At 42.6% G+C, this 57,671-nt stretch carries 43 protein-coding genes (2 of these 43 only partly in view); 28 read left to right on the top strand and 15 right to left on the bottom strand.

The window, feature by feature from the left end; genetic code table 11:
* Nucleotides 1-320: the 5' end (the start) of a sensor histidine kinase gene (locus AC3IRT_RS14625; protein ID WP_489393950.1), read on the bottom strand. 724 nt of this gene lie to the left of the window's left edge; only the first 320 of its 1,044 coding nucleotides appear in the window; the start codon lies at nt 318-320; the stop codon falls past the left edge of the window.
* Between the two features lie 12 nt (nt 321-332).
* Entirely contained in the window at nt 333-1,202 is an 870-nt protein-coding gene (locus tag AC3IRT_RS14620; RefSeq protein WP_489393949.1) for a LiaF transmembrane domain-containing protein, read from the bottom strand.
* A gap of 273 nt (nt 1,203-1,475) precedes the next feature.
* Between AC3IRT_RS14620 and AC3IRT_RS14615 the strand changes: the two genes are divergently transcribed.
* From AC3IRT_RS14615 to rseP, 5 genes are all read left to right on the top strand, one after another.
* A complete protein-coding gene (locus AC3IRT_RS14615; RefSeq protein WP_489393948.1) occupies nt 1,476-1,817 on the top strand; it encodes a DUF3276 family protein in 342 nt (113 codons plus the stop codon).
* Between the two features lie 127 nt (nt 1,818-1,944).
* Nucleotides 1,945-4,062 (top strand): S9 family peptidase, encoded by a 2,118-nt coding sequence (locus tag AC3IRT_RS14610; protein WP_489393947.1) that lies wholly within the window; start codon nt 1,945-1,947, stop codon nt 4,060-4,062.
* 21 nt (nt 4,063-4,083) lie between these two features.
* Nucleotides 4,084-4,878, top strand: a complete 795-nt coding sequence (locus tag AC3IRT_RS14605) for a hypothetical protein (protein ID WP_489393946.1) — start codon at nt 4,084-4,086, stop codon at nt 4,876-4,878.
* 11 nt (nt 4,879-4,889) lie between these two features.
* Nucleotides 4,890-6,044, top strand: coding sequence for a 1-deoxy-D-xylulose-5-phosphate reductoisomerase (locus tag AC3IRT_RS14600; protein WP_489393945.1), 1,155 nt, complete (start codon nt 4,890-4,892; stop codon nt 6,042-6,044).
* Between the two features lie 61 nt (nt 6,045-6,105).
* The gene (rseP, locus tag AC3IRT_RS14595; RefSeq protein ID WP_489393944.1) at nt 6,106-7,437 is read left to right on the top strand and encodes an RIP metalloprotease RseP; all 1,332 of its coding nucleotides are present in this window, start codon (nt 6,106-6,108) and stop codon (nt 7,435-7,437) included.
* Nucleotides 7,438-7,562: 125 nt separating this feature from the next.
* On the opposite strand, the gene trmD is transcribed toward rseP, so the two are convergent.
* Nucleotides 7,563-8,240: a tRNA (guanosine(37)-N1)-methyltransferase TrmD gene (gene trmD, locus AC3IRT_RS14590; RefSeq protein ID WP_489393943.1), complete on the bottom strand. Its 678-nt coding sequence runs from the start codon at nt 8,238-8,240 to the stop codon at nt 7,563-7,565.
* A 308-nt stretch (nt 8,241-8,548) separates the two neighbouring features.
* On the opposite strand from trmD, the gene AC3IRT_RS14585 reads away from it, so the two are divergent.
* The 9 genes from AC3IRT_RS14585 to AC3IRT_RS14545 all read left to right on the top strand — a co-directional run bounded on the left by AC3IRT_RS14585 (nt 8,549) and on the right by AC3IRT_RS14545 (nt 25,123).
* Entirely contained in the window at nt 8,549-11,680 is a 3,132-nt protein-coding gene (locus AC3IRT_RS14585; protein WP_489393942.1) for a SusC/RagA family TonB-linked outer membrane protein, read from the top strand.
* Between the two features lie 11 nt (nt 11,681-11,691).
* The gene (locus AC3IRT_RS14580; protein ID WP_489393941.1) at nt 11,692-13,167 is read left to right on the top strand and encodes a SusD/RagB family nutrient-binding outer membrane lipoprotein; all 1,476 of its coding nucleotides are present in this window, start codon (nt 11,692-11,694) and stop codon (nt 13,165-13,167) included.
* Nucleotides 13,168-13,186: 19 nt separating this feature from the next.
* A complete protein-coding gene (locus AC3IRT_RS14575) occupies nt 13,187-13,690 on the top strand; it encodes a hypothetical protein (protein WP_489393940.1) in 504 nt (167 codons plus the stop codon).
* Between the two features lie 746 nt (nt 13,691-14,436).
* Nucleotides 14,437-17,412, top strand: coding sequence for a SusC/RagA family TonB-linked outer membrane protein (locus AC3IRT_RS14570; protein ID WP_489393939.1), 2,976 nt, complete (start codon nt 14,437-14,439; stop codon nt 17,410-17,412).
* Nucleotides 17,413-17,431: 19 nt separating this feature from the next.
* On the top strand, nt 17,432-18,910 hold the full coding sequence (locus tag AC3IRT_RS14565; protein WP_489393938.1) for a RagB/SusD family nutrient uptake outer membrane protein: 1,479 nt from the start codon (nt 17,432-17,434) through the stop codon (nt 18,908-18,910).
* 180 nt (nt 18,911-19,090) lie between these two features.
* On the top strand, nt 19,091-19,498 hold the full coding sequence (locus AC3IRT_RS14560; protein ID WP_489393937.1) for a RagB/SusD family nutrient uptake outer membrane protein: 408 nt from the start codon (nt 19,091-19,093) through the stop codon (nt 19,496-19,498).
* 604 nt (nt 19,499-20,102) lie between these two features.
* A complete protein-coding gene (locus tag AC3IRT_RS14555) occupies nt 20,103-23,174 on the top strand; it encodes a SusC/RagA family TonB-linked outer membrane protein (protein WP_489393936.1) in 3,072 nt (1,023 codons plus the stop codon).
* A 17-nt stretch (nt 23,175-23,191) separates the two neighbouring features.
* Complete coding sequence (locus AC3IRT_RS14550) at nt 23,192-24,619, top strand: RagB/SusD family nutrient uptake outer membrane protein (RefSeq protein WP_489393935.1); 1,428 nt, start codon at nt 23,192-23,194, stop codon at nt 24,617-24,619.
* 15 nt (nt 24,620-24,634) lie between these two features.
* Complete coding sequence (locus AC3IRT_RS14545) at nt 24,635-25,123, top strand: DUF4843 domain-containing protein (RefSeq protein ID WP_489393934.1); 489 nt, start codon at nt 24,635-24,637, stop codon at nt 25,121-25,123.
* A 298-nt stretch (nt 25,124-25,421) separates the two neighbouring features.
* Here the strand turns inward: AC3IRT_RS14545 and carA are convergent, their stop codons facing one another.
* The 3 genes from carA to AC3IRT_RS14530 all read right to left on the bottom strand — a co-directional run bounded on the left by carA (nt 25,422) and on the right by AC3IRT_RS14530 (nt 30,833).
* Nucleotides 25,422-26,522: a glutamine-hydrolyzing carbamoyl-phosphate synthase small subunit gene (gene carA / locus AC3IRT_RS14540; protein ID WP_489393933.1), complete on the bottom strand. Its 1,101-nt coding sequence runs from the start codon at nt 26,520-26,522 to the stop codon at nt 25,422-25,424.
* A gap of 269 nt (nt 26,523-26,791) precedes the next feature.
* Complete coding sequence (locus AC3IRT_RS14535) at nt 26,792-28,591, bottom strand: glycoside hydrolase family 15 protein (RefSeq protein WP_489393932.1); 1,800 nt, start codon at nt 28,589-28,591, stop codon at nt 26,792-26,794.
* 28 nt (nt 28,592-28,619) lie between these two features.
* On the bottom strand, nt 28,620-30,833 hold the full coding sequence (locus tag AC3IRT_RS14530) for a bifunctional alpha,alpha-trehalose-phosphate synthase (UDP-forming)/trehalose-phosphatase (RefSeq protein WP_489393931.1): 2,214 nt from the start codon (nt 30,831-30,833) through the stop codon (nt 28,620-28,622).
* Nucleotides 30,834-31,196: 363 nt separating this feature from the next.
* Between AC3IRT_RS14530 and AC3IRT_RS14525 the strand changes: the two genes are divergently transcribed.
* The 6 genes from AC3IRT_RS14525 to AC3IRT_RS14500 all read left to right on the top strand — a co-directional run bounded on the left by AC3IRT_RS14525 (nt 31,197) and on the right by AC3IRT_RS14500 (nt 36,090).
* A complete protein-coding gene (locus AC3IRT_RS14525) occupies nt 31,197-32,600 on the top strand; it encodes an anthranilate synthase component I family protein (protein ID WP_489393930.1) in 1,404 nt (467 codons plus the stop codon).
* Nucleotides 32,597-32,785, top strand: a complete 189-nt coding sequence (locus AC3IRT_RS14520; protein WP_489393929.1) for a hypothetical protein — start codon at nt 32,597-32,599, stop codon at nt 32,783-32,785. Before AC3IRT_RS14525 ends, AC3IRT_RS14520 begins: the two co-directional genes overlap by 4 nt.
* A complete protein-coding gene (locus AC3IRT_RS14515) occupies nt 32,775-33,347 on the top strand; it encodes an anthranilate synthase component II (RefSeq protein ID WP_489393928.1) in 573 nt (190 codons plus the stop codon). Before AC3IRT_RS14520 ends, AC3IRT_RS14515 begins: the two co-directional genes overlap by 11 nt.
* Nucleotides 33,348-33,376: 29 nt before the next feature.
* Nucleotides 33,377-34,165, top strand: a complete 789-nt coding sequence (gene trpC / locus AC3IRT_RS14510) for an indole-3-glycerol phosphate synthase TrpC (RefSeq protein WP_489393927.1) — start codon at nt 33,377-33,379, stop codon at nt 34,163-34,165.
* Nucleotides 34,166-34,321: 156 nt separating this feature from the next.
* Nucleotides 34,322-35,620: a phosphopyruvate hydratase gene (eno, locus tag AC3IRT_RS14505; RefSeq protein WP_489393926.1), complete on the top strand. Its 1,299-nt coding sequence runs from the start codon at nt 34,322-34,324 to the stop codon at nt 35,618-35,620.
* 173 nt (nt 35,621-35,793) lie between these two features.
* Complete coding sequence (locus AC3IRT_RS14500) at nt 35,794-36,090, top strand: FtsB family cell division protein (protein WP_489393925.1); 297 nt, start codon at nt 35,794-35,796, stop codon at nt 36,088-36,090.
* Nucleotides 36,091-36,194: 104 nt separating this feature from the next.
* Here AC3IRT_RS14500 and AC3IRT_RS14495 read toward each other — a convergent pair whose 3' ends face one another.
* From AC3IRT_RS14495 to AC3IRT_RS14480, 4 genes are all read right to left on the bottom strand, one after another.
* Complete coding sequence (locus tag AC3IRT_RS14495) at nt 36,195-36,479, bottom strand: SdpI family protein (RefSeq protein ID WP_489396140.1); 285 nt, start codon at nt 36,477-36,479, stop codon at nt 36,195-36,197.
* A 158-nt stretch (nt 36,480-36,637) separates the two neighbouring features.
* The gene (locus AC3IRT_RS14490) at nt 36,638-37,051 is read right to left on the bottom strand and encodes a hypothetical protein (RefSeq protein ID WP_489393924.1); all 414 of its coding nucleotides are present in this window, start codon (nt 37,049-37,051) and stop codon (nt 36,638-36,640) included.
* A 52-nt stretch (nt 37,052-37,103) separates the two neighbouring features.
* Nucleotides 37,104-38,759, bottom strand: a complete 1,656-nt coding sequence (locus AC3IRT_RS14485; protein WP_489393923.1) for a M28 family metallopeptidase — start codon at nt 38,757-38,759, stop codon at nt 37,104-37,106.
* 45 nt (nt 38,760-38,804) lie between these two features.
* Complete coding sequence (locus AC3IRT_RS14480; RefSeq protein ID WP_489393922.1) at nt 38,805-39,422, bottom strand: sprT domain-containing protein; 618 nt, start codon at nt 39,420-39,422, stop codon at nt 38,805-38,807.
* A 96-nt stretch (nt 39,423-39,518) separates the two neighbouring features.
* Here AC3IRT_RS14480 and recN point away from each other — a divergent pair, with 96 nt between their 5' ends.
* Both recN and AC3IRT_RS14470 read left to right on the top strand, forming a co-directional pair.
* Complete coding sequence (gene recN, locus AC3IRT_RS14475) at nt 39,519-41,174, top strand: DNA repair protein RecN (RefSeq protein ID WP_489393921.1); 1,656 nt, start codon at nt 39,519-39,521, stop codon at nt 41,172-41,174.
* Between the two features lie 28 nt (nt 41,175-41,202).
* Nucleotides 41,203-43,314, top strand: a complete 2,112-nt coding sequence (locus AC3IRT_RS14470) for a S9 family peptidase (protein ID WP_489393920.1) — start codon at nt 41,203-41,205, stop codon at nt 43,312-43,314.
* 81 nt (nt 43,315-43,395) lie between these two features.
* Here the strand turns inward: AC3IRT_RS14470 and AC3IRT_RS14465 are convergent, their stop codons facing one another.
* The 3 genes from AC3IRT_RS14465 to AC3IRT_RS14455 all read right to left on the bottom strand — a co-directional run bounded on the left by AC3IRT_RS14465 (nt 43,396) and on the right by AC3IRT_RS14455 (nt 46,189).
* A complete protein-coding gene (locus AC3IRT_RS14465) occupies nt 43,396-44,343 on the bottom strand; it encodes an MlaD family protein (protein WP_489393919.1) in 948 nt (315 codons plus the stop codon).
* Between the two features lie 72 nt (nt 44,344-44,415).
* On the bottom strand, nt 44,416-45,195 hold the full coding sequence (locus AC3IRT_RS14460; RefSeq protein ID WP_489393918.1) for an N-acetylmuramoyl-L-alanine amidase family protein: 780 nt from the start codon (nt 45,193-45,195) through the stop codon (nt 44,416-44,418).
* Nucleotides 45,196-45,307: 112 nt separating this feature from the next.
* Entirely contained in the window at nt 45,308-46,189 is an 882-nt protein-coding gene (locus AC3IRT_RS14455) for an N-acetylmuramoyl-L-alanine amidase family protein (RefSeq protein ID WP_489393917.1), read from the bottom strand.
* A gap of 201 nt (nt 46,190-46,390) precedes the next feature.
* Here AC3IRT_RS14455 and AC3IRT_RS14450 point away from each other — a divergent pair, with 201 nt between their 5' ends.
* From AC3IRT_RS14450 to AC3IRT_RS14440, 3 genes are all read left to right on the top strand, one after another.
* Nucleotides 46,391-49,009, top strand: coding sequence for a putative LPS assembly protein LptD (locus AC3IRT_RS14450; protein WP_489393916.1), 2,619 nt, complete (start codon nt 46,391-46,393; stop codon nt 49,007-49,009).
* Between the two features lie 18 nt (nt 49,010-49,027).
* Nucleotides 49,028-50,287 carry a competence/damage-inducible protein A gene (locus AC3IRT_RS14445; RefSeq protein ID WP_489393915.1) on the top strand — a complete coding sequence of 420 codons (1,260 nt, stop codon included), beginning with the start codon at nt 49,028-49,030 and terminating at the stop codon, nt 50,285-50,287.
* 99 nt (nt 50,288-50,386) lie between these two features.
* Entirely contained in the window at nt 50,387-51,790 is a 1,404-nt protein-coding gene (locus AC3IRT_RS14440) for a dihydrolipoamide acetyltransferase family protein (RefSeq protein ID WP_489393914.1), read from the top strand.
* Between the two features lie 23 nt (nt 51,791-51,813).
* Here AC3IRT_RS14440 and AC3IRT_RS14435 read toward each other — a convergent pair whose 3' ends face one another.
* Entirely contained in the window at nt 51,814-53,196 is a 1,383-nt protein-coding gene (locus AC3IRT_RS14435) for an MATE family efflux transporter (RefSeq protein ID WP_489393913.1), read from the bottom strand.
* 152 nt (nt 53,197-53,348) lie between these two features.
* On the opposite strand from AC3IRT_RS14435, the gene AC3IRT_RS14430 reads away from it, so the two are divergent.
* The 3 genes from AC3IRT_RS14430 to AC3IRT_RS14420 all read left to right on the top strand — a co-directional run bounded on the left by AC3IRT_RS14430 (nt 53,349) and on the right by AC3IRT_RS14420 (nt 56,459).
* Complete coding sequence (locus AC3IRT_RS14430; protein WP_489393912.1) at nt 53,349-53,780, top strand: Sec-independent protein translocase subunit TatA/TatB; 432 nt, start codon at nt 53,349-53,351, stop codon at nt 53,778-53,780.
* Between the two features lie 110 nt (nt 53,781-53,890).
* Nucleotides 53,891-56,152: a Tex family protein gene (locus AC3IRT_RS14425; RefSeq protein WP_489393911.1), complete on the top strand. Its 2,262-nt coding sequence runs from the start codon at nt 53,891-53,893 to the stop codon at nt 56,150-56,152.
* Nucleotides 56,153-56,171: 19 nt separating this feature from the next.
* Complete coding sequence (locus AC3IRT_RS14420; protein WP_489393910.1) at nt 56,172-56,459, top strand: hypothetical protein; 288 nt, start codon at nt 56,172-56,174, stop codon at nt 56,457-56,459.
* A gap of 7 nt (nt 56,460-56,466) precedes the next feature.
* Here AC3IRT_RS14420 and AC3IRT_RS14415 read toward each other — a convergent pair whose 3' ends face one another.
* Nucleotides 56,467-57,671 carry the final stretch of a translocation/assembly module TamB domain-containing protein gene (locus AC3IRT_RS14415; protein WP_489393909.1) on the bottom strand. It continues 3,241 nt past the right edge of the window, so only the last 1,205 of its 4,446 coding nucleotides appear in the window; its start codon lies off the right edge, out of view — the gene reads right to left on this strand; it ends in the stop codon at nt 56,467-56,469.

The following is a 57,671-nucleotide window of genomic DNA, read 5'->3' as shown; positions in this document are numbered from 1 at the left end:
ATCACTTGCTCGGGCGAGAATACTTGTAAAAGGCAAAAACGTGTACAAAATACGCTGAGCGCGCTGAATATAATAGCAAAGCTAAATAGCTTCCAAAATTGCTTATTCTTTGGAAGGTAGTATTGTAATGAAGTGTAAATCAGATACGAGGTGCCGGTAATAACCAATGCGCTGATTGCTCCATCATACAAAATGGTTTCATAAGGAACTTTTACCCACCACAACAACCCATAAACGACCAAGAAATACAAAACACAAATAATCCACGATGAAGTGTGGATCAGCCATTTTTTTGATTTGGGATACTGCGTCTGCGTCATAAAAAATACTTATCAGTTGTTTTTAATCGTCAATCCGCCAAAAATGGATGTTCCGGTGATATAAATCTTTTTGTTTTTATCGGTCGTGATGTCCAATATCGGTCGCCGATCATCCAGTTCCCCAAAGATGGAAGCGACATTGCTGGATACTTGCCAGTGCGGTGGGATAATGATTTTGGTGCTTCCAAAAAGTTGAAACGTATCCAATACTACCGCTTGTTTGATATCAGCCTGTAAGAAGTTGATCTTTGTACTGCCAAATACGCTGGTGATCGTGCCGCCAAGGAAATTGGTGGTCAGTAAGGACTTCTTTGTGTCGCTGAAAAAGGTGTCTACTTTTAGATAGCTATCATGCTGCGCGCTATAGTTTGCATAAGAGGCAGAGCCTGTAGACGAATTTTGGTCTACAGGCTGCTTAGATGATGTATAGTTGCCTGTTGGTGGATAGATCTCACCGTTGGCATAATCTGGATCAACGCGTTTGTCCCAATCGTACTCATCATCCGGACGTGTAGGATGCTCTGGAGGTAGTGGCGGCAACACGCGGTTACGTTTGATGAGATAAATACCCATTGCGATTACCATGGCCGGGATAAAAAACTTTCCGAAAGACATGCCGATCAAGTCTTTTAGTAAAAAGATCGAACCAATCGCAATCAGTATGATGGACGATTTCTTTTGAAATTTGGAGTTCACGCCGATCACCAAACCTATGACAATCAGGATCATCTCCCATCCGAAGATCCAACGTGGGAAGATATCCAACCGCATATTCTTCATGAGAAGTGCGAGTCCGAATAGTATGATGAACGCGCCGGCGAAATTTGTCGTATTATTCGACTTTGGCAGCCGGTTGTCGTTATTTGTGTTTTGTGTACTCATGACGTTGTGTTTATGTTCCTTTGATGATTCGAAAGTAGATCGAAAAAATCAGCTTAGCGAGCTGAAATAGGCATCCTAGGTATTTTTTTCGGTGAACATCCGCTATTACTCGGTGAAATATTTTCACCGCAATGCTCACCAAAGTCATTTCAATTACGCGAATATGTAAAAATTAATTTACTTTTTTTCTGACGAAATTTGGCCTGATGATTTTATTTATTATATATTTATACAAGAAAATAAAGCATAAACTTAATTTATCTGACTAATCTAATGGGAGATTTTGAAAACAAAGAACGCGAAGAGGTATTTTCAAAAAAGGTGAGAGCGGGGAAACGTACTTATTTTTTTGATGTCAAAGCAACTCGGTCAAACGACTATTATGTGACCATCACAGAGAGTAAAAAACGTTTCGAGGACGGACAATTTATCAAACACAAAATCTTCCTTTATAAAGAGGATTTTGAAAAATTCGCGGAAGGTTTACAAGATGTCGTCAGTTATATCAAAAATAACCAAGATGTAGTCGAGAAAAGATATGAAGGTAGCCCAGAAGATGGTGTGTTCGAAAGAACAGGTACCTATGGCGATGCCAAAGAAAACTTTTCCTTTTAAAATATGATTATCAAAGATAGATAGGCCACACCGTTTACGTGTGGCTTTTTTTATGTACTATCTTTAGGCAATGCCTGTTGCAGTGCCATATTTTTTATATTTTCGTAGCAAAACATTAAATCTTACTATGTATAAGTTGTCTATAGCAGCAATCATGCTGTGCTTTCTTGCTGTTGGTAAATCAGAAGCGCAAACGAAAAGATTGAATTTTGCAGAATCTTGGGGTCAGGAAGCTTCTCTAACCAAACCGATGAAGCAATACAGAGGTTGGGCAGATGACAATCATTACATTTTAGGTGAGAATAATGCATTGCACAAAGTGCATGTTAAGACAGGCGCAGCGACACCATACAACTATCCTGCAGATGAATCTACCAAGGTTTCTGTGGAGAACAAAGATGTCGTCATTACATTTGCCGACGGACAGTCGCTTCAACTGACAAAATCGCCCGAGATAGAGGAAAAAAATCCGACTTTATCGCCCGATGGAAAGTATGTAGCGTTCACCAGAGAGAATGATCTGTATGCTGTCGAAGTGGCAACGGGCAAGGAAATACGCTATACCACGGATGGTTCGGATGTGGTGTACAATGGTTGGTCATCGTGGGTGTATTACGAAGAGATTTTAGGTCGATCTACCCGATACAAAGCATTTTGGTGGTCGCCCGATAGCAAACGTTTGGCGTTTATGCGATTTGATGATTCAGAAGTGCCGATGTTTCCAATCTATGCATCGCCGGGCCAACATGGTTCTGTAGAAAAAACGCGTTACCCAAAAGCAGGTGATAAAAATCCCGGTGTGCGTGTCGGTTTTGTAGAAGTGGCAGGATCACCTGTAGTGTGGGCAGCTTTCAATGAAGAGGACGATCAGTATTTTGGACAGCCCTATTGGAGCTTCAACAGCCAATCGATCATGGTGCAGTGGATGAATCGCGATCAAACCAATTTAAAATTCTATCAGGTAAATCCCGTAGATGGTACTAAAGTCGCTACTTATGATGAGACGCAACCGACTTGGATCAATCTAGATCACGATGAGCGCATTACGTATCTGGCAGACAATAAGCATTATATTCTAAAATCGGATAAGACTGGCTGGGCACATTACTATCTCTACAATCTGGATGGTAAATTGGTTAATGCCCTTACCGCCGGTGATTGGCAGGTGAGCAGCATCGCGCACATAGACGAGAAAAATAAAACCTTCTATTTCACAGGTCGTAAAGAAAATTCGGCAACATCCGATCTTTATCGCGTCGATTTTAGCGGTAAGAATTTCAAGCGCTTGACTTTTGGCGATTATACGCACAAAGTAAAGGTGTCGCCAAATGGCAAATATTTCATCACAGAATACTCTAACGTAGAGACACCGACTAAAGTAGCTTTGGTAGATCTAAATGGCAAAATAGTGCGTGAGCTGGAAGATAGCAAATCGGCAGATTTTGACCAATACAACGTAGGAAAAACGGTTTATTTTACTATTCCATCATCAGATGGACAGTATGATTTGCCAGTTATCGTGACGTATCCAACAGATTTTGACGAAACGAAGGAATATCCCGTCATCATGAGTATCTATGGTGGGCCAGATGCTGGTAGCGTGCGCAATACGTGGAAAGGTACAGCCAAACAATATTGGGCAAACGAAGGGATTATTCAAATCGAATGTGATCATCGCGCTTCAGGTCATTTTGGCAAGCAAGGCGTGGCCTTGATGCACCGTAAACTAGGACATTGGGAATTGATCGATTATGGAACGGTGGCGCAGTGGTTGAAAGCAAAACCCTGGGTTGCGAAAGACAAACTCTTGATTACAGGACATAGCTATGGTGGTTATATGGTATGTTTGGCGTTAACTAAAGGATCAAATGATTTTGATTATGGTATCGCCGGCGCTCCGGTCACGAGCTGGGAATTGTATGATTCTCATTATACCGAACGTTGGATGGATACGCCTCAAGACAATCCAGAAGGATATAAAGAAGGGTCAGTGCTAACGCATGTGAATGGGTACAAAGGAGGTCTGCGTCTGATGCATGGTGATCTGGATGATAACGTACATTTGCAAAACTCTATCCAATTAGTAGATGCTTTGACCGATAGCGATGTGCCTTTTGAGTTTATGATCTATCCGGGCAGCAGACATGGTTTTGAGCGCCGGAAATCTGCATATGACTTCAAAGAGCGCGTTCGTTTTTATTATGAATATTTGTTAGAAAAACCAGTTCCAAAAGAGCTGAAATAAGACACCCATTAGACGCTTATTATGTCTATGTTACAATTTTTAAAAGAAAGCACCTTTCGTGCTAACGATGTGTTTACACGTAGTATAGGTATATTAAGTCGACACTATATCTCGATTGCGGGTTTGTGTCTGCTCTTGTTTTTGGTTTCCAATCTGTCTACGCTCTTATCCATCTACTTCGATGGATATGCCAATTTGGTGAAAGTGGGTATGCTACTATTATTTGTGTTTTTGTACTTTAGTCTGCAGCTCATTTTATTAAAGCGTGCCGTGCATCTGGTGAAAGAAGAACCATCCATTAGCGTATGGCAATATGTACCTTCATTTTGGCAGTTTTCACAGTATATCGGAGGTTTGATTGTATACTCGCTGTTAGCAGGATTTGTGTATCTGCTCATGTATGTGTTGTGTTTCCCATTGCTTTATTTGGGTATTGATATGGATACGGTCAGGAATGAAATCCATCCCTTTCTGACGGGTATTGTGATGCTAATCGTGGTGTTGCGTACCATATTCTATCCGTTTTTTATCATTGAACAGCAAGCAGGAACTTTTAAAGCCTATAAATTTAGCGTGGCATTGACCAGAGGGAATGTTTTTCGCTTAGCGATGATCGTGTTCACTGTCGCATTTACACATTTATTGATGGTGAGTGCAGAGTATTTCGATTACTTTCTGGTGGCCAAGATCTTCAGTGTAATCAACTCGTTCGTCATGATTCCGATGGTTAGTATCGTCATGTCGGTCGTTTATGTAGATATGATGAAGAATTATGCGGGAAGTGACGATCCTTCGTTGATGGATAATATAATTTAGTGTTGGTGGGTTTGAAGAAGAAAAATATTGCCATTTTGGGCGCTACCGGAAGTATTGGTACACAGGCATTGGAAGTCGTAGATGCTTTTCCGGATCGATTTACAGTAAGTGTGCTTACTGGCGGTCGCAACATCGATTTGCTGGTGGCTCAGGCCATCAGGTACAAACCTAAGTATGTGGTAGTGGCTCATTCCGATGCGTTGGATCAAATGAAAAACCGCCTAATGGGTCTTGATATCACTGTGCTCTCTGGGCAAGAAGGATTGATCGAGGTCGTGCAAGATCCTGATATTGATTTGGTGTTGAATGCCATCGTGGGGTCGGCTGGATTGGAGCCAACTTGTAAAGCGATATGTAGCGGTAAGGATATTGCGCTAGCAAATAAAGAGACGCTAGTGGTGGCGGGAGAATTAGTGATGAGCTTGGTAAAAGAACATGGAGTACGCATGTTGCCGGTAGATTCTGAGCACTCGGCCATCTTCCAATGTTTGGTGGGGGAGGACTCCAATCCGATAGAAAAGATTTATCTCACCGCTTCAGGCGGTCCATTTAGAGGCAGAGACCGTGCCTTCTTAGAGCAAGTAACGAAAGAGCAAGCGCTAAAACACCCGAATTGGAGTATGGGCGCAAAAATCACCATTGATTCTGCTTCGCTAATGAATAAGGGGCTCGAAGTAATCGAAGCCAAATGGCTGTTTGACCTGAGTGCCGATCAAATTGATGTGATCGTACACCCACAATCCATCATTCATTCTATGGTGCAATTCCAAGACGGTTCTATAAAAGCGCAGCTAGGACTGCCTGATATGAAGCTGCCTATACAATATGCAATGACCTATCCCGATCGGGCAGGTAACAATTTCGAGCGATTTAACTTTGCTAAGTATGGATGCTTGGATTTTCATAAGCCGGATATGGAAACGTTTCGTAACTTGCAACTGGCTTATACCGCTATGGAAAATGGCGGTAACCAGCCCTGCGTATTAAATGCGGCAAATGAGGTGGTGGTCGAAGCATTCCTGCAAGATCGGATCTCTTTTTTGGGTATGAGTGAGGTGATCGAAAAGACCTTATCTAAAATGGGTAGTCAATCTACCACGTCTTTGGAGGACTATCTTGCATGTGATCGGGAAGCCAGACGTGTAGCACATACATTTTTAGATTAAAATACGTTATTAATGTTGATTTGGTCTGCAAGACCAGTTACAATATGATTTTAGATTTTCAATGGGAGTATTAGTGATGATTGGACAGGTCCTGCTAGGGCTGTCTTTGTTAATTGTGTTGCATGAGTTGGGGCATTTCCTTGCAGCAAGAGCTTTTGGTATTAAAGTAGAAAAATTCTATTTGTTTTTCGATGCTTGGGGAGTCAAGTTGTTTAAATTCAATTATAAAGGTTGTGAGTACGGTATCGGATGGCTTCCACTAGGGGGTTACGTAAAAATCGCCGGTATGGTGGACGAGTCCATGGATACAGAGCAATTAAAACAAGATCCTCAGCCTTGGGAATTTCGTTCTAAACCGGCATGGCAACGCTTGATTGTGATGCTGGGCGGTATCATTGTGAATGTCGTCGTCGGTGTTTTCGTATTTTGGATGCTCACCTTTCATTATGGCGTAACGGATATAGACAATACAAAACTGGTAGATGGTGTCGTACCAGGAATCGTGGGTAAAGCAGTTGGTATTCAGCCTGGCGATCGTATCATTAAGGTGAACGGGCAGGTGCCTCAACATTTTGCGCAAGATCTTCTGAATACCGATGTGCTATTTGGTGGAGCGACACTTACTGTAGAGCGTGCAGGTAAAACCATGGATTTGATGATGCCAGCCGATATGGGTAATATGGTAGCAGAGCATAAGGCAAATGAATTCATTCAACCACGAAGAAGAATTGCTCCTATAGATCAGGTTGTTGCAGATTATCCTGCCGAGAAAATGGGGATACTAGCTGGTGACAGCATTGTAAGTCTGAACAATAGACCAGTTCTTTTTCAAGACGAGGTACTTAGTACGCTTAAAAGTCAAGCCAACAATGCGGTGCAAGTGGGCGTCGTTCGTGATGGTCAACAAGTAGATTTATCAGGCACGGTATCGGCAGAAGGAACGATTGGAGTATTGTATAGTATGGCCGGTAGTTCATTGCCTATTGTACGGTATAATTACGGATTTTGGGAGGCTTTACCTTTAGGTTCGCAAAAGGCGTTTGGTGTAATTACCGATAATATTAAAGGTTTTGGAAAAATCTTCCGTGGCGATTTGAAAGCCGATAAAGCATTATCTGGTCCGGTTGGTATTGCCACTATGTTTGGTACCGAAGTAGATTGGGCTCGTTTTTGGAGTTTGGTGGGACTAATCTCTATGGCTTTAGCTTTTATGAATTTGCTGCCAATTCCGGCTTTAGATGGAGGTCATGTCGTATTCTTATTGGTAGAGATGATTCAGGGAAAACCATTAAGCGATGCTTTTCTGGAGCGAGCACAAATGGTGGGTTTCTTTATCCTCGTCGCGTTGATGATCTTTGTCTTTGGAAACGATATCTTTAAACTTACGCAGTAAATTTAGACCTTAAGCCCTAGCGTAAGCAGCTGGTACTGTAATTATAAAAGTAAAAGTCAAGCTCTTGTTTCAAGAATGCAAGTGCCCCCAGAAAGTTAGACACTTTCTGGGGGCACGTTTGTTTTCTAATCATCCAATAAATCTGGGCGGCGTTCGGTAGTACGTTGAAGCTGCTGTTCATGGCGCCAAGCGGTAATTTTGGCCTCATTACCACTCAATAGAATATCAGGTACGCGATTTCCCCGCCATTCGGCCGGGCGAGTATAGATCGGAGCGTCCAGTAATCCATCTTGAAAAGAGTCTGACAGAGCAGAAGTTTCATCGGATAGCACGCCCGGGAGCAATCGTACTACTGCATCGACTACAATAGCAGCCGGAAGCTCCCCGCCAGATAATACATAGTCGCCAATAGAGATTTCCTGCGTTACAAAAAGATCCCGAATACGTTGATCAATTCCTTTGTAATGACCGCATAGGATCATCAAGTTCTTTTTGGAAGAAAATGAATTGGCGATATCCTGATTCAGGGTCTTGCCATCTGGAGTCATATAGATGATTTCGTCGTATGTGCGTTCTTCCTGCAATTTTTCAATACAGTTCGCAAAAGGCTCAATTTGCATCACCATACCCGATCCACCGCCGTAAGGATAGTCATCCACGGACTTTTGCTTATTACTGGAATACTCTCGTAGGTTATGTACGTGAATTTCAGCTAAACCTTTCTTCTGTGCACGCTGCAAAATAGAATGTGCAAACGGACTTTCTAATAGACTAGGTAAGACAGTAATAATATCAAATCTCATATAATGCAAAGGTAGGTCAAAATATGAGTAAACAGAGGGATGAAATTTAGTTTTGTTACAGGGTTTTAAATTGCAAATTTCGTAAAAATTAGCGATTGAATATTTTAATATAATATTCCAACGCCCGTTAATAGCTAAAATATTTCTTTGATAGAAATAAATAATCCTTAAAGTATAATTTAGGTTTATTGATATTAAAACAACAATTTATATGAACACAAAATCGCTTTTTAACATTTTTTTACAACTTTAATTTTTCCTATACTTGCATCATTCTAACTATTAATAATACACACACTAATCACACGATGAAGCAAAAATTACTAAGCTTTCTTGTGCTGTGTACGATCTTTATCGGGTCGGCAATAGCACAGAACAGAACATTGTCTGGTAAAGTGACTTCTGTATCAGGCGGAGATCCGCTTGGAGCAGTAACGGTCACGGTTGTAGGATCCACTACTTCCACACAGACAGATGGCAATGGAAATTATTCCGTTCAAGCAACAACAGGTGCCATGTTGCGCTTTTCACTTATTGGCCACACAACACAGACCGTCTCTATTGGAGATCGTAGCGTAATCAACATTCAGCTTGCAGGCGAAGACGAATCCATTGAAGAGGTGGTCGTTACCGCGCAAGGTATTCAGCGTACGGCCAAATCCATTGGTTATGCCACGCAGCGCGTAGGTGGAGATGATTTGGTTCAAAAATCAGAAACCAACGTCCTGAATTCGATGCAAGGTAAAGTAGCCGGCGTTAATATCTCCAGCTCATCTGGCCAGCCTGGATCCTCTACCAATATCAACATTCGTGGTATCACGTCTTTTGGTGGAAACAACCAGCCGTTGATCGTTGTTGATGGTATTATCTTCAGTAATGATACGGATAATAGCCAGAATACGTTATTTGGTTCGCAGCCCTCCAACCGTCTGAATGATATTCCGCCTGATAATATTGAATCGATTCAGGTATTGAAAGGTCCTGCAGCATCCGCATTATACGGTTCACGTGCTTCGGCAGGTGTTTTGATGATTACCACTAAAACGGGTAAAGGCCAACAAGGTAAGACAGAAGTAACCTTAAATTCTTCTGCTAACTTTCAAAATGTAGCTTACTTGCCCAAATTTCAGTCTCTATATGGACAGGGAAGTCAGAATCTTTATAACAATCAAAGTACCAACTCTTGGGGACCGGGCTTTGGTAGCATGGACCAAGTGGTACAAGGAGGCACAGGAGCACTAGTTCCTTATCAGCCATATCCTAATAATATTACGGACTTCTATAACACGGGTGCTTTCTATCAAAACTCGGTGAATTTAGCAGGCGGTGATGAGAAGAGCAACTTTACGGCAGGTGTATCAAGTACGATTCAAAATGGTGTAGTACCAACAAGTAAATACAACAGACACACCGCTAACGTCGGTGGAAATCGTACCTTAAATAATGGTATTTCTATTGGAGGAACACTTACTTACGCTAAATCCAGTCAACGTGGTGCAACGATGGGTAATGGTGGTAGTGCCTTTGGACAAATCACTCGTATCCCGGTTTCTTATGACTTGAATGGAACTCCATTGTACAATGAGGCGGGTGAGCGTCAATATTTCTTACCAGGACAAAATAGTCCGCTTTGGAGTGTCGAGAATGAATTCTTTGAGTCGGATGTAGATCGCGTATTTGGTAACTTAAATATTGGTTACGATTTCACCGATTGGTTAAATGTAAGCTACCGGGTAACGGGCGATACTTATTTTGATCAACGAAATCAAATCTTAAGAAATGGTTCGGCACGCGCACCGCTAGGAGCTATAGATGCGGACAATCGTTTTCGTTCGGAGCTCAATGGCGACTTAATGATTACTGCTAAACAAGAAGATATTTTTGTGGATGGATTGAATGCTACCTTACTTTTGGGGCAGAATCTTAATAGCAGAGATTTCCGTGAATCAGGTATTGTATCCAGTGGTCTATCCATGTTTGGGTTTGACAACGTAGCTAACGCTTCCGTATTTACTGGATCGTACTCTAATAGATTCAGACGAAGATTGATTGGCCATTATGCGCAGTTAAGCTTGGGTTATAATGATTATTTGTTTTTAGAGTTGACCGGTCGTGCCGATAAATCGTCTACACTACCGACTTCCAACAACACCTACTTTTACCCGTCTGCTTCTTTGAGTTTCGTACCCACGACCGCTTGGGAAGGATTGCGCTCGGATGTATTGTCTTATTGGAAAGTACGGGCAAATGCTGCTCGCGTAGGTCGCGATGCGGATCCTTACTTGCTGAACACACTATATAGTATAGGTTCTTTCGGAAACAATACGGCTAGTATTCAATTTCCATTAAACGTAGGAGGATCTAGCATTCCAGGTTTTGCTATTGGTAGTCGTATCGGTAATCCGAACTTAAAACCAGAGTTTATCACATCATTTGAGATCGGTACGCAGCTCGGTTTGTTTAATAACCGGATTGATTTAGATTTCACGTATTTCAGCACCCGCAGTTCTAGTCAAATCTTTGATGTAGCAGTATCTAACTCCTCTGGTTTTGATACCCGCACCTCTAATATTGGTGAGATGACCAATCGGGGTATTGAAGTCTTATTAAGCGGCTATCCTATTCGCAACTCGAATTTTAGCTGGAATGTGAATCTAAACTTTACCCGCATTCGTAATAATGTGGTTGCCATCTTCGGCGATCAGCCCGTGGGTGGTGATGAGTTGACCAGTAGTGTTATTCCTGGTATTAACTCTTTCATCGGTATTGCGCCATCAATTGCCGAAGGATTCCCTTATGGTGTCATTGTAGGTGCTCAAAATCCTAGAAATGAAAATGGCGATTTGCTGATCAACCCGTTGACAGGTATGTTCCAACCAGGTATCGGTAATCGCGTCATTTCGAACCCGCAGAAAGATTACACTTTAGGTATTTCCAATACATTTACTTACAAAGGAGTCAGCTTGATGGCGTTGGTGGATATACAAAAAGGCGGTCAGATCTTCTCGTTCTCACAAGTAGATATGCGTTCGGGTGGTATGGTCGAGCCGACAGGCGTGGATCGTGATCAGCCTAGAATATTGCCGGGCGTAATTGCTAATGGTGATGGTACTTACAGACCTAATGATATTCAGATCTCTGCACAGTCTTACTGGCAAGGTTTGGGCGGTATCGCTTCAGAAGCGGCCGTGTTTGATGCCACCTCTTACCGCTTAAGAGAATTGACTCTAAGCTACACTCTTCCTCAAAGTGTTTTGCAAAACTCGCCTTTTGGACAGATTTCCGTAGGATTCAGTGGTCGTAACCTATTTATGTTTGCTCCAGGTTTCCCAGGAGATCCAGAGGTGAATACACAAGGTGCGGGTAATGTGCAAGGTATGGACTTGAATGGTGTGCCTACCACTAGAAATTATGGTTTCAATCTACGGGCATCATTTTAATTTGAATAAACATGAAAATGATAAAACATAAAATAGTTAAGCTGTCGATCCTTGCTTTGGCTTTGTCGACTGCGTCTTGTAATAAATTTTTGGATGTAAACGATACACCAAATAATCCATTGGAAGTGCCAGCGGCGACCTTACTTCCAGTTGGTTTGTCGGGTACTGCTTTTGCCAACTCCAATGAGCTTAATCGCTTTGCTTCCACCATTATGAGTGTGACAGCAGGCGCGGCTGGTAGCCCTGCCGGCTACGATATCTATGAGGTTTTTGGAGATGATTTTGGTAATCAATGGAACTTTGAGATTTACGGTGGAGCGTTAATCAACTATAAAAAAATGCTCGAAGAGGCTGAAAAGTCCAATAGCCCCGTATATGCCGGTGTGGGTAAAATCATGATGGCTTTTACCTTTGCGATGGCTACCGATGCTTGGGGCGATGTGCCGTACTCGGAAGCATTATTAGGTGATATGGAGCTTACTAGTCCACGTTTGGATAGTCAGCGAGATATATATTTAGGAAATGAAGCTGAAGGCATTCAAAGTTTGTTTGATCTCGTCAGAGAAGGTTTAGCCGATCTAGATAGCGAGAGCATCTTAACCATTGGTAGTGATGATATCGTTTATGGCGGTGATCTAGCCAAGTGGAAACGCGCAGGTAACTCGTTGATGTTGCGATTAGCTCTTCAGATTAGTAGTGTAGAACCTCAGGTGGCTACGCAGGTAATCGAAGAAGTTTTGCAACGTAATATGTACATCACTGCCAACGATCAGAATCTGGCGGTACGCTTTGGCGGGCAAGTGGGTAGTCAAGCACCTTTGTGGACGCTAACGCGTAATTCATCCTTTCAGAATGAATTGCTCATCAGCACGCGTTTTGTCAACAGGTTGAGCGGATTAAATGATCCACGTTTACCACTTTATGTAACAAGCCCGACGGGTAGTTATGTTACCATTGATAATGGCTTTAGAGGTGTTCCGCCAGATGCGGCAGATCGTTCCGTGTATAACAATTATGCGATCGGAATTGGTGGCGAAGGTCCGGTAAGATTACTAACCAATGCACAAACTGCCTTTATCTTGGCAGAGGCTGTCGTTCGTTTGGGTGTAGCTGGAGATGCTGCTGCACTGTATCAACGTGGTATTAGGGCTTCGATGCAGGATGCTGGCGTAGCTGCTGCCGATATCGACGCTTACTTTGCTGCGAACTCAGCAGTAGTTTCTTTAACAGGTAGTCCAGAGGAGCAAATTGAACAAATAATCAATCAAAAATATATCGCTTTGTTCTCCAACGGATTAGAGCAGTGGAATGATTGGCGACGTACGGGATACCCCGTTTTGGCAGATCATCAAAATGCACAAGGTATCGATGGTACTCGGCCGGTACGATTGATTTATTTATTCACGGAGCAACAACGTAACCCTAATTTCCCGCAAGGAAACGCCGCACCTCAATCTAATGTGGGTGTATGGTGGGATGCAAACTAATACTTTAAGAGAAGATAAGATGAGAAATATAATCATAACACTTACAGCTCTTTTGCTCGTTCTGATGAGTTCGTGCGAAAAGAACTACACGGAATTTTATTCGGATAATAGACCAGATATTCCGGTGACCTTTGAGGGGGCTACGACTCACGGATTTAACCCGTACATTATAGTGCCGTTAAATAATGGCAATATCAGTTTCACGCCGACCATACCAGCAACTTCCGGTAGAACGATTGCTTCTATTTCACGCGTACAAGCTGGTGGTACCAATATCAATGCAGGCGGAGTTCGCGCAGCGACTTATATTAATGCGCCTATCGCTGGTAACGGAACCAAAGCCACTTTTACGACTACTATTGATGAGTTTCGATCAAAAAGTGCTGCCAACAATAAGCTTATTCAAGACTTTATAGATGACGAGGATCTTTCTCAACTAGAGATTGCCTTTATGTTTTTAGTGACGCTAGATGATGGTCAAGAGATTATTCCAGTACAAACACGTGTGTGGATTCGTAAATAGTTGTCTCAAAAAATGTTTTAACCTTTCATAAGGGGTTGGTTTGAGCTACAGTTTTAAATAAAGCTGCTTCTATAGAAGCAGCTTTATTTGTTTAATCGATATGTTCAATACCTCTATTGTAGAGTTCTTTTGTTAGGGGCGCATTATGAAGAAAAATGTCTTGTTTTTTACTGAGCAGATTAGTATTACGGAAGGGGAGGATTGTTCAAATGCGAATCTAGGCCTTTTGTTTATAGCAGTAAATTGGTTGAATTCAAAAAACTGATTGACTTAGTTTATCGTTTTACCGTTATAAAACCAACTTGCGACATTGCGTGCAAGTTCTTATTTTTTGGTGTCAGTTACAATCTGCCAAACTCACATCTCGTCTTAGTGTGTCTTTAATGGGGATGCAAATTATATAGTATTTCTGACCTTTCCATACAAAAACTTGAATTATCGAGTGAATACAATATGTTATTTGAAACATAAGGTTGTTGTAACACGAGTTAGTGTGACAAATTGAAACCAGCCTATTAAAAATAAAAAAAAATCGACCTTAACACAATAAGCTAAGGGTATTGATTTATTATTTCGTAAATAATAAAATATTTTTTTATGAAAAAAAGTGTTTATATTAAAAAAAATCTGAAACTTTGGCAATAAGTGTTCCAAAGTTTAATTAAGCGGCTTATTTAACACTTTTTTGCATTATTAATTTAAATGTCTACTATTGGCCATTATTAACTAAACACACACTCAAACTTATGAAAAAACAATTACTCAGTTTTTTTGTGCTATTCACACTTCTATTAGGTGGTGTATATGCGCAAAACCGAAACATCACGGGTAGGGTTACTTCCGCAACAAACGGAGAACCACTCTCAGGTGTTACGGTACTCGTTGCGGGTACGGGAATAGCAACACAAACAGACGGATCGGGAAATTACGCTATTAGCGTATCAGGTTCTGGCAGTTTGCATTTTACATCTGTTGGCTATACAGATAAAACAGTTCAGGTGGGCACGCAGACTACCATAAACGTACAGCTTAACAATGACAATGAAGATATTGATGAAGTAGTCGTTGTAGGTTATGGATCTGGTGTGGCTTCAAAAAATGCAGTGGGTTCTATTGCACGTGTTGGTGGCAAGGATATCCAAGGACGTCCTTCAGCTAATGCATTAGAAGCATTGACAGGACGGGTAGCAGGTTTGCAAGTGTATACCAATAGTGGTGAGCCATCAGCAACTCCGAGTATTAGATTAAATGGAGCAGGTTCTATTAGTGGGGGTAACACACCTCTAATTGTCATTGATGGTATTCCGGTCGGGGATGGCGCCATGGCTTCTTTAAATCCTGACGATTTTGAGAGTGTAACCGTATTGCGTGATGCTTCTGCTACTTCTATTTATGGAGCGCGTGCATCTAATGGTGTTATTTACTACACAACCAAAAAAGGCCGCGTAGGAGAAAGAGCTACTATTACTGCACGTGCCCAACATATTTGGTCAAGCTTAGCGCGTTCTGAAGCTCAAAGAAATATGATGAACTCCGAAGAGTTATTGAATTACTGGGTCAATTCGGGCTATAGGACACAGCAGCAAACGGATGAAATCCGCGAGCAATGGCCAAATGACACTTACTGGACTGATTATTATTTCAAACAGAATGTACCAATGAAAGAGTACAATCTAAATGTAAGTGGTGGTGGTGGTAAAACACAATACTATTTTTCTACTTCTTACTTTGACTCGGAAGGTGTCATGCACCGCTCATCATTCGATCGTATTACTTTAAGAAGTAATTTGCAAACTCAATTGAATAAATGGACTAAAGTCGGTCTGAATTTGGCAGGGGGCTATGATCGTAGAGAGCTTAATGGGTACACCACTAATAGTTTGAATGGCGGTTTGTCAATTTTGGGTTTACCTTGGTATACTCCATTTGATGAAAATGGCAATGAGTACTATGATCAGCAAATTCCTGGTTTGGCACGTTGGTCTCCACAATACTTAGCGGATAAATTCCCGTCCATGGATAGACGTCAAACTTTCACACCAACGGCTTTTATCGAGGTTGCACCTGTACAAGGATTAATCTTGAGATCGCAAGCAGGTATGGATTACTATAATGGCCGTACTTCATTACGTCGTATGCCATCTTACTTGCCAAATATCAATAATGGTACGGCTACAGAAGCTTGGAGACAATCTCTTGGTCGTACAATTACAACTACGGCAGAATACAAATTTGAACTGAATCCTGATCATCGTTTTACAGCGCTTGCTGGTCATGAATACCAAGATTTTCGTGACGAAAATTTCCAAGGGTTTGGTACGGGTTTGGCGGATGACCGTCTAATTCAATTACAACACACGACAACCGGTTTCACCGTTGGCCAACAGAGTACAGAGTATGTGTTCAATTCGTATTTCGGGCGTTTAGGATATGATTTGCTAGATAAGTATTTTTTCAGCGCTACCCTTCGTAATGATGCATCATCTCGCTTCGGTCGTGACTTAGAAAGTGCCACGTTTTGGTCTTTCGGTGCCAACTGGAATATGAAACGTGAACAATTTCTACAGGATCAAGACTGGTTGACTGACCTACGTTTTAAAGGATCGATTGGTACATCAGGTAATGCGGGTCGTTCTATCATCGGTTCAACATTATCCAACTTTGAGTCTTTAGCCACAATAGGTACAAGTGCTTACAATGGCCAACCAGGTTACGGTATTAGTACTCCGGGAAACCCAATGTTATCCTGGGAGAAACAACGTATGATCAATATCGGTTTTGATGCGCGTTTATTCGACCGTGTTAATTTCGAAGCGCAAGTGTATGATCGTAATACTTCGGCTTTATTGATGAGTGTACCTACACCATATACAACTGGTTTTGACGAGATCTTATCCAATGTAGGTAAGTTGAATAATAGAGGTTTTAATTTTAATATCAGTGTAGATGTATTAAGATCAGCAGATTACTATTTTACACCTTTCGTGAACTTTGAATATGTTCAAAACAAAATGACTGAACTGTTCCAAGGTCGTGATTACTGGGTAGTACCTAACACAGGGATTAGTTATGTTGTTGGACAGCCTATTTCATATTTCTACCCAATGTTGAAAGGTGTGAATCCAGATAACGGTAACTTAGAGTGGTACTTGCCATCAAGCGACGTAACACAGACTATCACTGACCCTAATTCAGTAACCTCTACGTTTAGTACAGCAACTTTGCAGCAAAATACAGGTATAAACCGCTACGCACCCGTTAATGGAGGCTTTGGTTTTGATGCGGGGTATAAGGGCTTCTTTATGAACGCCAGCTTTAACTTCTCTGTTGGGAAATACTTGATCAATAACGATGCATACTTCTTCTCAAATCCAGCACAGTTTCCAGGTTTTAATCAAACTAAAGCGGTTAACGACTTCTGGAAAGCACCTGGAGATCAAACAGAATTTCCGAGAATTGGTGTAGCAAGACAGTTTGATGATTCATTGATTGAAAATGCATCTTTCTTACGCTTGAAAAATTTGAGCTTCGGATATCAAATACCTAGAGCCTTATTAAGTAGGACAGGGTTTTTCCAGTCTGCCCGTTTCTATTACATCGGTCGTAACGTGTTGACTTTTACTAAATTTAGCGGTGCTGATCCAGAGCTAGACTCGAACTTGGCGCTTGGTATAAATCCCAATACAAAACAACATGGTTTTGGTATTGAATTGATGTTTTAATATTTAAAGGAAATTGAAAATGAAAAAGATAAAATATTTGTTCTCGGGACTTCTCGCTCTGGCAATGCTTAACTCATGTGATGTTGAGCGTTTCCCAGAAGGGAATATCGAAACCAGCTTATCGTTAGTTTCTGTTGCCGATGCAAAAAAATGGGATGCGAACTTCTATTCTGATCTTCGTGGACGAGTGTATGGTGTGTTTACTATGGCAGCTGATATTCAGGCGGATGAACTAAACGCGACCGCTGAATATGGAAATAACTATGGTGGTGTGCATCGTTGGAGCCAAGATTTCAATGCGGATAGCTATGAAATTCGCGATCTATATCGTGAGTATTATCGTGCACTAAAAAACGTGAATTATTCAATTGAGAAGTTTCCCACATTACCAGTAGCTACACCTGCAGAGCAGACGGAACTGAATAATTATTTAGGTGATGCTTATTTAATGCGGGCTTATTATTTTCTTAATCTGACGTTGCGGTATGCTAAATCATATAACCCAGCTACTGCTGCTTCTGATCTAGGTATTCCCTTGGTGTTAAGTTATACTCTGACAGAACAACCGGCTCGTGCTACTGTAGAGGCGTCTTACCAGCAAATATTGTCCGACTTAGCTCAGGCAAAAACGTTACTAGCTGGTGTACAAGGTACGCCTGGTGCTACTCGTTTTTCAGCGGAGGCTGCTTCAGCATTAGAAGCACGTACCAAATTATATATGGGTGATTTGGCAGGTGCACGTACTGCAGCTGAAGCTGTAATTTCCGGAGGGAAGTATACCTTATATAATACTGCAGAAGGATTGACATCGCTTTGGAGGAATGACGCTGGACAAGAGACCATTTTTCAATTGTTCGCTAATCGTGCTGCTGAAAGACCAGTTCAAAATTCAGCCTATTTTGGATATGAACCTGCTACAAATACCTATCGCTCTTTTTATATCCCGTCACAATGGGTAATCGATGCTTATGAAGCTAATGATTTGAGAAAAGCAGTATATTTTAAACAAGGATCGTTATTGCAGTTGGGTAATACCTACCAAGTAAACGTAGTCAACAAATACCCTGGTAATCCAGATTTGATTCAATCAGGTACGGAAAACCACAATGCGCCAAAGATCTTTCGGGTTGCAGAACTTTATCTGATATCAGCAGAAGCGTCGGTTGTTTCTAATCCAGGTTCTTCTTTGGCTCGTCTAAATGAATTACGTGTTGCTAGAGGTTTAGCGCCACTTGTGGGATTAACTGGCTCAAATCTTCTCAATGAAATTAAAGCGGAGCGCCGCAGAGAGCTATTCCTTGAAGGTTTCCGTTTAGATGATTTGAAAAGATGGAGTGAAGGGTTTACTCGTAGAGCGCCACAAGGGCAAGCATTTTTAAGTCAAGGTGCAGAATTTACAACAAAAACTGTTTCTGCAACTAACGAGAAATTTGTTTGGGGTATTCCTGCACGTGACATTCTCTTAAATCCAAACTTGGTGCAAAATCCAGGATGGTAATAGGAACATGCTCTTATTAATCATTAATGATTAATAAGAGCATGTTTTAATATATTCCCTGTCAGTAATTCTGGCAGGGATTTTTTTGTTGATCAGGGTTGATTCCTAAACGATATTCGTAAAGGTCAGTTTTTTAACAGTGGTACTGCTCCAGACCTGACGCCACGCAATAAATTCTTTGTGCCGTTAAGAGTCTTAGGTGGAACACGTTTCCCAAATACTGCGAATCTGTATATGCGAGTAGATGAAATGGTTTTGTTAAACGCAGAAGCAAGTGCGCGCTTAGATCGTGATCAGGATGCTATAACAAGTTTGACCAGATTATTAAACCTACGTTTAGATAATACAGCTTACTTGACAACACTTTCGGGAACAGCTTTAAAAAATGAAATTTACAAGCAAACTCGTATTGAATTATGGGGTGAGGGCAAAGCATGTCTTGCTATGAAACGTAATAAATTCAGTGTTGTTCGCGGTTCTAATCACTTATTTAATGTTGGAACTCAATACCAGTTCAACAATCCTGCGATAAGCTTAACAATTCCAGAACAAGAAGTTTTAAATAATACTGTATTGTATAATTTCTAATATCTTACTCATTTTCAGTATTAAACGAGCGAGTCGCTGTTAAAGCGCCTCGTTTTTTATGTTATTTTTTACTGAATACACAGACGTTATTATCTAATGTTTCTAACCCAATTATACCATAGATGAAGATGCGTAAGTGTCTGTTCATGGGGTTCTTCACACAATCAAGTGTTCTTTCCATCTAAGAGTTAAATATGCAAGCAAATGCTTGCATATGATTTTGCAAATAGCGAAGAAACTGCTATTTATCGTTGCAGCTCGGCAAATAGTTTTGTTCTGATCTCGACCAATTTTGTTTAAAAATATCATTGAATATTCGTGGGTATTTTATTGTTTGGGTGACTTATTTGTGGGATAACTTTCTTCATTTTGTTGTAATTCGAGTGTAATTGATAGTAAAATCGTGTGCTTAATTTGTTTTTGGTTGTTTTCAGTTTAGAAATTGTGGTGATCTTATAGATAATGTGTAACTAGTATCATTTTTTATAATTTATATCTCGTTTATTATGGATTTAACAAAATTTTACTATGTTTGCAGCGCTTAGTTGCAGCGCCCGTTGCATCTCGGTAACTAACAACTACTATATATTATTAATACACATCTATGCAAAAACAACTACTTAGCATTATTGTGCTTTTCTGCCTATCCATCGGTATGGCGCTAGCACAAAACCGTACGTTGTCCGGTCGGATAACAGATCAAGAGGATGGCTCTCCTGTAATTGGTGCATCCGTTCTAATTGAAGGTACATCTATCGGTACACAGACAGATCGCGATGGTCGTTACACGATTAAATTTGCACAAGCCGCAAAACGGCTAACCATCTCTCATGTAGGGTATCTCTCTCAAACTATTTCTTTAACCAGTCAACCAGTTTTAGATGTTAAATTAACTTCTGAAGCTTCCTATCTAGATGAGGTAGTGGTCACGGGTTATGGTACACAACGGCGTGGTGATATTGCGGGGGCCATCTCACGGGTCAATCCAAAAAACATCGAAAACATGCCCGTTCAATCGATTGACCGAGCTTTACAAGGACAAGCTTCAGGTGTGCAAGTCAATGCTTCCAGTGGTGTGCCAGGTGCAGCTGTACAAATGCGTATTCGTGGTACAGGATCGATCTCTGCCGGTAATGAACCGTTGTACATCGTAGATGGTGTACAGATGAACACAGGTACTTCTACTTCTTTCGTTAACTCCAATCCATTGGCATTTTTGAATACCAATGACATTGAATCTATCTCCGTATTGAAAGATGGCGCAGCAGCAGCCATTTATGGTGCTCAAGCAGCAAATGGCGTGGTGTTGATTACCACTAAAAAAGGTAAAGCTGGGCAGAGTCAGATCAACTTTAATACCTTTTTCGGGTGGACCGAGCCGATGCCTTCTGTGAAGATGATGAATTCGCAGCAATTTGCGCAAGCGCGTGGTGAAGCTATTTGGAACAGAAACCCAACTAGAACAGATCAGCTTAACCGCGATGCGTGGTTAGATGCATTAGGTTTGCCACGTACCACCACGGATGGCGAAATCGCCGCATTACCAACCTATGATTGGCAAGATGCCGCATTCCGTAATGGTAAGAATCAAAACTACGAATTGTCGTTCTCTGGTGGTAGCGAACGTACTACCGTGTTTATGTCTGGGTCATATAACAAGCAAGAAGGAGCCGTGATTGGAATTGATTTTAGCCGTGGTACTGCATTGGCTAATATTAGTCACAAAGCTTTGGATTGGTTGACCGTTGATTTCAACGCTAAGTTATCATCTGTAACACAGAATGGTATCACTGGGAGTAACTCTTCGTCTGGAGCTTTTGCGGCACCGCAGTACTCAGCACCGATGATGTTACCGTACGTGCCAATCTATAATGAAGATGGTAGTTTTAATGCTCCTACGACAAATCTTCCAGGAGATATGGGGCATAATGCTATTTTTACAACATCTGTTAATACCATTAGAAGTAATACTAAAGCAGTAGTTGGTAACACGGCATTTACAGCGAAAATCATGGATGGTTTGACGTTTCGTTCATTCTACGGTATTGATTATCGTATGATAGCTTCGCAGAATTATCGTGACCCTCGTACCATTGATGGTTTTGCTAGAAATGGATTACTAGAGCTTGATAACTATGAGAATATTAACTTCTTAACGAACCAGACATTAAACTACAACAAAACCTTTAATACCGATCACACCATTTCGGCAATTTTGGGAGCGGAGTACAGACAAGATAATCGCGATTATCGCTTTATGTCGGGCGAAGGTTTCCCAACTTTTCAATTTCGTACGATGCAGTCTGCTGCCAATCCAGTCAATGTCTCTGGAAATTACACGGGCTTTAAAACAGCTGGTATCTTCGGAAAGGTAAATTACGATTACAAAAAGAAATACTTCATTGGCGGTGTTTTACGCTATGATGGTTCTTCTCGTTTCGGTGCGGATAACCGTTATGGATTGTTTCCAGGCGTATCTGCTGCCTGGGATATCAATCAAGAAGACTTCTTGAATGATGTAAACTGGTTGTCGCAGTTGAAATTAAGAGCCAGTTATGGTCATACAGGTAACTCTAACATTGATAATTTTGGATGGAGAGGATTATACCAAGGTTTGGGAGCCTACAATGGCCAACCGGGTATTCGTCCTTCCGGTATTTCTAATCCAGAATTAAGATGGGAGCGAAATATCACGACCAATTTAGGCTTAGATCTAGGATTTTTCGATGGTCGTATTACAGCAGAAGTGGATGTTTTCCGTCGTCTGAGTACGGACTTGTTACTTGATCGCCCGTTGCCTTATACATCAGGTTATGCAGATGTAAGTTCGAATATTGCCGAAGTAGAAAACCGTGGTCTAGAACTTACTTTGAACACGATCAATGTACAGGCAAGAGATTTCCGTTGGACCACTAGCTTCAATGTTACTTTTATGGATAACAAGTTATTGTCATTGTACGATGACCTAGAGGTGTTGCCAGGCGACCAGTCAATCCGTGTAGGTTACTCTTTAGGTTCTCAGTTTTACGGGAGATATGCCGGTGTAAATGCAGCAACTGGAAAAGCAATGTGGTATGATAATGCCGGAAATATCACGTACTCACTAAGAAATCCATTGGACTATACTGTACTAGGAAACAGCTTAAGCGATAGTTATGGTGGTTTTACGAATTCATTTAACTATAAAGGAGTAGAATTATCTGCTTTTTTCCAGTATGATTTTGGGCGTATGTTGTACAATAGTCAAAATGCGTTTTGGTATCGCAACGGGGCAACTTCTAGAAATGGTTTAGTGGATGTATTTGAAAGACGTTGGCAGGAGCCAGGTGATATTACTTCTGTACCAAGACCCATTGATGGTGGTGCAGAAGTGGGTATGGCTAGTGGATATGGTACCAGCAGTCGTTTCCTAGAAGATGCATCTTATATCCGGTTAAAAAATATTAGCCTTTCGTATACATTGCCTACGGAAATAGCGTCTCGTCTTCGTGCTAGACAATTGCGCGTGTATGCACAAGGTACAAACCTTTTGACTTGGACAAAATGGACGGGATACGATCCTGAGTTTGGGTCTACAGGAAGTAATTCTGAGCGCGGTACTACCGTACAAGGATCTACACAAGGTGCTATCCCGCCGTTGAAGAGTTTTATAATTGGTCTACAATTGGGCTTTTAATTAAAAACGAAATTACAATGAAGAAAAATTTTATATATATATTATTAGCTGGAGCTTTATTTTTAAATAGCTCATGTGACAGCTTACTAGATGTCGATCCGCAGCAGTCGATCGACTCCGAAACAGCATTAACCAGTGAAAATGCGGTCAATGCAGCAGTGAATGCCGTCTACTCTCGATTTAGAGAATTGGGGCTATACGGTCGCGATTTATTGGCCATTCCAGAGTTGTTAGCAGATGATGCAATCAATACCGGCGCAGGCAATCGTTTGGTGCCACAGGCAAATAATCAACCGGCATCACATATGCTAACAGCCACGTGGCAGATGAGCTATTATGCGATTAATCAAGTCAATTTAGTCTTCGAAGCACTGGAAACACTTCCTGCTACTGATGAATACAAGGCAAATGTATCTGGTCAGCTTCATTTTCTTCGGGCACTTAGCTACCATACATTGGCCAAATGCTATGCCTATGATCCAACGGCTATTATCGAAGCGTCTAATAAGGGCAGTGTGCCAATCATTACAAAAGGCGTACTAACATTGGATCACATTGTATACAATACACGTCCTACTATCAGCGAAGTTTATGATTTTATATACGCTGATTTGGAAAATGCAATCACCAAATTACCGAATAATACATCGGTTTATGGTGCTTCAAAATCTGCAGCACATGCCCTTTTTAGCCGTGTAGCATTATATCGTGGTGATATGACCAAAGTAATATCGGAAGGTAACGCGGCAATAACTACTGGAAGTAAAACCTTAGCACCTACAGACGCTTTTGTGCAAACATGGCGTACGGTAAACAATCCAGAGTCTTTCTTCGAAGTAGCATTTACCAACACAGCCGACAATATCGGTGTAAATGAATCCTTACGTGCAACCTATACTACGCGGCTAACACCAACTGCGACGTCTGGATCAAACCACGGCAATGTGGTTTTGAATGATGCTTTCTACGCTTTGTATGGTGCAAATGATGTTCGTCGCGAAATCATTTTACGCGGCTTGACTACTGCTAATAGAACCCGTTGGGAGATTACGAAATTCATCAGTAGAAGTGGTGTGAATAACATGGATAATGTGCCTGTTATTAGGCTTCCAGAAGTGATTTTAAATATGGCGGAAGCCTATGCTACTCCAGGAACTCCAGCATTTAATGAAGAATTTGCACGAACCCAACTCAACTTAATCCGGGTTCGAGCTGGCATCGGGGAGACTTCTGTTTCTGGATCTGCCTTGTTTGAAGATATAATTATGCAACGTCGATTGGAATTGGCTTTCGAAGGACATCGTTTCTTTGATCTGAAACGCCTAGGACGTGATATCATCAAGCCGACAGGTAACGTTGCTTTTACGGATTTCCGAATTTTGGCTAATATCCCTGTTCGCGAAGCGGCTCCAAATACACAAGTTGTACAGAATCCTGGTTATTAATTGAAACACTCCATCATGAGATTTATAAAATTTATTATTTTAGCATTAGGTATTCCAATGCTTTTTGGTTCCTGCATGAAGGAAACAGACGAAGATTTCTATTTCACTAATGCCTTAGTAGAATTTGACCTAGCCACCAGCACAGCCAATGCGCCGGGTCGTAATTATCCATTGTTAGCTGCTAGACTTAGAGGGTCGGGATTAGTTTCTTATCGTATCAACTTACTTGGGGCGCAGCTTAGTGCGAATCAAACGATAGCAATTCGTATCGATGCCGAAAACTCGACGGCAGTAGAAGGGGTTCATTACCGTTTGCCAAATGGCTTAAACGCGACTTTACCGGCTAATTCGAGCACGGCAGATTTTGCAGTGGAGATCTTGAACTATCCAGCTCAACCTACTGGGCCTGCAACGGCAGCAGTGGTCTTCGAAATTGAAGGAAATGATCTAGTCAAACCGAGTGAAAACCATAAGAGCATCGGGGTGCAAGTAAACTTACGCTAAGCACATCTTTTTAAAATTACGAATGGCTGTCATCAGAGATGACAGCCATTTTTTTGTTCTTCCGCTTATTGGTCTGTTTCCTTTATATATCCCTATATATGTTTTCATGAAAAGCAGGCTCACATTCCTTTTCCCGCACTCAACTAATACACAAAGATCTTACAATAAATAGTTTATGTATGTAAAGCGGTGTTGCAATCCGATTCCAACAACAGAATCGTTGACGAACAATGAAATCTAACTACAAAAAAGGCCGTTGATCAACAACGGCCTTTTTTTATCATACTAACTGCTAGAACTAACCTTTCACCATCGCGATAAAGTCATCAAAAAGATAACGAGAATCGTGTGGGCCAGGTGAAGACTCTGGGTGGTACTGTACCGAGAATGCTCTTTTGCCTTTCACGCGGATTCCTTCGATGGAATTATCATTTAGGTTGATGTGCGTTACCTCCACCGCATCCGAGTTTTCAATATCTTCGCGGATTACACCAAAACCATGGTTTTGAGAGGTTATCTCACACTTATCAGCGATGATGTTCTTTACTGGGTGATTGATTCCACGGTGTCCGTTGTGCATTTTCTCTGTACGGATATCATTGGCTAATGCCAAAATTTGATGACCTAAGCAAATTCCAAACATCGGCTTATCCGCTGCTAAAATTTCTTTTACCGTATCGATAGCGTAATCCATCGCTGATGGATCACCAGGGCCGTTTGAGATGAAGTAACCATCTGCACCCCACGCTTCCATTTCTTGGAAAGAAGTTTTTGCAGGAAATACTTTAGCATATACTTGGCGCGCATCGAAGTTGCGCAATATATTTTTCTTAATGCCTAAATCTAACACCGCAATGCGAGTAGACGCATCTTCGTCACCGTAGTAATACGGCTCTTTTGTTGTTACATGAGAAGATAACTCTAGACCTGCCATCGACGGCACATCCTTAAGTTGTTTTACAAGAGCGTCTACATCCAGATTCTCCGAAGAGATGATCGCATTCATCGCGCCTTTGTCCCGGATGTAGCGTACCAGCGAACGCGTGTCGATATCCGAAATACCTACAAGATTTTCTTCTTCAAAGTAGTTTTGGATCGAGCCGTCCGCCATTTTTCGGCTGTAGTTTACATTATAGTTTTTACACACCAAGCCAGCAATCTGGATTTTCTTAGATTCGGTATCATCCTCATCTACCCCATAATTACCAATATGTGCATTCGTCGTTACCATGATTTGCGCATAGTAAGAAGGGTCTGTAAAAATCTCCTGGTATCCAGTGGTACCCGTGTTAAAACAGATTTCGCCAGTTGTAGTTCCGATTTTTCCTGCTGCCTTTCCATGAAAAGCCGTGCCATCTTCGAGTACTAATACCGCGGGTAATTTGCTGTAGTTGGTCATTGTTGTATAAAATAACGATTGTTAAACACTTTGTAGATCATTTTTACCTAATCCTGGGCCTATATACATAAAAAAAGCCCAAACGGGCTGCAAATTAATTTCGTACATAACCGATGAAAATCATCGGTAAAAAAGCGTCAGATAGATAAAGATTTTCTTTCATTTTCTGGGATACAAAAGTAGAAATAAAAAAATGAATTCTGAAATATCACCTTCATTTTTTTAATGTATCGTCCTCCTTATTAGAAGGACGATACATCGCATTTATATTATTCCTTTTCGAAGAAAGTCGGCTGATCCAATTTTACAGCAATTCGATAGGCGGCATTCACCAAGCCAACATGACTGTAAGCTTGTGGGAAATTGCCCCATTGGCTACCATCATGCTCACTTACATCTTCACTGAATAACATCAGATGGTTGCTATACTGCATCAGTTTTTCAAAAATATCCTTTGCTTCATCAATGCGGCCTACACAAGCCAGTGCTTCCACATACCAAAAGGCACAGACTAGGAAGGTAGATTTGGGTTTGCCAAAATCATCTTTGTGCAAGTAACGGTAGAATAAACCATTCTCCGCTTTCAACTCTTTTTCCAGAATTTCTAAGTGTTTAGCAGCTTTCTCGCTAGCCGGATCCAAGTAATTCATCATGATGAGCTGCAAGGTGCTAGCATCCAGATTTTTGCTATCAATTGCGTTGGTGTATACACCTTCTTCAGGGTCGAAACATCCCTCAATATGCTCAGCAGCACGCTTTTTGAGGCGTTGCGCTTCCTCAGCAATATCATCCAATCCATACATTCTAGCAATCTTCAGTGCGGCAGTACTACCTGCCCACTGGAATAGATTAGAATAGCAATGGCGCTGTTCAAAATTTCGAAATTCCCAGATGCCCGCATCCAGTTCGTCAATCGTAGCACCGATCTTCTTCAGGATAAAAGAAGTCCATTCGCGTACGTTGATCTTCAATTCGTGATTGTAGCGGCTATCGGTGAGTAATGGGAGTAAGGCGATCAATGCTTGTCCGTACACATCATTTTGAATGTGCTCATGCGCTTGATTACCGATGCGTACCGGCTGCTCACCCAGATAACCATTCAGATAATCTAATGTGCTTTCCGTCAATTTATGTTGCCCGAAAATACCATACAGTGGTTGCAGACGATCCAGATCAATATGCGTGATATTCGCAATGTACGAGGCATATTTTTCCATTTCTTCAAATTGGCCGATGTGGCTGAGCGCTGTCAACACATAGTAGCTATCACGCAACCAGCAATACCGATAATCCCAATTGCGCCCGGAGCCCGGATGCTCTGGCAAACTGGTCGTACTCGCCGCGATAATCGCGCCCGTATCCTCGTATTGGTGCAATTTTAGAACTAGCGCAGAGCGAATGACTTCCTTTTGGTAAAAAGTAGGGATCGATGCTTTCTTAATCCATTTCTGCCAATACTGCTGCGTGCGCGTTTGAAACTCTTCGGCAGTACGCTCAATCGGCGCTTCGAACGCGCTTCCGTACGTCAGAATCAAATACACCGTTTGGTTCAACAGAAATGGCACTTCATTTTCGAAGAAATGACTGATCGGCATATTAGTGGCCAATCGCATGTGTGTATCGGCAGAGTGGAATTGTACATGATTACTGCCACGATCCTTCTTGAAGGTCTGCTTTCCATAATCGTACGTTGGCTCGCAGGTTACACGAATTTTAGGATGGCCAGATAGCGGTTCTATCTTACGGATCAGCATGAGCGGTTTGTAATACCGTTCGTACTGCTCGAAGCGTGGCGCAAAATCTGTAATCCGGTAAGATCCATCTTCACTTGTGATCTCTGTGCATAGCACATTGGTGTTATCTACATAGTACTGCTTGCTTTCCAGAATGTCACCCGTTGGGCGGACGGAAAATTCTCCACCTTTTTCCTTGTCCAGCAGCGAACCAAATACAAAAGAATCCTCAAAAGATGGCCAACATAGCCAATTGACATTGGTGTCTGTGCCCACATGGGCAATATAGGAGCAGTTACCGATGATACCGCTGCCGTAACGATGTTTTTGCGACATATAAAGCTTAATCTATCTATAAATAAAGTTATTCGGGTTGATTTTTCTGTACTAGTCCGGCTATAGAGTGCAATAGCTGGATGGCATCTTGTTGACTATCTACATAATATTTGGCGGCCGATTTTTTACTGCCTACTTTGACTGATACGGTTTCGCCGGGCAATTCGTGAAACATATCTTCATCGGTAGCATCATCGCCCATCGCGAAGATAAAATCAGGTTGCAGTTTTTCGACAAGGCCGCTAGCCGCTTTCCCCTTATTCACCTCCGAATTTTTGACTTCGATGACCTTATCGCCATACAATAGTTGCAATCCATGATGTGGAATCAGATAGCGCAAGCTATCCATAAGCTCCTGCGCACGCAATCTGCCCAATCCTGATTGCACTTTGCGGTAATGCCACGCCATGGAGTAGTCCTTCTCTTCGACGGAAGATCCGGCCGTGCGGTTAGCGATTTTATTCATGATACGCTTCACCGATGGCTTCCAGCGATCCGATATGTTGGATTTGCTTCGCCAGGCTTCATCGGGCAATTTTTTCCAAACACCATGCTCGCCCACCAAGGTATAACCACGGTTGCCGAACCATTTATCCAGTGTTTGATGCGGTCGTCCACTGATAATGACCACGGTATTATTTGGGTCGGATTGCAAGGTGTCTAGTAATTCATATACCTCTTCTGTCGGCGTAGCTTTGTCTGCTTCATTGTGGAAACCGATTAACGTACCATCATAATCTAGAAAGAAGATTCTTTTCTGTGCACTTTGATATCCCGCAGAGATGGCTTCGTTATTTTCTGGTTGGATTTTGCGGGCAAATTCCTTGCGCTGCTGAATCTTGATTTCCTTCATCCGTGCAAAGAAAATCTCCACCCAATGGTGAATGTTGAATTTCTTGACCAAAGCAAAGTTCGCATCCATGCGATTCAGCTTTTCTTCTTCCGACATATGCAGCGCGAAATGCAGGGCATGACTAATCTGATCGACCGAATTGGGGTTGACATGTACGGCGTCAATCAGTTCTTTTGACGCGCCAGCCAATTCACTCAATACCAGTACGCCCGACGTTTCTTCTTTGCTCGCAATATATTCCTTACTTACTAAGTTCATGCCGTCGCGGATGGAGGTAATCAAACATACATCGGCCGCTACGTACAAGGATGATAATTCTTCGACAGGGTAGGAGTTGTAGAAATAAGCGATCGGCGTCCAATCGGTCGAGCCATACACCGAATTGATGTTGCCCACGCGGCGGTCGATCTCATCACGCAGTCGCTTGTATTGCTTCACTTGATCACGCGAAGGTACCACAAGCATATACAATACGACTTGATCGCGCAGTTCTGGGTAATTCTTAAGCAGCTCTTCAAAAGCGACGATGCGCTGTATAATTCCTTTGCTATAATCCAACCGATCGATAGAAAGGATGATTTTGCGTTGTTTGAAATAAGATTTGATCTCTAGCGCTCTTGCCTTCACACCAGTATCTTTGGACAAGGTGTTAAATTTGTCGAAATCAATTCCCATCGGATATACCTCCACATACGCACTGCGTCCGCGAATCTGCAAGTAATTGTTGCGAATCGGAATGTTCAGGATGTGCGTACAAGCATCCAGGAAATGCTGTGTGTCGTTGAAGGTGTGAAAAGCGATTAAATCTGCGCCGAGTATACCTAGTAGCAATTCATTCCGCCAGGGAATACTTCTAAATACTTCATCTGGTGGAAATGGGATATGCTGAAAATATCCGATAGATAATTTTTCGTAGTGTTTTCGAAGTACATTCGGCAGCAGCATGAGTTGATAATCGTGGATCCATACGGTATCTTCGCTATCAATATATTCGCGGACGATCTGTCCAAACTTTTCGTTGACCTGTACGTACGTATTCCAATTATCGGTATCGTATACCGCATAGCTTGGGCTATAATGACAGATTGGCCAAAGCACTTCGTTGGAAAAACCTTCGTAATAGCCTAGTATTTCTTCTTCGGTGAGGAATACGGGCACGAGATTGAGCAAACGTAATTCTTCCGTGATGAAAACACGTTCTGCTTCATCTTGCGGAATGATACCTGGCCAGCCGATCCATATATTATTTCCTGCATTATAAATGGATCCCAGGCCGGTTGCTAATCCACCTTCACTTGGGCTGATGACCAATCCATCTTCTTTTCTTTCAATCTTTACAGGTAGTCGATTCGAGACAATGATTACTTTGTTATTGTTTTTCGGATTCATTCTTATCGTTTCGGTATTGACGCCGACTCTGTGGGTTTTTAAACGCATTTATCCGCGCCGAGTCTACATTTTATTCACTGTTCTTACAACGTAGTATTGCTCAAAATGTTTGCTTAAAACCTTTTTTAAATTTATTCTGCCAGCCGAATAGTATTATCCATAAATAATATTATATTTGTTTCTCTATGTCGAATAATACAACATATCAATTGTGGTGGTGGCCGGGTGCAAACAGCGTCGGCAGGCATAACTATTGGTGTGTATAATATAAAAAATACAACCTATTTACATGAGGCCCGACGCAAACGTCGGGCCTCATTTTGTTTATAAGAAATAGATCACAACATCAGAAAACGCGTATTCATGTCCTATACATTTACAACGAACTATAAGAAAATCTTGGCCGATACTACCACGCCGGTAAGTATCTATCTGCGCCTGCGCGACGTGTTTCCTAATAGTCTGCTATTGGAAAGTTCGGAATATCAGAGCCGCGATAACAATATCAGCTATATCTGTTGTCAGCCCATCGCGGGCATTGTGTTGAACCAAGAAGGTCTGCATATTTCGTATCCGAATAAGCCAAAAGAAAGCAAACCGGTAGATGGTATTAACTTGAAGCAAGAAGTCTCGGCTTTTCGGGATTCTTTTCATTCGGAAGCCGTGCCCGAGGTCAACCTGATTTCTAATGGGTTGTTTGGATATTTCTCTTTTGATGCGGTCGAGCATTATGAAGATATCCAGCTCACCACGCCGAAAGATCCGAAGCGCGACATACCGCCGATGCAATATCATGTGTATAAGTATGTGATTGCGATCGATCATTTCCGGAATCAATTGTACTTGTTTGAGAACCTGTTGGAGCATGAAGCCTCTGATCTGGATCGGTTAGAATACATTATCCAAAATCGAAACTTCCCAGAATATGCGTTCAAAAAACAAGAAAACGAAGGTTCGAATATGACCGACGAAGAGTTTCGCGAATTGGTGCGTAAGATGAAAACACATATTCAACGCGGCGACGTATTCCAAATTGTGCCATCGCGTGCATTTTCGGTTGGCTTCACTGGTGACGAATTTAATGTGTACCGCGCGTTGCGCTCGGTGAACCCATCTCCATATCTGTTCTATTTCGATTACGGCGATTTTCGGATTTTTGGGTCTTCGCCAGAGGCGCAATTGACCATCCGTAAAGATGAAGCCACTATCTATCCGATCGCAGGTACTTTTAAGCGTACCGGTGATATGGAGCAAGATGAGCAGATCGCCGAGCAACTCAAGCAAGATCCTAAAGAATCTGCCGAGCACGTGATGTTGGTGGATTTGGCGCGTAATGATTTGAGCAGACATTGTACCAATGTACATGTGAAGTCTTATAAAGAAGCACAATATTATTCGCACATTATCCACTTGGTTTCTAAAGTGACGGGCAAGTTGCATGCAGGCTCCAACCCATTTGATGTGGTGGGCGATACCTTTCCGGCGGGCACATTGTCTGGTGCGCCAAAGCATATGGCCTTGACATTGATCGATCGTTACGAAGGTTTGCAGCGTTCGTTTTATGCTGGCGCAATAGGTTACATGGGTTTCAATGGAGATTTTAACCACGCGATTATGATCCGCTCGTTTCTAAGTAAAGGTAATTTGTTGCATTATCAAGCTGGTGCCGGTATTGTATTGGATTCGGATCCAGAAAGTGAATTACAAGAAGTAAATAATAAAATTGCGGCACTGCGTCGCGCATTAGATTTAGCACAAACGCTATGATGATTAGACCACTAGAATACTGCGAACATCAAGAACATGTGGCAGATTCACTGCAAACGATCGAGCATAGAATAGCCGAATTAGTCGAGTTACGAAATGCTTATATCACCAAAGCAGCTGCTTTGGGAGAAGAGATACCAACAAAAGTACATACATTAGAAACCAAGTTGCCGCATGCACAATAACAAAATACTAGTTATCGATAATTACGATTCGTTTACCTACAACTTGGTGCATTTGCTGCAAGAGCTTGGTCGGGATTACGATGTGGTGCGCAATGACAAATTTGCGTTGGAGGATGTGGATGCGTATCACAGTTTATTATTATCTCCTGGGCCGGGCATTCCGAGTGAAGCCGGCTTACTGATGGATGTAATTCGCCGTTATGGCGCGAACAAACAAATTCTAGGCATTTGCTTAGGGCAACAAGCGATTGCTGAAGTATATGGCGGTTCTTTATTCAATATGAAAAAACCCTTGCATGGCGTGGCTACGGGTATTCAAGTGTTGGATCCGGAAGAACGTTTGTTTCGGGATTTTCCAGAAGATTCTCAGATCGGTCGATACCATTCTTGGGCGGTAGACCGCGAAAGTTTGCCCGATTGCTTGAAAGTCACCGCGGTGGACAAAGATGGAATCATTATGGCATTGTCTCATAAAGAGTACGATGTCCGTGGCATGCAATTCCATCCCGAATCGATACTCACAGACAACGGACGTATGTTAATTGCCAACTGGCTTTCTTAGCCCAGATTGATCATTCAGAATAGTAGACCATGACGATATTAGACAAGATTATAGATCGTAAAAAGGAAGAAGTTGCGGCAGCAAAATCAAAAGTAACAGCCGCGGAACTGGAAACGTATCCACTATTTGGCAGAACCTGTTATCGCTTGCGCGATTTTATCTTAGACGGCCAGCATACTGGCATCATTGCTGAATACAAACGTGCGTCACCTTCCAAAGGCGTCATTAATGGAAATGTCACCGTGAAAGAAGTGGTGCAGGGATATCAGGCCGCTGGCGCTTCGGCCGTTTCTGTCCTTACCGATGCGGATTTCTTCCAAGGCAGTTTGGCCGATTTGACGGCTGCGCGCGAAGTGCTGCAAATTCCGCTATTGCGAAAAGAGTTTATCATTGATCGGTATCAGATCACCGAGGCGAAAGCGTATGGCGCAGATATTATTTTGTTGATTGCCGCTTGCTTGGATGCCGAAGCCATTGAATCTCTTTCTGCCTATGCGCAATCGCTCGGATTGAGCGTGCTGCTAGAAGTGCACAATGCCGAAGAATTGAGCCGTAGTTTGTTTGATACGATTGATGCGATTGGCGTGAACAATAGAAATCTGAAAGATTTCTCCGTGTCGCTGGATCATTCTTATACGTTAGCAGATCAAATTCCGAATCACTACATCAAAGTATCCGAAAGTGGTATATCGGATCCGGCAACGATCCGCGAACTCCAGAAAGTCGGCTACGCCGGATTTCTGATCGGCGAAAACTTCATGCGTACGAATGATCCTGCAAATGCGATCCAGCAATTTGTAGCGGAGCTACAGGGATAAAGATAGGCGCTTCATTTTTACGTTGTTATCTTTTTGTTAATGCTTGCAGCAGTATGGATAATTCCTATCTTTGAAAACTAAGGTAAAGTTTTGTATCTTAGTGTTTTTGATACACTATGTGTGTAAGATATTTTTAGATAACCATATACAGTAAAAATGAGTTTAATAATCGATGTACATGCGCGCCAAATACTAGATTCGCGCGGAAATCCAACCATTGAAGTTGATGTAACCACACAAAATGGTTTTGTTGGTCGTGCAGCCGTTCCTTCTGGAGCATCTACAGGAGCCCACGAAGCGGTTGAATTGCGTGATGGCGATAAAGCAAAATATTTAGGAAAAGGCGTCTTGAAAGCGGTAGAGAACGTAAATACGAAAATCTCTGAAGCTTTGCAAGGTGTGGATGTATTCGAGCAAAATGCCATTGACAAAATCATGATTGATTTGGATGGTAGCGAAAACAAAGGCAACTTGGGTGCTAATGCTATCTTGGGGGTATCTCTTGCTGTTGCAAAAGCTGCTGCACAAGAAAGCCGTCAACCATTGTATCGTTACATCGGTGGTGTCAACGCAAATACACTTCCTATTCCGATGATGAACATCATCAACGGTGGTTCTCACTCTGATGCGCCTATCGCGTTCCAAGAGTTTATGATCATGCCAGTAGGAGCGACTTCTTTCTCAGAAGCACTTCGTTGGGGAGCTGAAATCTTCCATACCTTGAAAAAAATCTTGCACGACCGTAACTTATCTACTGCAGTAGGTGATGAGGGTGGTTTCGCACCAACATTTGACGGTACAGAAGATGCGATCGAAACGGTATTGAAAGCTATTGAGCAAGCTGGTTACAAAGCAGGTCAAGACGTATTCTTAGCGTTGGATTGTGCTTCTACAGAATTCTTCGAAAACGGTAAATACGATTACTCGAAATTCGAAGGTGCTAATGGAGCGGTTCGTTCTACAGAAGAGCAAGTAAACTACTTAGCAGAATTGACGGAGAAATACCCGATCATCTCTATCGAAGATGGTATGGGCGAAGATGACTGGGCTGGCTGGAAACTATTGACCGAGAAAATCGGCGATCGCGTGCAGTTAGTAGGTGATGATTTATTCGTAACGAACACAAAACGCCTTCAAGAAGGTATTGATACCGATACAGCGAATTCTATCTTGGTAAAAGTAAACCAAATCGGTTCGTTGACGGAGACAATCAATGCAGTTTCTTTAGCGCAGCACAATGGGTATACTTCGGTCATGTCGCACCGTTCTGGTGAGACAGAAGATAACACGATTGCTGACTTAGCAGTAGCGTTGAACTGTGGACAGATCAAAACAGGTTCTATCTCTAGATCTGACAGGATTGCAAAATACAACCAATTGCTTCGTATTGAAGAAGAATTGGGTAGCAATGCAAAATATATCGGTAGCGCATTCAAATACGCTAATAAAAAATAATCCAATTTTGGATTGTCTTAGTGAAAGGCTATCAAGGTGCGCAGGTACTTTGATAGCCTTTTTTAGTACATAGATCCCTTTTCTAAAGGATTTATTGATCTTAATCCATACGCATTATTTATTTTTTTTGTTTAATCCATTCATTTTGGTGCGATAATAATATCTTTGTGTTTATGGAGCGCTTCGTCAACGTAGTTCGAAACAAGTATTTGATTGCTGTTGCGGTGTTTATCGCTTGGATGGCATTCTTTGATCGTTATGATCTGACTACACAGTACAACTATCAGCAGGAAAGAAAGAAGCTAGAAGCTGAGAAGGAATACTACACAAGCGAAATCTCTACCATATCCACAGCGATCAAAGATGTCAAATCCAACCCCGACATTATCCAGAAGATTGCCCGTGAAAAGTTCAAAATGAAAAGAACCAATGAAGATGTGTATATTGTCGAGGAATCGACAGTAGACTAATCCTGCGCATCTATTGGCATTTTTATAAAACGATCTTATTTATCAATATATTCCTCAGCGCAGTACTTTTTCCGACCCTAGCTGATATATTACTTCATCCCTATTTACATCATTCTTTTTAGCTTTTGCTCCGTGCGGCGTATACAAATAAAGCTCCCTCCAAAATACAAAGCCATAGAAATGGGAATTATCATAGACGACTTTGACCTCAAGTCATGATCAGTAAAGTATATCAACAAAACTTGAACTACGATGATTACGGGGGTTAAAAGCATCCATTGTTTTGAAAAATACCTTTGCGCAAAGCGCCAATTATCTATATTCTTCATAGATCGGGTCGTCCTATACCCGTAAATAGCATTGATGTTTTTGGGTGGAAAAAAATACATCACCAAAGGGACTGCTAATATAAAAAGGTCGATAAGAATAATGTCTATAAGTTCTTTAGGCATGTTCAGTAAGTTCTGATTTTAGATCCTATAATATAACAAAAAAAGCGCCCAAACAATGTTTGAGCGCTCCATAAACTTTCTATAGACTTGTTGTCTTATGCAAACAACGACCAAGTTTTCCAAGGAATGCGTGATAAAAAAAGAATCAAACCGACGGTGTAGAAAATGAAAACCGTTTGGTTTGCTTTCCAATCTTCAGTCATTCGCTTCGCTTTCGAATATCCAATGGTAATCGCGACCACACCTAATATCATGACAAGTGGGTGCTCAATGACTTTGAAGCGCATCAAGCTATCTTTCATAACTGCTCCTGAGAACATGCTGTAGTATTGAAGCGTGATGAAATAGATGATTCCTATAAGCATCTGCATGTGTCCGCTGATCAAACCTATCAATGCAATTTTCCTATTGTATGGTCGATATTTTAAGTAATTAACCAGTGTAATCACAATAGATACTACCAACGCGATCAGCAATACTACAGCAAGTGTAGAGTGTAAATGTTTCATTCCAGTTATCGTAAAAATTAGTACTTCAATACATTATCTCGGCACAAATATACTACTTTGATAGTCGTTTGTCTCCTAATTCTTTGAATTCTGACTTCGCCTTGAAATTCGGAAATACGGTCTCCATACTCAGCGAATAGCCAATATCAAAGAATAGACGAATATCGGCTAAGATGCCAGAGAAATCCCAGTTTTCATTATACTCATCTGCGACCGTATGATACGTTCCGGCCAACGCTTCTTTGCGTTTGTTCAATGCCACGCTGTCGGTTTCCAGATAATCACCGCCGCTTCCCATAAACAATCCCGGTACGCCCATCTTCACAAAATTAAAATGATCTGAACGGTAGAATCCGCCAGAAGATGGACTTCCAGCATCTACGATAACGCGGTCGAATTTTGCAGCCGAACGCTCCACGTAATCTTCCAACTCAGTCTGGCCTCGGCCGACGATAGAAACACCTTTCGTAGCACCGACCGCATTAAACGCATCCATATTTAAGTTTCCGACCGTTTTATTCAATGGGAAAATTGGATGCTCTGTATAATATTGTGATCCTAATAAACCTTCTTCCTCTGCCGTCACTGCCATGAACACGATGGTACGTTCTGGCTTCACTTTCGCAGCTTGGAAGGCTTTCGCAATTTCAAATAGGGCAGATACGCCAGCGGCATTATCAATCGCACCGTTGAAAATCGAATCACCATCTAATGCGTCGCCAACGCCCAAGTGATCCCAATGTGCCGTGTAAATCACCACCTCATCAGGTCTTTTTGTACCTTTCAGTTTTGCGACAACATTATTAGAAGCAGATTTTCGAATTTTACTTTGCAAATCTACTCCTGTTTTGATGCCCATCGCGCGTGCTTTGAAACCAGGTTTCTTTGCCTCTTCCATGATGCTCGCATTGACAGCACTGATAGCAAATAATTGATTGGCTACCGGAGTGGTAATCCAACTTTGAAACTGTACATTTTGCGCATCAGCCGCTGGAACCAAACTCAGTTGTGGTCCTGACCAACCAGATCTTACCACGTTCCAGCCGTAGCTGGCGGCCGCAGTTTCGTGGATTAATATCACACCGGCTGCACCTTGTCGTGCCGCTTCCTCATATTTATAATTCCAACGACCATAATAAGTCATGGTATCTGCTTTGAACAGGTTTTTATCGTACCGACCGGGGTCGGAAACCATCGCTACCACTATTTTTCCCTTTACATCGATGCCAGCATAATCGTTCCAATCGAATTCTGGTGCCACAATACCAAAGCCCACAAAAACTAACTCCGAATTAGCCACCTGAATATGATTATCCATTTGTGGAGTCGAGATTACAAAATCCTCTAGGTAACGAGCATTGACTTGTCCCTTCGAGCCGCTAAATGTCCAAGTTGTATTGGTCGGCTTGGCATCAATCTGCACCATGGGCACTTCCTGAAAATAGGAGTCGCCATTTCCAGGTTCTAATCCCAATATTTTAAATTGTTCTTCAATATACTGTACCGCTAAAGTATCTCCCTGTGTAAACGGTTTTCTGCCTAAAAAATCATCAGAAGACAGCACGGCGACATGGGCACGATAGCTTTCTTCGGAGATGGCAGACAGCGCGGCAGAATCCAAGCTGGATGCATCGTATTGTTCGGTTTTCTGATTGCAAGATGCTAATGCAAGCAGTGAAGCTGCGAGAATAGGTAGCGTTTTATACATAATTCAAATATAAGGGTTCTTCTCAAATTACGCTATTATAGCGATTTACGGAGTTGGCACTGGAATTACTTCCGCAATGGGATGAATGAGGTAGTATTTTCCTGTAGAAAGTTCCATGCATTTGAATCGCTTTCTTAGTTTTTCCTTTTTCTGAAAAACGCGACCATTTTTCAGCGAGAATACACTTTCTGCAGGGATGGATTCTACGGTAATAAATTCACTGGCAACGGCATCATGCTTTTTCAAGGTGCGGTACAAGTTGAGATCCGTGCAGCTGGAAGCGGCCGGATTATCCATGTATTGCAACAAGGCCATAGTGACATCATGTGGCAAAACCTGCATCTTGAAAAACGGGCTCATCAGCTCTTTGAAGTTATTTTTCCATTCGAGGCCGTGCGGTTTTACCCGATCTTTGTGCTGCTTCCATGTTTTTAGATGCGCAAACTCATGCACGGTCGTAATCAAAAAAGCATAAGGATTCAAATCGTGGTTTACCGAGATTTGATGCGTTTTCCCTTGGAATGGTGCACGGTAATCTCCTAGCTTGCTGCTACGCGATTTGGCCACTCGAAAACGACATTTGGTATCGACAATCCATTGCGAAACAATAGGCGCTGCCGCTTCGGGCATGTACTTAGAAAGTGATTGGCTGAAATCAGGCATTACACAAAAATACGGATTTCCGACATAATCCGTATTGCTGCGTCAGCGTATGTAATAAATCCTTTTTATCTTTGGTTATATCATAACGCACAACGCATGCTACGAAAGCTCCTGATTAGAAATTACGCCTTGATAGATTCTTTAGATATCGAGTTTGATGACAAGCTAAACATCATCACTGGTGAAACGGGTGCGGGTAAGTCCATCATCATGGGTGCGCTTGGACTGATTCTGGGCAATCGGGTAGAAGGGAAGTATGTATTCAACGAAGGTAGTAAATGCATCATTGAAGGCTACTTCGATATTCGCCATTATGCGCTAAAAGATCTATTCGATGAGCAGGATTTAGATTACGAAGCAGAAACGATTATCCGGCGCGAAATTAGTGCCGAAGGCAAATCACGTGCTTTCGTCAACGATTCGCCCGTCACCTTGCAGGTGTTGAAATCGCTCAGTGAGCGTCTGATTGATATCCATTCGCAGCAAGCGACCACGCAGATCAATACCGAAGATTTCCAGTTTCTCGTACTAGATAGTGTTGCCAATAATGCGTCCGCATTAAGCCAGTATAAAACACAGTTGAAAAGCTATAAGACCGCAGTCGCGGCACTGCGGAAGTTGGAAGAGCAAATCGCGCAATCCATTGCCGAGCTGGATTATAACCAATTTGTGGTGAATGAGCTGGATACGGCCCAGTTGACCGAAGGTGAGGTAGAAGAATTGGAAGCAGAGCAACTCCAATTGGAGCATGCCGAAGATATCAAAAGAGGATTATTGGCCTCGATTCATTTACTCGAAGAGTCCGAGCAAAGTATTTTGCAAAACCTGCGCGATACACAGCAGGAATTGCAGCGGATCACCACTTTCTTGCCAGCGGGCGATGATTTGCTGGCTCGCTTGAATAGCAATATCATTGAAATGAAAGATATCGCCGCCGAATTGGTGCTGCAAGAGCAAACCGTTAATGTGGATGAAGAGCGATTGCAATTCGTTACCGAACGCTTATCCACGTTATACGGCTTGGTACAAAAATACCGTGTTGCCGATGTTGCCGAGCTTATCTTATTAGGAAAGACTTTACGCGAAAAGATTAAATCGCTCAACGATCAAGAGGAAGAAGTCGCATGCTTGACTGATGAGGTCGCACAGTATGAAAAGACGACTCGGGAAGCTGCTCAAATAGTGTCGGATAAACGCAAATCCGTGCTATCTCAGATCAAAAAGGAAATAGAACAAACCTTGCAAAAGGTTGGCATGCCCAATGCGATACTACAAATTGATTTGTCGCAAAGCGAACCCTTTCAAGCGCAAGGAATCGACAAAGTCAGTTTCTTATTCTCGGCCAACAAAGGGCAAGCGCCGCAACCTATTCATAAAGTGGCTTCGGGTGGTGAGCTTTCTAGAGTGATGCTCGCCGTGAAGTCTTTGGTCGCGAGATCATCTGCTTTGCCAACCATTATATTCGATGAGATTGATACGGGTATATCGGGCGAGGTCGCGTTGCAAGTCGGCGACGTGATGGATACGTTAGCCGCGCATATGCAAGTTATTGCTATCACACACTTGCCGCAAATTGCCTCCAAAGGCAAACGACATTTTAAAGTGTACAAGGAAGATCAAGCGGAGCGCACGCTTTCGCGCATCGAAGCGCTGCCGGCTGATGAACGCATCGTAGAAATTGCCAAAATGCTGAGCGGCGCGAATCCTGGAGATGCAGCGCTGCAACATGCCAAGGAATTGATCGCTGGATAACAAATGCTAACGCAACAAACAACAACGAATGATATATACAAAAAACATGTTGGGTGCCCTGTTGGTGATGAGTATCACCGTTGGGCATGCACAAAATTTAAAAGACGGGCCGTTGAAAATTAAACGAACCAAAGATACCGAAGTGGTTAATATCTCTACCGATCGCCAAGCGTTGACGGCTGAAAACTTGTGGAAACTAGCACGGGTCTCTGGCGAACGATTGACGGCAGACGGCAAGCAGCTGATCTATGGCGTGGCTCAGTACAACTTCGAAACGAATTCCGCGGAGCGCAATCTTTTTAGCATTCCGGTAAAAGGTGGGAGTCCAACGCAAATTACTACAGAGCAAGGTTCGGAAACGGTTTTGGATATCACGGCACAAGGCGAAATTATCTACCTCTACAAAGGTGATATATGGAAGATGCATAGCGATGGTAGCCAAAAGGCGAAACTTACCGAAACCGAAGGAAAACTGGCTGACGTAAAATTATCTCCTGATAAAAAATACATACTATACAGCAAATCGGTGTTGGTAAATGCCTTTCACAGTCCAGACAAATACAAAGATTTGCCCAAAAGTGACGTGTATGTATACGATGATCTAGATTATCGGCATTGGGATTCGTTTAATGATGGGCGATATACACATCCGTTTGTAGCCAGCTATGCCGATGGCAAAATCGGAGAACCGGTGGATTTGTTGAAAGGAAAGCCTTATTACAGTCCGCAAGCACCATTCGGCGGAGCCGAAGATTTTGCTTGGTCGCCCGATAGCAAAGCGGTTTTATATGTTGCCAAGAAAAAGGCAGGTAAAGAATATGCATTAAGCACCAATACCGATATCTATCGTTACGATTTGTCGAGTGGCCAAGTTAGCAACCTGACGGAAGGCATGAATGGTTATGATACGCATCCTGATTTTAGTCCGGTCGGAAATCGCTTAGCTTGGTTAAGTATGAAAACCGATGGCTTTGAAGCGGATAAAAACGACATTATCCTGCAAGATCAAGATGGTAAAGTCCGATTGAATCTTACCGCACATTGGGATGAAACGGTCAATGCTTTTACTTGGAGCAAGGATGGAAAAAAAATCTATTTCACCGCACCTGTAAAAGGAACCGTACAACTTTTTGAAGTCCAAGTTCCAGCTAATCTAGCGACCAAAGCGCTTCCAAAAATTAAGCAGCTGAGTGAAGGCGAATTTGACGTAACCGGAATTGTTGGTGAGTATGATGGCGGTTTGGTGATTACCTCTACGCGTCTTACTCGCGCTACCGAAATCTATCGTTATGATTTTAAAACGCGTCAACTGAGTCCAATCACCACGGAGAATGACGAAGCTTATGCGCACATTGCCGAGACACCGGTGAAAGGTCGTTTTACAAAAGCCACCGACGGACAAGATCTATTTTCGTGGGTGGTATATCCGCCAGATTTTGATCCTGCGAAGAAATATCCGACTTTGTTGTATTGTCAGGGTGGGCCTCAATCTGCTGTGACGCAATTCTATTCACTACGTTGGAATCTACAACTCATCGCTTCGCAAGGTTATATTGTGATTGCGCCGAACCGTCGTGGTATGCCAGGCTGGGGCGTGAAGTGGAATGAAGATATTTCTGGTGATTGGGGCGGTCAGCCTATTCGCGATTATCTTTCCGCTATTGATGATTTATCCAAAGAATCTTATGTAGATACAGAACGTCTAGGCGCTGTTGGTGCAAGTTATGGCGGTTACTCGGTGTTTATGCTGGCTGGAGTGCACGAAGGGCGCTTCAAAACATTTATTTCACATTGTGGATTGTTCAATATGACTTCGTGGTATGGCACGACAGAGGAATTGTTCTTTGCCAATCAAGATCTTGGTGGACCGTATTGGGATGCCGCGAATGAAAAGACATATACTGACTTCAACCCGATTAAGCATGTCGAAAAATGGGATTCACCGATTATGGTGATTCAAGGTGGGAAAGATTTTAGAGTGCCGATCGGACAAGGTTTGGAAGCTTTTCAAGCAGCGCAACTGCGTGGCGTAAAAAGCCGTTTGGTGTACTTGCCAGAAGAAAACCATTGGGTACTTTCCGGTCACAACGCACAAGTGTGGCAGCGAGAATTCTTCCGCTGGTTAGAAGAGACTTTGTAAGAACAGCAGGAATTAGTTATAAACAGAATCGGCCAGTGCACTGCACTGGCCGATTCTGTTTATAAAAAAGTAGACCGATGTTTACTTCGTGTCTTTCTTTCCGAATATACTCAAACGGATATAACGTCCTGGATTCTCTTTAACATCCTTCATCAGGTTATCCAGATTCATTGATGCATTGTTCAAGTTGTTATACAGTTGGTCATCATTAAGCAGTAAGCCGATAGAGCCATCGCCATTCTGGATTTTTTGCGTAATGGCGTGTACTTCTTGCATAGCCTTGTTTGCATTATCTACCGTCTCTTTCACTTGTACTTGCGCTAAGTTATTAGACATCGTGTCCAAGTTGTTGAGAATTGAGTTGATTTGCCCGTCATATCTTTTAAAGTTGTTCGTGATAGACTCTAAGTTCATCATGATCTTGGCAAGACGCATGCGTTCCGATCCCACCAAACCTTCTACATCATTGGTGATCTTTTCTACGTTGCCCAATGATACAGATATGCTTCGCAAACTCTGTTTGAAATCGCGCTGAAATTCGTCATCCAACGTGGTATTCACGGCAGATAAGACAGAATCTAATTTCACAACCAAATTCTCTACTTTGTGTTGTAATGGTTCCACTTTCTCCATTAAGTTCGCTTGAATATCGGATAACAATGGATCTCCGTCTCGTGCCATCGTTGTACTATTCCCTAGTTCGAATACGATGGCCTTGCTGCCCAATAGATCGGCACTCACAATGCGAGCAACGGTGTTGGAGGGAATTTCGTAATCATTTTTAATTTTAAACTCTGCACGAATCTTGCCATTGTCTTGCAATTTCAGACTAGAAACTCGTCCAATCTGATATCCATTGACCATTACAGGCTTCGAAGCAGAAAGTCCGTCTACATTATTATACTCCGTATAATACGTATTTTCAGAGGTGAATACATCGTTGCCTTTTAGAAAACTATAGCCAATAAATAGCAATGCAATCGAGATGGCGGTAAGTGCTCCGACTTTAGTTTCGTTTGAAATTTTCAAAATGTGTAGACTTTAAATGATAGCGTAAGATTTTGATGCTTTAATATGTAAACATTCTAATATAAGAAAAGTTTAGCGTTCCATATTTTTTCTATAGGTATTTATCGCATTAAAGAGATTATCTACTATTTCTAACTGTCCTTGGGCCGACATCATGTATCTTTCTTCTTCCGAATTGCTGATGAAACCAACTTCCGTTAATATTGCTGGCATACCGGCGGTTTTCAATACCGCTAATGGCAATTCTTTTACTCCGCGATTCACTCGGCCTGACCGGGCATATTCTGCTTGTACATAGCTGGCCAACTTAATACTTTGGTCGCGGTAAAGTTTCTTCAAATATTTGAAAACAATGTAAGTAGATGGGTCATTCGGATCAAAACCATCGTAGTTCTCTTCGTAGTTGTCCTCTAGCAAGATCGATGCATTCTCACGCATTGCGACATCCTGATTAGCGATGCTGTTGAAACCAAGTACAAAGGTTTCTGTACCTTTCGCTGACCTACTTGATCCTCTACCTATAGAATTCAAATGGATGGATATAAATAAATCGGCATGATGTTGATTCGCCAGAGCAGGTCGCTCGTATAACTTCGGGTAGCTATCGTCATCACGGGTGTAGATTACCTTCACGCCAGACATTTCGCGCTCAATCTTTTTTCCCAGTTTCAGCGTTATTTGCAGAGCAACATCTTTCTCCCGCGATTGCGCACCTACCGCTCCCGAATCATGGCCACCGTGTCCAGCATCCAATACAATCGTTTTGATTCTTTGTGGAGGAGTAACTGTGGGTGGTTCTCTAAAACTTCCAAAAACTGTTACCAACAGGAAAGATAACGATGTGAAAAACACTAATTTGTAATTTATATGAGGTCTGTTTGCTGAATTCCTTTGGATCATCAAAATACTATGACTTATTAAATACTTGTTACTAAATAATACAGATTTCCGTGACCTATAACAATTAACGTTCCACACTTGCTTTAAACCGCTTAATTGCAGTAGTTAAGTTACCAACTATTTCGGTCTGTCCGTCCGATGAAAGCATAAAATTCTCTTCGTCAGGACTACTTATGAAACCAATCTCGGTAAGGACTGCCGGCATACCTGCAGTTGCTAATACAGCCAGCGAAAGCTCCTGCACCCCACGATTCGCGCGGCCAGCTTGTATATATTCTTCCTGCATCATCGTAGCTACTTTGATACTTTGATCGCGATATCTCCGCTTCATTAACGAAAAAACAATATAAGTTGATGGATCATTCGGATCGAAACCATTGTAATTTTCTTTATAATTATCTTCTAGTAAAATATCGGCATTTTCACGAATGGCCACATCCTGCTGCGCCAACCTATTGTATCCACATACAAATGTTTCGGTGCCTCGCACGTTTGGTCTGCGCGTTAGCTGAGTACTATATTTTCCATTACGCCCTTTTACACGGCGCTCAGAATCTGCCGAATTACAATGTATCGAAATAAATAGATCCGCATGATTATTGTTGGCTAAGGCAGTTCGTTCATAAAATGGTACATCAATATCGCGATCGCGAGTGAGCATCACTTTAACACCGGGCATTTCCTTCTCTATAGACTCTTTCAATTTTTTAGAAACCTGTAAAACTACATCTTTTTCTGCTGCAATACGACCTCTCGCACCTGGCTTATCGCCTCCGTGTCCGGGATCAATGACCACTAGGGTGAAAGGTTTTTTTTCTGATTTACTGTCAGATCCTTCGCGCAAGATAGGTGATGTATTCGCATGGGCATACAGCATCCCTGCGCAGATGATAGAAGATAGGAAAATTACCCCTAAGGAAAATTTAACATTTTTTAGCAAACTCATACATGTCATAGTTTTTCGAAATGCCCCTTCTGACTACTAAAACCGCATTTTACGTACCTGATTTAGAATGTTAAAAACATTTACTATGTCGGTTTTTTGACTATTTTTGCCGAAGAACATTTCAACTTTATACAAACATAACATTCATAATTTATTTTGAGAGCGTTTACTTCTCTTTTCGGTATGCTTATCCTAGTGTGTGTGAATGTTCTGTTTGCCAATGCGCAGGATGTCAAGCCTATGCGAGATACTATTCCATTACGAGATTCTTCTTTATTGGATACCCTTGGCACGGATACAACCCAAAATAATTTTAAGGAAGTTACCGGTCAAGACACGGTCGTGATGAAAGACTCGGAAAGTGACCTGGAAACGGTGGTCACCATCGTGGCAAATGACTCTTCTGTAAACGAGGTAAGTCTCAATATATTGCATTTGTATGGTGGCGCGAAGGTCAAATATCAAGATTTTGAATTGGCCGCAGATTATATCCGATTGGATAGAAACACGAATGTGCTGTTTGCCTCCGGAATTAACGATCACAACGGTAAGTATGCCGGAAGGCCAGTCGTAATCATGCCAGGAGAAGGGCCTATCGCTGTAGATTCTCTACTATATAATTACAAGACACAGATTCCCAAAACTTTTGGTGTAATGACAGAGGTCGATGGTGCCTTTGTGCAAGCTAAAGTAGTTCGGCGGAACATTTATGAGGAGATGTCGCTGTTCGATGGTTTGTATAGTACCTGTGATTTGCCCGAACCACATACACACTTTGGCATCAAGATCTCAAAAGGTTTGATCGTTAAAAATCAAATCATCGCCGGGCCCTCTTATCTGGTCGTGCAAAATATACCCTTGAAATTTATCGCGATTCCTTTTGGATTTTTTCCAAAACAAGACAAGCCTTCATCTGGAATGCTTTTTCCCTCTTTTGGTGAAGATGCCAGTCGTGGATTCGCAATGCGTGATCTGGGTTGGTATCTAACCTTTAATGATTATTGGGATACCGAGTTTCGGACAAATATTTATTCCAGAGGTGCTTTTGAAGCTTCCATGCGTACGCAATATGTGGTTAACTACAAATTCAATGGTGGCTTCAATCTACGTTATGGATCTACACCAACGGGTATAGAAGGTACCGATAGTTACCAGCGCGCTCAAGATTTCAATGTTACGTGGAATCATACTCAGCGTCAAGAAGCAAATCCAGGAACTTCCTTTTCTGCGTCCGTTAATTTTGGTACCAGTTCGTATTTTCGGAATACGGCTGCTAATGGTACAAATGATTTTAGTCAATTGACACGTAATAATATGTCGTCCAATATCAGTTATGGTCGGGTGTTTGCGGACGGTAAGGTGAATTTTACTTCCTCAGCTAGCCATCGACAAGATATTGCTACAGGACGGATTGAATTAGAACTACCCACATTTAGTTTGAACGTGTCTACCTTTAATCCTTTTAAATTTGGTGATGGGGTAGGGCGGCAAAAATGGTACGAGCGGATAACCGTAGGATATAGTTTGCAAGCAACTAACAAATTGAATACGTCTGATTCCCTGCTGTTTCGCAAAGAAACGTTAGGTGATTTTACCAATGGTATGCAGCACACGATTCCGATTGCACTTTCTTTGCAGGTGATGAAGTATTTTCAATTCAATACTTCGGTCAACTATACCGAAAGATGGTATCTGCAAAGCATTCGAAATTATAGAGAGAATGATCAGATCGGCTTCCGTGATATGCGCGATACGGTATCAGGATTTCGCCGTGCGTATGATTACTCTATGTCTACCGGGTTATCCACAAAGATATATGGCCAATATCCTAAAATTGGTAAGATAGAAGCCATTCGTCATGTGGTTACGCCTTCCGTAAACCTAAATTATCGCCCTGATTTTAGCGATCCGAGCTACGGATATTATCGGGATTATATTAACCCGCAAGGGCAGGCTGCGCAATACTCCATATTTGAGGGCGCTATTTTTGGTGGGCCAGCAGCTGGACGTTCCATGGGGATTGGTTTTTCGGTAGATAATAACATAGAGGCAAAGGTTCGTTCGGATATGGATACGACGGGTTCAGGTATAAAGAAGATAAAGATTCTTCAGGGTCTTACGTTTAGTGGAAACTATAATATGGCGGCCGACTCATTGAAACTTTCCCAGATTAGTTTCTCGGGTCGTACGGCTTTATTTAACGAAAAAATTAACCTGAATTTTAACGGATCATTTGATCCGTATACCTATGACCGAGTAACAGGTACGCGTATTAATCGTTTTATGCTGCGCGAAGGAAGTTTGGCACGCCTTACCAACTTTGGTTTGTCGTTTGATTATAGTTTTAATCCAGATGCCTCGCAAAGTCGGAATGATAACATCGATTCCTTGCGGAATAATATGCCGGGCATGACCCAAGAACAAGCAGATGCGCTCGCGCGAGTGAGTCGAGATCCGAATGCCTTTGTCGACTTTAATATTCCTTGGAATTTATCAGGCTCCTTTAGTTTTAATTACAATAGTATCTTTAATAGAGAGGAGATGCGCATGGGTAGCAATATTACCAGTACCGTACAATTGCATGGTGATTTTAATGTTACTCCCAAGTGGAAAGTTCAATTTAATGGAGGCTACGACTTTGGACAGATGCAGGTCGTGATACCACAATTTAGTATTTATCGAGATCTGCACTGTTGGGAAATGTCTTTCGCCTGGGTGCCGATTGGGCAGTTTCAGAGTTATAACATTACCATACGCGCAAAAGCAGCCATCTTGCAAGACTTGAAGCTTATGAAGCGACAAAGTCATTACGTGTTTTAAAAGTTAAACTCCCAAGCTATGCCGACCAAGATAGAAATCATTACGATAGGCGACGAAATTTTACAAGGTCAGATTGTTGACTCAAATTCCGCTTGGATCGCACAACAATTACTGCTCTTAAATCTTGCCGTAGTTCATATTGCTACCATTGCCGACCGCGAAGAAGCTATTGTTGCGGCATTCGATGCCGCCATACAGCGCGCGGATATTCTTTTGGTAACAGGCGGTTTGGGTCCTACCAAAGATGATATTACCAAACGCACGGCTGCTACTTATTTTGGTACAAAACTGATTCGTGATCAGCAGGTATTGGCGCATGTGCAAGCATTATTCGCGCAGCGCAAACGGGCTATGCCGGCTATCAATGAAATGCAGGCCGATGTATTTGAAAAAGGTGAAGTGCTATTCAACGAATTGGGTACTGCACCAGGTTTATGGTACACGCATCAAGGCAAATCTTTTGCGTTTATGCCCGGAGTGCCATTCGAAATGAAACACATCATGTCGCAACATGTACTGCCTAAGCTGGCTGAGGCAGCAAATCAAGGTCATATCGCGAATGTCTATATCTTGACTGCTGGAATCGGAGAATCACACTTAGCAGAATCTATACAAGATATTGAAGCAGAAATGCCGGACTATATTCGCATGGCTTATTTGCCTAAGTTGGGGATTGTACGACTTCGCCTGACTGGTACGAGCAGCCGTGCTGAAGCACTGCGCGCCGAAATGGAAGATTTCGCCAAAAGGATTAAAGAGCGGGTGAATGAACACTTCATAACTTTTGGAGATGTAGATCTTGAAGGAGCGATCTTGCCGCTAATGCATTCCAACGCATATACATTGGCGACTGCCGAAAGTTGTACTGGCGGTACGATTGCCAGTCGCATCACCGCGATACCAGGAGCCGGTAATGTTTTTAAAGGGTCCGTGGTGTCGTATACTAATGAAATAAAACGTAATCTGCTAGACGTAAGCGAGCAAGACTTGGAAACGTACGGTGCTGTCAGTGAGCAAGTCGTGAGCGCGATGGCTGCCGGTGCGCAGAAGAAATTCGATGTTGACTTTGCCTTAGCGACAAGTGGATTTGCTGGTCCCGATGGCGGCACAGAAGATACGCCAGTAGGAACTATATGGATTGCTTTAGCTACCAAAACTAAAGTGTACACTCGGCTATTTCATTTCCAAAATGATCGTAACATCAATATTGAACGCACGACCACACAGTGCTTTCTACTATTGTGGCAACAGTTGCGCAACTCGATAGAAAAAGAATAAAATTTTGTTTTTATTGGAATTGTAATTATTATATTTTGAATTACTGTTCGTTTTAGAGAGATTGACTATATTCGTAAATCACTTCAAAAAAAGTATATCATGGCACTGCATAAACTTACTCTTCCAAAAATGGGTGAAAGTGTTACGGAAGCAACCGTAACCAACTGGCTAAGGGAAATTGGAGATCTTATTCAGGAAGATGAGTCTGTATTGGAAGTCGCTACAGATAAGGTAGACTCTGATGTTCCATCGCCTGTACAAGGAGTGCTGAAAGAACGATTTTTTGAGAATGGTGATGTGGTGCAGGTGGGCGAGGTGATTGCCATCATCGAAACCGATGCGCAAGAAGAATCTGAAGAGCAGGATACCAATATGGACTTTGCTCATCACGAAGACGATATCCCAGTCGATATCAAAGACGTACCGGGCTTGACAAGTATAGAACCTGCCGAAGAAACACATAAAGATACGCCATCAGCACAACCGAAACCGCATGTAGCAGAAAGCTCAAGTCGTTTTTACTCGCCATTAGTGCGTAGCATTGCGCAAGAAGAAGGCATCTCTATCGCTGAGCTGAATCAAGTTAGCGGTAGTGGAGCAGAAGGTCGCGTCACTAAAGACGATGTGCTGAGATACATTGCGCAGAAGGCCGAGAGTCCAACAATTCAAACTGAAACAAGCGAATTTTCGAACGATAATAAAACCGATAACGAGCAAAATCAGTCTGCAATAGCAGCACCAGAAGCAGAACGGCCAAAATCGCCCGCTAAACCCGTGGTGGTAGCGAAAGGCGATGGCGATGAGATCATTGAGATGGATCGTATGCGCCGACTAATTGCCGATCACATGGTGAGCAGCGTACAAACTTCGCCGCATGTGTTCTCGGCCGTAGAGGCTGATGTGACCAACTTGGTGAACTGGAGAAATCGTGTGAAAGATGGGTTCAAAAAGCGAGAAGGGGGGAATATCACCTTTACGCCGCTTATTATAGAAGCTATTTCGAAAGCGCTCAAGGATTTTCCGATGATCAATGTGTCGGCAGATGGTTATCAGATTATTCGTCGCAAACATATCAATATCGGTATGGCTACGGCTTTGCCGAATGGCAATCTGATAGTACCTGTTATCAAAAATGCCGATCAATTGAGTTTAGTGGGCATTAGTCACGCAGTGAATGATTTAGCGCAACGAGCACGTGACAATAAATTGAAGCCAGATGATACCCAAGGCGGCACCTTTACCTTTACCAACATTGGAGCCTTTGGCAATATTTTCGGTATGCCGATCATCAATCAGCCGCAGGCGGCGATCTTAGCCGTGGGCACGATCAAAAAGAAACCAGCCGTTATTGAAACTCCAGCAGGAGATTTGATTGGTATTCGCCACTTTATGTACATTACGATGTCGTATGATCACCGTGTCATCGATGGCGCTTTAGGTGGTACATTTATTAAGCGTGTAGCAGATTATCTGGAAAACTGGGATTTGGATCGTACCGTATAGTACGACCCAACCAAAAGAATATATTAAGCACTGTGCGTTTGCAAACGTACAGTGCTTTTCATTTTTCGAGCAATAATCGTCTTGTATCTCCAGTACAATAGCGCGGTGGATGTTAGTAAACCCAGCGTCAGTCCGTACCAAATTCCTTGTATTCCCCAGCCCAAGACCAATCCCATTACATAAGCGCTAGGTACGCCAACAATCCAGTACGCAACAAATGTAATGGCCGTTGGCACGTTGACATCACCCATTCCACGCAATACACCCAATCCGACAACCTGCGTGCCATCAAACAATTGGAACATACCCGCAATAATCAATAAACTGGCAGCAATGGCAATGACTTCCGTATCCTGTGTAATCACAAGGGGCAAATATTGATTGAAGAGGGCGAAAATGATTGCCCAGAAGATCATAAATACCAGCACAAGACGATATGAAACCATCGCAAACTTCTGTAAACGCTGGAAGTTGCCCGTTCCAAAGCTATTTCCAGTCTTGATCGTGGCGGCCGAGGCCAATCCGCTCGCCATCATGTAAGTCATCGCCGCCAAGGTGATGGCGACTTGATGTGCGGCTTGTTCTAATGCGCCTATTTTTCCGGCAATCAATGCGGCTGTAGCAAAAGCACCGATCTCAAAGACATATTGCATCGCCACGGGAGCGCCAATTTTAAAAATACTGTTGATACGTGTTCGTTCTATAAAGCGGATGGAGAAATCCACCATATAACGTTTAAAGTTCTTCGATCTTAACACATATGCCGCCATTACCAACATCATCAAAATACGATCTACCAGCGTCGCAATACCTACGCCACGAATGCCCATCTCTGGAAAGCCAAACATACCACGTACGAGTACCAACGCAATCACGATATTCAGCACATTGCCCCAGATAGTGATATTCATCGCCTGTTTGGTGAAACCCAAACCTTCGGTAAATTGCTTGAAGGCATTGAAAATCATCAATGGCAAAATGGAAAGTCCTAAGATGAATAGGTACGGTTTAGCGGTTTCGACCACCAAGGGATCTTGATCCGTATGTTCCATCGCATACATCGATCCCCAGTATACCGCGCAAAAAAGGAGAATGCCTGTGACCACATTGAGCCAAATGCTGTTGGAGAGCAATTTTGCACATTCTTTAAAATCTGATTTGCCATTATACTGTGCGATGAGCGGTGTAATGCCATACGCAATACCTAAACCAATAACTAGCACAACCATGAATACGGCATGCACCAGCGAAACGGCCGCTAAAGGTATGCGACCGGCAAATTGGCCAACAATAATCGTGTCGGCGGTATGTACCATCGTATGACCCAACTGAGATACGACGATCGGCGCAGCAAGCGCCATCGTGCTAATGTAGAAAGCTTTATCTTTCCGTATGGAAGCGAACATGTTAAATAAATATGGCCAAAGGTAAATAGAAGCACGCAAATCAACGTATTAACTTTTACACACTAGATTCCTATAAGATCTTTACATGGATTAGTCCGCGTAATTCTGAACTTTTACGTACATTAGCAACATTAATAATTCGTATCAAAGACATGACTTTAGCGTTTTTAAACATCGGGACACAGGAAATGATGTTAATCATCATCGTCATCCTTTTTCTGTTTGGAGGAAAGAAATTGCCAGAATTGGCGCGTGGTTTGGGAAGAGGAATTCGCGAATTCAAGGATGCTTCTGACGGTATCAAACGAGAATTATCAGATCAGATCAATAGTTTTGAGAAAGACTTAGATGTGGAAGTAGAAGAGCCCAAAAAGAGCCCAGTAGCTACCGCAGCTCCAACGGCAGCATCGATGTCTGAGCAAATGCGTGCACATGCGGAAGAACCGAAGCCAACATCTACTTTGCCGCAGTTTAGTCCGCCTGCCGGAACGCATCAACACAATCCGAATAATACCGTCGCAGATGTGCCATTGGCTACACCGACTACGGATGATAGCGAAGCTTCTGCGACTAAAGAAGCCTAAAAAATACGCCTGTTTTTTTAACAACATTATAAAGAAATTATCCGGTTACAGGCCGAGCTTTGCTCTGTCTTAATCGGATTTTTTGCTAACGAAAACACCTACAAATTACGATGTCTCCCGAAAATAGTATAGCGCAAGAGCTGAATATCCAACCCAAGCAAGTGCAGACCACGATCCAATTGTTGGATGAAGGTGCTACGATCCCTTTTATAGCGAGGTACCGCAAGGAAATGACAGGCAGTCTAGATGAAGTGCAAGTGGCAGCGATCCGAGATCGTATGCAGCAACTGCGTGATCTGGATAAGCGTAAAGATGCTGTACTGAAGTCGATCACCGAACAAGGAAAGCTAAACGCAGAGCTAGAATCGCAGATTCGTGCTGCGGCAACGATGTCGGCTTTGGAAGATATCTATTTGCCTTATAAACCCAAACGCAAAACACGTGCTTCGATCGCAAGAGAAAAAGGCTTGTTGCCCTTGGCAGAAATATTATTAGCACAGGATGCACGTCAACTACAAGCTAAAGCAGAAGCTTTTGTGGATCCAGAAAAAGGAGTTGATTCGGTAGAGCAAGCATTAGCTGGCGCTCGGGATATTGTTGCAGAAATCATCAATGAAGATGCCGAGGTACGGACGACCGTACGCCGTGTTTTGGAGAAAAAAGGAAAGTTCGTTTGTCGGGTTATTGCTGGTAAAGAAGCTAGTGCGCAGAAATACCGAGATTATTTTGAGTGGTCTGAATTGATCAAGGATGCACCTTCGCATCGCGTTTTAGCCATGCGTCGAGGCGAAAAAGAAGAGCTACTTAGCTTGGGTATTGCCGTAGATGAAATCGATGTGCTATCGCAGATTGAAAAGCGCTACATTAACTCAGTAGGCGAGGTAGCCGATCAGCTGCGATTGGCTGCGCAGGATAGCTATAAGCGCTTGCTGAAACCTTCGATGGAAACGGAAATGCGGGTGTTGACTCGGCAAAAAGCAGATGAGGAAGCAATTCGAGTTTTTGCGGAGAATGTGCGCCAATTACTATTGGCTGCGCCATTAGGCGCTGTGTCTTTGCTCGCTATCGATCCAGGTTTTCGCACCGGTTGTAAAACCGTTGTGCTCAATGCGCAAGGCGGTCTTTTAGAAAACACGGCGATCTTTCCGCACAATGGTGCAGGTGGCGAAGCCGAAGCACAAAAGACGATCAAGCATTTGGTTTCTAAGTATGATGTAGGAGCTATTGCCATTGGCAACGGTACGGCTGGGCGAGAAACAGAAGCATTTGTTCGCAAGCTTTCGCTTACGATTCCTATTGTGATGGTCAACGAAAGTGGTGCATCGATCTATTCGGCCTCCGAAGTTGCGCGCGAAGAATTTCCCGATCAGGATATTACCGTGCGCGGTGCAGTTTCTATTGGCCGCAGGCTGATGGATCCATTAGCGGAATTGGTGAAGATTGATCCAAAATCTATTGGCGTAGGACAATATCAGCACGACGTAGATCAAAATAAATTGCAAGGTGCTTTGGATGATACTGTCGTGTCTTGTGTAAATGCAGTGGGAGTCGAGCTCAATACGGCTTCGAAACAAATCTTGGCTTATGTATCTGGCTTAGGGCCTGCGTTGGCACAGCAAATTGTGAATTATCGTCAGGAAAATGGACCGTTTTCTTCTCGCAAAGAATTGAAGAAAGTACCGCGATTGGGCGCAAAAGCTTACGAGCAATCGGCCGCCTTTTTGCGGATTCGCGATGCGAAACATCCGCTTGATGCTTCGGCAGTGCACCCCGAGCGTTATGCGCTCGTCGAATTGATGGCTAAAGACCTCAAAGCTACCGTGCAGGATTTATTACGTGACGAACAATTGCGGCAGCAGATAGAACCAAAGCGGTATGTTTCCGACGAGGTGGGATTACCTACTTTGCGCGATATTTTGGCAGAATTGGCAAAACCCGGATTGGACCCACGCGATCAGTTTGAGCAATTTTCTTTCACGGACGGTGTCAATAGCGTGAAGGATCTGCGCGTCGGGATGCGACTTCCGGGAATCGTAACTAATATCACTAATTTTGGTGCATTTGTGGATATCGGCGTACATCAAGATGGCATGGTGCATCTCAGTCAATTAGCAGATCGCTATGTACAAGATCCACGCGAGGTGGTGAAGGTGCAGCAAAAAGTAGAAGTTACCGTCATGGAAGTAGATGAGCAACGCAATCGCATCAGTCTATCTATGAAAACCGGTGATGCGCAACCTCTCCAGCGGCAAGATCGCCCTGAGCGACAACCTGAGAAACGCGAAAAACGACCAGATAATAACAAGAAGCAAGATTCAAATAGCGGTGATATGGCGGCGAAACTTGCGCAACTCGCTAGCAAATTCAAATAGTAAAACGACGTATCTAACGATGAAAACATTGACCGAATTTAAACATAGCTTAGCAGAAACTGCGCCGTCAAATGCTTGGTCGGCGCCATTGAAAGCACTTTGGTACGATGGTAAAGGCGACTGGCGCACCGCTCATGATCTCGTAGATCAGCTTAGCGATCGCGAATCTGCACATGTACATGCTTATTTACATCGTGTAGAAGGCGACCAATGGAATGCCAATTACTGGTACGATCGCGCAAAGCAGCCGTCGTACGCAGGATCGCTGGAGCAAGAATGGGAAGAATTAGTGATTTCGTTCTTGTAAACGAAATTTAGTTGGACGTCACGGGCGTTGCTGTGGTATCGCGTGGTACGGTCAGATCAATCGTCTCTTCTTCTTTCTTTTTGAACGTCCAAAGCTGTTTGAAGAACTGATGAAATGTGTTGAATTCTTTGCGATATACCAATCCTACCGCATTAATATAGTCATCCGTCGGAGTAAATAAGATGTTTCGCGTATTCAGACGGTTGTATGCTCTAAACATCAAACTGCCATCTCGGCGAATGCGATAGGTCAATTCGGCATCGGTAGCCACACGCGCAGAAAATAGTGCTAAGTCGGTAGTTTGTAGATTGCGCCGATCGCTGACTCCTCCCGTCAATATCAATCGATCATCAAACAAACGCAACGATGCTGAAGCATCATTCAACGAACGAATATTCAGATCTAAGAAATTCACGTTCAATGATTGAGAGATGATCGCATTTAATTGGTTGAATGCGAATTCTGTACCTGCCGAAAGCAATGTGTTATTCACCTCTCTACCAAATTCATTACTCGTACTGGTGGCGGTAAAACTGCGTCGAACGATTAAGCTCAACGCTTGCTGATTGATATTGTTGGCATCACTAAAATACGCCTGCAACTCATCTTTCACGTATGGCGTAAGCGGAAAGCTCAAGTCAAATGTAATGTCTGGACTGCTCAGCGTACCGCGGATAATCATATCGGCCTGCGCCAATACACGTTCTTCATTGCGCTCTCTTCCGGCGGCATCGTACAAAGCTCCTAAAGAAGTGCGCTGTTGGTAGAGCGCCGTGATATCCAATTGCGCTTGTGCTGGATCACCTGTCCAACGAATGGTGCCACCTTGCTTGATGTCAAAATACTTGTTGATAAAATCCTGCGCCACAAAATGGAACTTGCCTGAATTGACGCTGTAGTCACCAAACATCTCAAAATCACCTCTACTCGATATTTTCAGACTTACTTCCCCGTCGCCCGTGCCACGTAGTGAGCCAATATCCGTTTGTAAGTTGACTTCTGCATCTGGGGTGATGTTAAGATCCATATTCATCGTCAAACCTTGGAAAAAGTACTGGTTCTTTTGTACCGTTGTCTTTTTGTCATCGGCCTCTACCATGTAGATAAAGTCGCTGTCTGAGATGGTCATGGCTGCATCCAGCGGAATAGTCATCACCGTATTGGCATTGGAAGATGCGTTAATGTCGATGTTGAGATTCGATGTTCTGCCTG

Source organism: Sphingobacterium sp. KH_072, from assembly GCF_057837975.1.
The sequence above is the reverse complement of the archived record's forward strand: the minus strand, read 5'-3'. Positions and strand labels throughout refer to the sequence as shown.

Excerpts from the sequence above, each read along its gene's own strand:
- AC3IRT_RS14485 (WP_489393923.1), bottom strand. The coding sequence starts at position 38,759 with ATGTATAAAACGCTACCTATTCTCGCAGCTTCACTGCTTGCATTAGCA.
- AC3IRT_RS14500 (WP_489393925.1), top strand. The coding sequence starts at position 35,794 with ATGGAGCGCTTCGTCAACGTAGTTCGAAACAAGTATTTGATTGCTGTT.
- eno (WP_489393926.1), top strand. The coding sequence starts at position 34,322 with ATGAGTTTAATAATCGATGTACATGCGCGCCAAATACTAGATTCGCGC.
- AC3IRT_RS14520 (WP_489393929.1), top strand. The coding sequence starts at position 32,597 with ATGATGATTAGACCACTAGAATACTGCGAACATCAAGAACATGTGGCA.
- AC3IRT_RS14580 (WP_489393941.1), top strand. The coding sequence starts at position 11,692 with ATGAAAATGATAAAACATAAAATAGTTAAGCTGTCGATCCTTGCTTTG.
- AC3IRT_RS14555 (WP_489393936.1), top strand. The coding sequence starts at position 20,103 with ATGCAAAAACAACTACTTAGCATTATTGTGCTTTTCTGCCTATCCATC.
- AC3IRT_RS14420 (WP_489393910.1), top strand. The coding sequence starts at position 56,172 with ATGAAAACATTGACCGAATTTAAACATAGCTTAGCAGAAACTGCGCCG.
- trmD (WP_489393943.1), bottom strand. The coding sequence starts at position 8,240 with ATGAGATTTGATATTATTACTGTCTTACCTAGTCTATTAGAAAGTCCG.
- AC3IRT_RS14615 (WP_489393948.1), top strand. The coding sequence starts at position 1,476 with ATGGGAGATTTTGAAAACAAAGAACGCGAAGAGGTATTTTCAAAAAAG.
- AC3IRT_RS14620 (WP_489393949.1), bottom strand. The coding sequence starts at position 1,202 with ATGAGTACACAAAACACAAATAACGACAACCGGCTGCCAAAGTCGAAT.
- AC3IRT_RS14550 (WP_489393935.1), top strand. The coding sequence starts at position 23,192 with ATGAAGAAAAATTTTATATATATATTATTAGCTGGAGCTTTATTTTTA.
- AC3IRT_RS14605 (WP_489393946.1), top strand. The coding sequence starts at position 4,084 with ATGTCTATGTTACAATTTTTAAAAGAAAGCACCTTTCGTGCTAACGAT.
- AC3IRT_RS14445 (WP_489393915.1), top strand. The coding sequence starts at position 49,028 with ATGCCGACCAAGATAGAAATCATTACGATAGGCGACGAAATTTTACAA.
- AC3IRT_RS14565 (WP_489393938.1), top strand. The coding sequence starts at position 17,432 with ATGAAAAAGATAAAATATTTGTTCTCGGGACTTCTCGCTCTGGCAATG.
- AC3IRT_RS14455 (WP_489393917.1), bottom strand. The coding sequence starts at position 46,189 with ATGAGTTTGCTAAAAAATGTTAAATTTTCCTTAGGGGTAATTTTCCTA.
- AC3IRT_RS14570 (WP_489393939.1), top strand. The coding sequence starts at position 14,437 with ATGAAAAAACAATTACTCAGTTTTTTTGTGCTATTCACACTTCTATTA.
- AC3IRT_RS14435 (WP_489393913.1), bottom strand. The coding sequence starts at position 53,196 with ATGTTCGCTTCCATACGGAAAGATAAAGCTTTCTACATTAGCACGATG.
- AC3IRT_RS14470 (WP_489393920.1), top strand. The coding sequence starts at position 41,203 with ATGATATATACAAAAAACATGTTGGGTGCCCTGTTGGTGATGAGTATC.
- AC3IRT_RS14525 (WP_489393930.1), top strand. The coding sequence starts at position 31,197 with ATGTCCTATACATTTACAACGAACTATAAGAAAATCTTGGCCGATACT.
- carA (WP_489393933.1), bottom strand. The coding sequence starts at position 26,522 with ATGACCAACTACAGCAAATTACCCGCGGTATTAGTACTCGAAGATGGC.
- AC3IRT_RS14430 (WP_489393912.1), top strand. The coding sequence starts at position 53,349 with ATGACTTTAGCGTTTTTAAACATCGGGACACAGGAAATGATGTTAATC.
- AC3IRT_RS14575 (WP_489393940.1), top strand. The coding sequence starts at position 13,187 with ATGAGAAATATAATCATAACACTTACAGCTCTTTTGCTCGTTCTGATG.
- AC3IRT_RS14440 (WP_489393914.1), top strand. The coding sequence starts at position 50,387 with ATGGCACTGCATAAACTTACTCTTCCAAAAATGGGTGAAAGTGTTACG.
- rseP (WP_489393944.1), top strand. The coding sequence starts at position 6,106 with ATGGGAGTATTAGTGATGATTGGACAGGTCCTGCTAGGGCTGTCTTTG.
- AC3IRT_RS14530 (WP_489393931.1), bottom strand. The coding sequence starts at position 30,833 with ATGAATCCGAAAAACAATAACAAAGTAATCATTGTCTCGAATCGACTA.
- AC3IRT_RS14495 (WP_489396140.1), bottom strand. The coding sequence starts at position 36,479 with ATGTATTTTTTTCCACCCAAAAACATCAATGCTATTTACGGGTATAGG.
- AC3IRT_RS14425 (WP_489393911.1), top strand. The coding sequence starts at position 53,891 with ATGTCTCCCGAAAATAGTATAGCGCAAGAGCTGAATATCCAACCCAAG.
- AC3IRT_RS14490 (WP_489393924.1), bottom strand. The coding sequence starts at position 37,051 with ATGAAACATTTACACTCTACACTTGCTGTAGTATTGCTGATCGCGTTG.
- trpC (WP_489393927.1), top strand. The coding sequence starts at position 33,377 with ATGACGATATTAGACAAGATTATAGATCGTAAAAAGGAAGAAGTTGCG.
- AC3IRT_RS14585 (WP_489393942.1), top strand. The coding sequence starts at position 8,549 with ATGAAGCAAAAATTACTAAGCTTTCTTGTGCTGTGTACGATCTTTATC.
- recN (WP_489393921.1), top strand. The coding sequence starts at position 39,519 with ATGCTACGAAAGCTCCTGATTAGAAATTACGCCTTGATAGATTCTTTA.
- AC3IRT_RS14535 (WP_489393932.1), bottom strand. The coding sequence starts at position 28,591 with ATGTCGCAAAAACATCGTTACGGCAGCGGTATCATCGGTAACTGCTCC.
- AC3IRT_RS14545 (WP_489393934.1), top strand. The coding sequence starts at position 24,635 with ATGAGATTTATAAAATTTATTATTTTAGCATTAGGTATTCCAATGCTT.
- AC3IRT_RS14610 (WP_489393947.1), top strand. The coding sequence starts at position 1,945 with ATGTATAAGTTGTCTATAGCAGCAATCATGCTGTGCTTTCTTGCTGTT.
- AC3IRT_RS14480 (WP_489393922.1), bottom strand. The coding sequence starts at position 39,422 with ATGCCTGATTTCAGCCAATCACTTTCTAAGTACATGCCCGAAGCGGCA.
- AC3IRT_RS14515 (WP_489393928.1), top strand. The coding sequence starts at position 32,775 with ATGCACAATAACAAAATACTAGTTATCGATAATTACGATTCGTTTACC.